The sequence below is a fragment of the Pseudoalteromonas sp. DY56-GL22 genome (assembly GCF_041414715.1).
Classification (GTDB): Bacteria; Pseudomonadota; Gammaproteobacteria; order Enterobacterales; family Alteromonadaceae; genus Pseudoalteromonas; species Pseudoalteromonas simplex.
The window spans coordinates 57672-113572 of record NZ_JANHZR010000009.1 but is presented as its reverse complement, the minus strand read 5'-3'; the positions used below and the strand labels follow the sequence as shown (position 1 = coordinate 113572).

Here is a 55901-nt window from a genome sequence, read left to right as displayed (position 1 = left end):
TCATCGTTTAATATTTCAATTGTTTCATCTTGAAAAGCGACTTTCGCTTCAAGTTCCATTAGACGATCTTCAATTGTATTCATTTGATTCTCTTAGATTAAAACTTTCAGCGAATCCGCTGGAGCTTTCGGTTAATAACGCTTGGTTGTTATCAGTAAACGCAACATCTAACACCACGGCTGATTTCGGGCGGCTTCCTTCACGAGGAATCACTTGCCACGTTTGTAATTTTTTACCTGACTCTAGTTGCCATAAATCAACCAATCGATTGGGTGAACCTGTGGCAATTAAAGTGCCTTCATCGTTAAAACGGACGGCGGTAAAAATTTTCTGACGCGCAATATACGCCAGTTTGCTAACAAGATCACCTGTAGTCAGTTGCCATACATTTGCTTGCTTCATACTGTCTGCGGTAAATGCGTATCGACCTTGTGGATCAAGGGCAACTTGAGTAACGCGACTTGGGTGATTAAAGCGATGGATCACTTGCCCTGTGCGAGTATCCCAAAAGTAAGCAACATAATCATTTGAGCCGCTAATGGCGTAGTGACCGTTAGGTGATAAATCAACAACATTGACTTTTTCTTGGTGGCCAAGGAACTCTATGCGCCTGCCACTCTCTAAGTCGAGGTAAACGACTACACCGTCGGCGCGACCATATAATACACTGCGCCCTTGGTTACTTATCGCGATATCTCTAATTGTTGAGGCGTGTATTTTGTAATAACCCGTGTTGTTGCCCGTGGCAATGTCCCACACTGCAAAGGTGGACTTTTCAGCGGTAACTGCATGGCTATTGTCGTACGAGATAGCAACAGTATGAACTAGGCTGTCTTGATTTTGTTGTTGAAACCATTGGTATTTTAGCACCTGTTGTTGATTATCCCACAGTGCGACCCCATGGTGTATTGATGAGATTAAGCTGTATTTGCCATCGTGTGACAGCGCACTGGCGAAGGCACCTTTAGCCGCATGCTCATAGCGTGCAGTTGATTGCTCATGTTGCTCAGAGCAGGCTACAACTAAGCAAAGGCTGAGCAGATACAAAAAAGTACGAAATATCGACATAATACGAGTATTTCCCCTTAACTCTTAGTGATTGAGAGGTTAGACTAGGTCTCGTTGAAGGCCTAGGTTGTTAGTCTAATCGCTGATCATGCATAGGCATGACGTTAGTTATTAGACAAGCAGCCTACCATGTAGGTCGTTAATCTTTAACTAGTAATAATACAATAATTGACAACTGCAAAGTGTGTCGGAGATATAAAATGAGAAAGACGATTAAATTGTCATTGATTGCAGCGTCAGTTTTAGCGCTTACAGCTTGTAATCAGGAAGCAAAAAAAGAACAGCAAGCTGAAGTTAAACTAGAGACTGAAGCTCAACAACAAGCATACGGTATTGGTGCATCTGTTGGTAACTTCTTAAACCAAGACCTTGCTGATAAAAAAGCGCTAGGCGTTGAACTAGACGAAGCACTTCTTAAGCGTGGTTTTGAAGACGCACTAGCGGGTAACGCTAAACTTGATGACGAAAAAATTCGTGAAGTGTTAACGGCGCTTGATCAAAGCATTCGCACTAAACAACAAGAAAAAGCGAAAGTAGAATCTGAAAAGAGCAAAGCTGAAGGCGAAAAATACCTAGCTGAAAACGCGAAAAAAGAAGGCGTTACAGTAACTGAGTCTGGCCTACAGTACGAAGTGATCACTGAAGGTGAAGGCGAAAAGCCAGTAGCAACTGACGTTGTTAAAGTACACTACAAAGGCACTTTATTAGACGGTACTGAGTTCGATAGCTCTTACTCACGTAACGAACCAACTACTTTCCCACTTAACCGTGTGATCCCAGGTTGGACTGAAGGTTTACAATTAATGCCAGTTGGCTCTAAGTACAAGTTCACTATTCCATCTGAACTTGCATACGGTGAGCGTGATCTTGGTAAGATCCCTGCAAACTCAACGCTTGTTTTCGAAGTAGAATTACTTGAAATCCAAAGCGATGACAAAGCTGTACCAGCTGAGTAATATTTAACTCAATAAAAAAGGGCTTTTTAGCCCTTTTTTTATGCGCAAATTTTATTAACTAAATGCCGCTTCTTTCATTTTTAATGTGCCACTATCTGCATCAAGCTCAACCACAGTACCAACAGGCAGGATAAATTGGCGCTTAATATGGCCAATCATAGCACCACGATAAGCAGGGATCCCTAGCGGTTTTATATAATCTGCAAAAATATCGTCAAGGGTTAACGAGCCATAACCTCGGCCAGGCTTACAGTCATTACAATCGCCAAATATAAAGCCTGCAATTTTATCCAGTGCGCCCATGAGTTTTAGTGTGCTCATCATCCTGTCAATTCGATACGGCGCTTCGTCGATATCTTCTAAAAATAAAATTGCGCCATTAAAGTCAGGTAAATAGTTCGAGCCTGCAAGGGCTGTCAGTACTGTTAAGTTGCCACCGATTAATCGTCCCGTGGCTTTACCTGGTGTAATCGTTTGGGTCAGATACTGAGTGTTAACAAGCTCATCATCGGCTTTTGGTAAGTTTTGGAAATGCATCAACTTACGCGCTTCGAACATGTTCTTAAATTGCGCAACATGAAACGGGTTCCAGTCACTCGATGCATTTGGGCCATGAAAGCTGATTAACCCAGCTTGAGACAATAATGCATTGTGAAGAGCGGTAATATCTGAATAGCCCATTAGAGGTTTTGGGTTGTTACGGATCATTGCGTAGTCGAGCAAAGGTAAAATACGGGCAGCGCCTGAACCGCCACGTAAACACAAAATGGCATCAACCTCTTTGTCGCTGAATAAACTATTTAAGTCGCCGGCTCGCATTGCATCAGTGCCAGCTAAATGGCCGCGTCTTGCTAAAATGTTTGGTGCAAGCTTAGCCTTGTAACCCAGTGCTTCTATAACGCCTTGTGCTAATAAAATATCAGCGTGTGCAGCAGTGGCAGCTGAAGGACTACATATCCCAATTGTGCCGCCTTTAGGAAGAGCATTAGGCTTAATTAATGTTTGGGTGCTAGTATTCTGCGCCGCAATTAAAGGAGCTGATGTTAAACTTGCGCCAGCGGCAAGAATTGAAAGTGACTTTAAAAATGACCGTTTATTCATAGCGAGCCTCATGTTTTTATAGTATGAGTATCGCATTGAAGAAAATATTTCAAATATTTGTTGCGAATGGAATAGATGATTCTTTTTAGGCAGGCAAAAAGATGTTTTTCAGCAGAGAGTGTTTCTCTGCTGTGTAACTAAGCTGTTAGCTGGTGTGATTAGAATATAAGTTATCGATTAACTCATCTTCTAGCTCAAAGCGCAGTTCAAGTGCTTCGCCTAAGATTGATAGGTCTTTATCAAATTCATCAAGCAAGTCATCTTTGTCAACTTCTGCGTATTTGTCGTTAAAGTCGAGTGCTACATCTGTGGTTTCAGAAATGCGCGGGTATAAGGCATTAGCCAGCTTTTGGCTTTCAGGACCTTTTTCTTCACACGCTTTGGCAATGTCGTCGTAAATTTCGAAATGGCCAGCAGAAAGGTAATCCATCAGAATTTGGCAAAAGTTTTGAATTTGCAGCTGATCAGGAAGGGCGTGATCTTTCTTTTCGTACGGTGAAAAGCCTGCAATACGGCAGAACAACACAAGCAGCTCTTGACGTTCTGTGAGCCATTTGTCGATTACAGAGTGACTACCACCCCACTTTTGTTGAGCTTTTTCCAAACGCGTCAGCATATTTCATCTCCTCGCTGAGTAGGTTTTCCTTTGTATATATAAAAAGGAAATATGACACAAAGATCAACTAAATTCTTAGTGTCTAATTGCAACAGATTGTAAAAGTCATTCTAAAGGCATAGTTTTCAGCATTGAATAAGCTAAAAAATTCCTTGTTTTTTAGAGTGGACTTTTTTTGCTCTCATTGCAGTGTATGGGAATTGATTCAAAACTACTAGTATTAATTTTGCGATTTTTATCTAAGCGGATGAGTTGTAATTTGCTGATTTAGAAAAGAAAAAACCACCAAAATTGGTGGTTTAACTCTTTTTCTAAGACTTGTTAAAACAAGCGTTCTTATTATTATGGGAAGATTGTTGTTCTTATTGTTATAAGATTTTTATTATTGTTTTTGTTAAAGCGGGATAAGTTATACCAAGCTTTTTTGTATGTTGCAAATTTATTAATGAAAAGTTTTAAATTTATTTTGTTTTCGCTCAAAAAACACACTATAGGCTTAGGTAGGCTTAAAAAACATGATCTATATCTAGCCTTGATTATCTATCCATAGTGAGACACGCAATATGGTGATACAATCTGCTCAATTTCATTCAGTTCTAGGATTCTATACGCATGAGCGAATTAAAAAACGATCGTTATTTACGTGCACTACAAAAGCAACCTGTTGATGTCACACCGGTATGGATGATGCGCCAAGCTGGCCGTTATTTACCTGAATACCGTGCTACACGTGCCCAAGCAGGCGACTTTATGAGTTTATGTAAAAACGCTGAACTTGCTTGTGAAGTAACGTTACAGCCATTACGTCGTTATCCGCTTGATGCTGCAATTCTATTCAGTGATATTTTAACTATTCCAGATGCTATGGGCTTAGGTCTTTACTTTGAAACAGGTGAAGGTCCAAAATTTGAACGTCCGATTTCTTCATTAGCAGATGTTAAAAAAATCCCAAATATCGATCCAACTGATGAGCTTGGTTATGTGATGAATGCGGTAAGTACGATTCGTCGCGAATTAAAAGGTGAAGTACCGCTAATTGGTTTCTCTGGTTCACCTTGGACACTTGCCACTTACATGGTTGAAGGTGGTAGCAGCAAAACATTCGGTAAAATCAAGAAAATGGCCTTTGCAGATCCACAAACACTGCACCTATTACTTGATAAATTAGCTGACTCAGTAATCGACTATTTAAACGCGCAAGTTAAAGCGGGCGCGCAATCCTTAATGGTATTTGACTCATGGGGCGGTGTATTAAGCCCACGTGACTACAATGAGTTTTCATTACAATACATGCACAAGATTGTTGATGGCTTAATTCGCGAATACGATGGCCGTAAAGTGCCAGTGACGTTATTTACTAAAAATGGTGGTCAGTGGATTGAAGCAATTGCAGCAACAGGCTGTGATGCAGTAGGTCTAGACTGGACTATTAACATTGGTGATGCAAAGCGTCGTGTTGGCGATAAAGTCGCGCTACAAGGTAACATGGACCCAGCAATGCTGCATGGCACGCCTGAGCGTATTCGCCAAGAAGTTGCTACTATCCTAGAAGACTTTGGTACAGGCTCTGGCCATGTATTCAACCTAGGTCACGGTATTACACCAGATGTAGACCCAGAAAACGCAGGTGTATTTATCAACGCTGTTCATGAATTCAGTGGTAAATACCACAAATAAGCAAAAGCTAATCGTAAAAAAGCCCGCATTAAGCGGGCTTTTTTATTTACTTAAACAAACGATTTAAACCATTTAATGCAGCTACGCGATAGGCTTCAGCCATAGTCGGGTAGTTGAACGTGGTATTTACAAAGTAATCAATGTTATTACCGCCGTTCTTTTGTTCCATAATCGCTTGACCGATGTGAACGATTTCAGAGGCACGCTCACCGAAGCAGTGCACACCCAGTACTTCTTTGGTATCAACATGGAATAAAATCTTTAGGCTACCCACCTCAGTGCCTGCAATTTGCGCACGTGCTAAATGCTTAAATTGAGCACGGCCTACCTCGTAAGGGACTTTTGCAGCTGTTAACTCTTGCTCGGTTTTACCCACTGAGCTCATTTCAGGGATTGTATAAATACCTGCTGGGATATCAATGATCAGCTTTTCATCACAGTTACCACATGCAATCGCATCGGCTGCAATACGGCCTTGGTCAAATGCCGCACTGGCAAGGCTTGGGTAACCTATTACATCGCCCACAGCATAAATGTTATCGACTTCTGTTTGGTATGTTTCATTCACTTTAAGCTGGCCACGACCATCCGCTTTTAGGCCAACAGCTTCAAGGTTTAATGTGTCCGTGTTACCGGTACGGCCATTGGCAAATAAAATACAGTCAGCTTTTACGCGCTTGCCTGATTTCAAGTGCATTACCACACAATCATCGCGAGTTTCTACGCGATCAAACTCTTCATTATGACGAATAACAATACCGCTATTCCAAAAGTGATAGCTCAGAGCATCTGAAATTTCCGCATCCATAAAGGCAAGTAGGCGGTCACGGGTATTCACTAGGTCAACCTTGGCGCCTAAACCTTTAAAAATAGAGGCATACTCACAACCAATTACACCTGCACCATAAATCAGCACACGATGAGGGTCATCTTCAAGGCCTAAAATGGTATCGCTGTCGTAAATACGTGGATGTTTAAAGTCTACACCTGGTGGACGGTAAGGGCGCGAGCCAGTAGCAATAACGATTGTTTGTGCGGTGATTGTTTCAAATGAACCGTCTAGGTGCGTTACTTTAATGGTGTGTTTATCAATAAACTCAGCATCACCTTGATACATATGAATGCGGTTACGCTCATAAAAGCTGCTACGTAAATTAGATTGCTTTGAAATGACGTTACTTGCGTGGCGCAAAATATCGGGGAAAGTTAAGCGGTTAGGGCGCTCACTAATATTAAATAGCGGGTTTGCTTTATATTCAATATAACGACTTACAGAGTGACGTAATGCTTTTGAAGGGATAGTACCCCAGTGCACACAACCGCCGCCTACCGCTTCTTGACGTTCAATAACAGCGACTCTTTTGTTGCTTTTAGATAGGTTCATGGCGGTACCTTCACCGCCAGGACCTGTACCTATGATGATTGCATCATATTGATAAGATGGAGTATCTTTTTGCTTTACTTGTTGTTTGGCCACAGCCGCTCCTATGTTAACTAAAAGAGGCTTTTAACAACCTCGCATTTAGTGCAAGCCAAGCCTGCTTTTGGTTTTCCCAAGCGGCTTCAAGCTCGTGATATTGTGTCATTAATGCTGATTTTTCACACTGTTTCATCATTTTATTGCGTTTGATTTCTAACACGCGTTTTTGCAAGGCACAGAAGTGTTGCAGTTTTTTCAGCAGTAAATCGTACTCAGATTGTAATAATGTAAGCTTATCTTGCGCTAAAGGCAATTTTGCAAGGCGACCTTGAGTCTTATTCATCAAGGTTTCTGCCTTGGCTTTTTCGATTCGCTCAATCGGTGTGCGCTTTAATTTTGAAGCAAGACCGATTGCCGCTAAAGAGCGGATCATCCACTTAGTTGGATCATAGTGATACCACTTAATGCCATTGCGATAGTCGCTAGCAAAAATATGGTGGAAGTTATGATAGCCTTCACCGTATGTGAATAGCGCTAAAAAGCCATTATCACGGGCGGTGTTTTTTTCTGTGTACGGACGTGAACCCCAGATATGCGCCAGCGAGTTGATAAAAAAGGTAAAATGTTGGCTCAATACCAAGCGCAGTAAACCAACCAGTAATAACATGCCCCATACATCGCCAAGCATTAAGCCAAGTAGTAAAGGAATACCAAAATTAGTCGCGACGACTAACTTCATATAGTGACGGTGTTGCCACATAACGACTTTGTTTTTTTGTAAGTCTCGGCAGTTACTGTAGTTACCGTATTGTTCGCCTTGATAATCGCGCAGCATCCAACCAATGTGGCTATACCAAAAGCCATTAGTAGCGGCGTAAGGGTCTTTGATTGGATCATCAACTTGACCATGGTGAATACGGTGATCGCTACTCCAGTGCAAGGCACTATTTTGTAATGCAAAAGCACCACCTAAGGCAAAAATTACTTCAATAACAGGATGCACATCATAGGCTTTGTGTGCCCACAAGCGGTGATAACCTGCAGTAATAGAAAGTCCGGCGTAGAACATACAGCCAACAAAGGCTATCCACTGTGTACTGGTGTATCCGTAGCTAAAGCCATACCAAGGAACAAGGGTGATCGCGGCCAAAAATGTAAGGCTAAAAAATAGCACATTGGTCCAAATAATCGGTGGTTTTTTCATCTGAATAAATCTCGGCGTACAGTTGTACGCTAAAATAGTGTTTCATTCTCTCCGCGTCAAGTATTAGACTAGCTCATTAACCGAAAAATCATTAAAAGTTCACGCTGGGAGTTTCCATGTCGGGTGTTAGAGCGCAACAGAAACAAAAAACACGACAAGCACTAATCGAGGCTGCATTCAATCAATTGAGTGCCGATCATAGTTTTTCTAATTTAAGCTTACGTGAAGTTGCCCGTGAAGCAGGGATTGCCCCCACCTCTTTTTACCGCCACTTTAAAGACATGAATGAGCTTGGTTTGACCATGGTTGATGAAGCTGGTTTAACACTGCGTCAACTTATGCGCCAAGCGCGTCGCCGTATTGAGAGCGGCGGTAGTGTGATCACGACATCAATCGTGACCTTTATGGAGTTCATCGATAACTCGAGCAACCAATTTAGATTGTTATTGCGTGAGCGCTCAGGAACTTCAAAAGCATTTCGTGCTGCGGTTGCTCGTGAAATTAAACATTTCATTTTAGAGCTTGCGCATTACCTTGAAAGCGAAACTCCGTGCGACCCAACTCATGCATATATTCAAGCCGAAGCCATGGTGACTTTAGTATTTAACGCCGGTGCCGAAGCCCTCGATATTGAAGGGACACAACGCGAAGAACTGGTTGAACGCTTGATCTGGCAATTACGTTATATTGCTCGCGGTGCCACTTTGTATGGTCGTGATAGTAAAGGTAATGTAGAAAAAACAGCCTAAAGCATGGTGGATTTTTGTTCCTGTTTTATGTATTGTTCGCTGCCAAATTAAGTAACTGATTTTTCGTTATTCAGTTACCTCAAAATATGAATAAATAGCGAGGACGCATATGCTCACCAAGGATCCGGTGAATGATACTCATGCCCATTTTTTAGAACAGAGTGAAGAAACAACGGTAAAAAACAGCCCAAGCTTTCGGGACTTGAGCCGCAGTTTGTTATACTCGTTACCGAAAAGTGTGCAAAAGAAAATTCAAGATAACCTGCTTGGGGTATTAGACGCTCATCAGGTCTCACAATTTCGAGATGACAAACGCTGCCAGTTTTGGATTAACCAAAATGGTTGGAAGCGAGTTCCCTACAGTCAGTTTCGCCATGTTTATAGCCGAATTGCGCTATACCCAAAAAGCGCTACTATTTCAAAGAACCATAGCTCAGAGACTGCTAGCAATGCAACATCAGTTGATTTGAGAGATCAACAAGCTAGGCTATTACAAAGCAATGGCAACGAAGGACAACCCAACAGGATAGATCAACACATAATTTATACTCGTCGTGTTATCTACAGAACTGTGAATTCTCACCATCAAATTTATTAACCACAGAGTTAAATATTTTCTTTACGTTTTCTAGTTACAGATTGCTCGATCATTATTTTATTTATCATGTTTAGTAAGTAGGGTTGGTATTTTTATTTGTGTAATTGTTGTTATTTGGGTGTTTTAACCTTTTGTAGGCGTGATTTTATCGAATTTGTGGAAAAATTATGCTTGCAAGCAGGTTTTTTGAATGTTAAAAATACAGCCACTGAACACACATTTAGTAAATTAAGATGCAAATTACACATTCAATTACATTAAAACTAAACCTCTTACTGCTTAAATCAGTGAGCGGGGCTTAGTGTATTTGCATTTGTAGAACATTAAAAAACCCCGCAACCGCGGGGTTTTTTTTATCTCGCTAATGGGTCATTGGGAACGAGGACAGTTTATGAAAGATAAGGTTTGGATTTTTGACACAACGTTACGTGATGGTGAGCAAGCATTAAAAGCAAGCCTAACCGAAGACGACAAAATTCAACTTGCGCATACCATTAGCCGCTTAAATGTGGATGTAATGGAAGTGGGTTTTCCGGTATCTAGCCCGGCAGATTTTCGCTCTGTACAGCGCATTGCGACAGAAGTGAAAGGGCCGATTATTTGTGGCTTAGCACGTGCTGTAGCAAAAGATATTGAAGCATGTGGTGAAGCACTTCGCCCGGCAGAGCAGGGCCGTATTCATACATTTATTGCAACCAGCCCATTACACCTTGAGCACAAATTACGTATGAGCTTAGACGATGCAACGGCAATGGCTGTTAAGTCGATTCAACTTGCACGTAACTACACCGATGATGTTGAGTTTTCGTGTGAAGATGCTGGTCGTACACCGCATTGGGATTTATGTCGCATCGTTGAAAAAGCTATTGATGCGGGTGCATCAACAATCAACTTACCTGACACCGTAGGCTATGTAACGCCAGACGAATATGCTGCGATGATCCATCACTTAATGAACAATGTGCCAAATATCGACAAGGCGCGTTTAAGCGTGCATTGCCATAACGATTTAGGTTTAGCGGTTGCTAACTCAATCGCTGCAGTACAAGCTGGTGCTCGCCAAATCGAATGTACGATTAATGGCATTGGTGAGCGCGCAGGTAACTGTTCGCTTGAAGAAGTGGCGATGATCATGAAGATGCGTGAAGACCACTTAAAAGTGCATACCGATATTCGCAGTGAAGAGATTTACCGTGCTTCGCGTCAAGTCGCGAAGATTTGTAATATGCCAGTACAACCAAACAAAGCAATTGTTGGTGAAAATGCCTTTGCACACAGCTCAGGGATCCACCAAGACGGCGTATTAAAAGCCCAAAACACTTACGAAATTATGTCGCCAGAAAGTGTCGGTGTACCTAATAATCAATTAAACATGACTTCGCGTTCAGGTCGTCATGTTATTGAGCATCGTTTAGAAGAGTTAGGCTATCAAAAATCTGATTACGATATGGATAGCTTATACAGCAGCTTCTTAGCATTAGCAGACCAAAAAGGTACTGTGTATGACTACGACTTAGAAGCGATGATTTACTTTAATCAAATCAAAGATAGAGACGAGAAGTACCAACTTGAGTTTGTTAACTCTACGTCTAACTCACAATCAGTGGCGAGCTCAACAATCGGCATGACAATTGATGGCGAGTCTAAGCAAGAGGCAGCAACGGGTAACGGCCCTGTCGAAGCATCATTCTTAGCAATTGAGCGCTTAACGGGTATGTCGGTTGAGATGATTGAATATAATCTAGAAGCAACAGGCCAAGGCGCCAGCTCGCTAGGACAAGTGAATATTATCGCTAAATACGATGGTCGCCCATATCACGGCGCGGGCATTGCAGCGGATGTGGTAGAAGCGTCGGTACGCGCTATGATCCGCGTTTATAACTTAATTTATCGTGCACAAAAAGTGTCTGATTTAAAACAACAGAGGAAAGCAGGATGAGTCAATCGAATTACAGTATCGCAGTATTAGCAGGCGACGGGATTGGTCCAGAAGTTATGGCAGCAGCAGAAACCGTCTTGGATGCTGTAAGCGAAAAATTTGGTTTTACTTTGACTCGTCATCACCACGCGATTGGTGGTGCTGCCATTGATGAGTTTGGTCAGGCACTGCCGCAAAGTACATTGAGTGCTTGTGAAAATGCCGATGCGATTTTATTTGGCTCGGTAGGTGGTCCTAAGTGGGAAAACTTACCACCGAACGAGCAACCAGAGCGAGCTTCACTGTTGCCACTGCGCAAGCATTTTGGTTTGTTCTGTAATTTACGCCCAGCACAATTATTACCAGCACTAAGTGCTGCATCACCGCTGCGTGCAGATATCAGTGCACAAGGCTTTGACATCTTATGTGTGCGCGAGTTAACCGGTGGTATTTATTTCGGTGAAAAAGGCCGCAGTGGCGAAGGGGAGCAAGAAGCTGCTTTCGATACCCAAACATACTCACGTAAAGAAATTGAGCGCATCGCACGCTTTGCATTTGAAGCCGCTAAGCTGCGTAGTAATCATGTTACCTCGGTTGATAAAGCGAATGTGTTGGCGACCAGCGTACTTTGGCGTGAAGTGGTCTCTGAAGTGAGCAAAGACTACCCAGAGGTAAGCCTTGACTACATTTATGTTGATAACGCGGCAATGCAGTTAGTAAAACAGCCAAGCCAGTTTGATGTATTACTTTGCGATAACTTATTTGGCGACATTTTGTCTGATGAGTGCGCGATGATCACAGGCTCTATGGGCTTATTACCATCAGCGAGTTTAAATCAGTCTGGCTTTGGTTTGTATGAGCCAGCTGGTGGCTCAGCACCTGATATCGCGGGTAAAGGGGTTGCAAACCCAATCGCACAAATTTTAAGTGCTGCGCTTATGTTGCGCTACTCACTAGGTCAAGATGAAGCGGCTCGTACGATTGAAAAAGCGGTGGCAGAAGCGGTTGAAGCAGGTGTTGGTACGCCAGATATCTACCCAAATGCAGGGTACACCACCAGTGATGTTGCTGCGGCAATTGTGGCACGTATTTAATTAAAATTGTTTGCGCTGAGCTCGTCACTCAGCGTAACTAAAATGAGGGAATAGCAAGTGGCCCAAACCTTATACGATAAAATTTGGCAAGCTCATGTAGTCGCCAGCATAAATGATCAAACCGATTTACTTTATATCGACCGTCACCTAGTTCATGAAGTTACATCGCCGCAAGCCTTTGCGGGTTTACGTGAGAAAAACCGCAAAGTACGTTGCCCAGAAAAAACCTTTGCGACTATGGACCATAATGTTTCAACAAAAAGTCGCTCATTAGATGCTGCGAGTGAAGTGTCAAAAAATCAATTAATGGCACTGGATGCAAACTGTAAAGAGTTTGGTATTCAACTTTATGATTTAAATTCGATTAATCAAGGTATTGTGCATGTAATGGGGCCTGAGCAGGGCATTACCTTACCGGGCACAACCATAGTGTGTGGTGACAGCCATACCTCTACACATGGTGCATTTGGTGCACTAGCGCACGGTATTGGTACTTCAGAAGTTGAGCATGTTCTAGCGACTCAAACACTGCAGCAGAAAAAAGCCAAGTCATTAAAAATTCAAATAAATGGTCGCCTGCGCCCAACCGTTACTGGCAAAGATTTAATCATGGCGGTGATCGGTAAATTAGGCACTGCGGGTGGTACTGGCTATGTTGCTGAGTTTTGTGGTGAAGGAATCGAAGCGCTGTCTATGGAAGCGCGTATGACGCTTTGTAATATGAGTATTGAAATGGGCGCAAAAGCGGGTTTAATCGCGCCAGATCAAACAACTTATGATTATTTAAAAGGTCGCCCATTTGCACCACAAGGTCCTGACTTTGATAGTGCCGTTGCCTACTGGCAAACACTAAAAACTGATGAAGGCGCAGAGTTTGATCATGTTGTTGAATTAGAGGCTGCTGATATTCAACCGCAAATTACGTGGGGTACCAGCCCTGAGCAAGTGATTGGCGTAGATGAATTCATTCCTGATCCTGAGCAAGAGCCAGATCTAATCAAGGCTGATGCAATCCGCAGCGCACTAAAATATATGGGCTTAAAAGCAGGCGATAAATTGTCTTCAGCAACTGTTGATACCGTCTTTATTGGCTCATGTACAAATAGCCGAATTGAAGATTTACGTGCTGCCGCGCAAATTGTTGAAGGTAAACAGGTTGCAGCGGGTGTTGAAGCGCTGATTGTTCCTGGTTCTGGCCTTGTTAAAAAACAAGCCGAAGACGAAGGCCTTGCAGATATCTTCAAAGCAGCTGGCTTTGAATGGCGTGAGCCAGGTTGTTCAATGTGCTTAGCAATGAATGACGACAGATTAGAAGCCGGTAAACGCTGTGCGTCGACCTCTAATCGTAACTTTGAAGGTCGCCAAGGTCGCGGTGGCCGCACTCACTTAGTGAGCCCAGCAATGGCTGCGGCAGCGGCAATTCATGGTCGTTTTGTTGATATCAGAGGAGAAGCCTAATGAGTGTATTTTTTAGTGGCTTAATGGCCCCGTTAGATAAAAACAATGTTGATACTGACCAAATTATTCCAAAGCAGTTTTTAACTTCGACCAGCCGTGATGGCTTTGATGCGGCGCTTTTTTACGATTGGCGTTATTTAGATAACGGCGAGCCAAACCCTGAGTTTATTTTGAACCGCCCTTGTTACCAAGGTGCGCAAATTCTTTTAACTCGCGACAATTTTGGTTGTGGTTCATCGCGTGAGCATGCGCCATGGGCATTAAAGCAATATGGTTTTGAAGTGATCTTAGCGGAAAGCTTTGCTGATATTTTCTTTAATAACTGCGGCAATAACCAAATGCTTGCTATCGCATTACCTGCAGAAACACTTGAGCAATTATTTGTACTGAGTGAACAGCATGATGATATTCATATCGAAGTTGATTTAGAAAACCAACAACTTCGTAGCGATAAGTTTGACACTATTCACTTTGATATTCGCCATGACATCAAAGAGCGTTTATTAAGTGGCTTGGACTTTATCGGTGTGACTGAAACACTTAACAGCCAAATTGATGCCTTTGAGCAGCAACTTGCAGCAGAACGCCCTTGGCAATAACCTGTTTTTCCATGTGAACCTAAACGCGGCCAAGGCCGCGTTTTTTTGTTATTTATCGTAATTGTTTTCTTTATGGCCTTTAAACAATTAGCCTAAGCAAAATTATATTTAGGGAACACACCATGAAATATTTAGTAGCATCGATGCTCTTGGCAGCATCATCAGTAGCAGCTGCGCGACCTGCACCGTTAGTGTCAATTCCAAGCCATGATGGCTTTTTTGATAATATTGCTGCCCATTGCGGTAAAGCTTACGAAGGTAAAGTGAGCGTTGATAACGCAGCTGGCCCGAGCTCATTTGCGGGCAAAAAGTTAGTAATGCATGTACGTCGTTGTAACGAGCGTGAGTTACAAGTGCCATTTCATGTAGGGGATGATGCGTCTCGTACTTGGATCATCACAAAAACGGGCAGTGGACTTAGTTTAAAGCATGACCATCGTCATAAAGATGGCAGCGATGATAAATCAACCATGTATGGTGGCCATACCCTTGATGCGGGTTTTGCTAACGCACAGTCGTTCCCGGCTGATCAGTATTCAAAAGAGTTGTTTGTGAGTCAAGGTATTCCCCAATCAATGGGTAACACGTGGCAAATGTATATTTATCCAAAGCAATTTACGTATCGCTTAGTGCGTGAAGGACGTGAGTTTCGCGTTGATTTTGACCTAACTAAACCTATCACGCCGCCAAGCGCGCCGTGGGGATATGAAGACTAGTGCTATTTAGCTTCGTCTTCACACTGTAAAACAACCGTTAAAGGTGGCTGATAGGCGCGTGGTTTAGTTGGAAAACGTTCATACTCCTGCACCCCATCAGTCACTCTTAGCATAAAAGGTTTGTCTCTACATAAGCGACTAGCATGGCGCAGTAAGAATACGCTTTGATTGCGAAAGTGCTTGTAGTCGTCAGACTGAATTTCGAGGTGGTAGCGGCCGTCGGCCAATTTAGTTTGGTAGTAATGGACTTTTTCGTCGAAGTCATAGAGCTTTTCGGTTTCGCCTTTTGCTGCCTGTGCATTACTGCACCCCGCTAACATTAAAACGGCGCTAATTAATAGTGCTTGTGTACTTCTCAGTTCACTCATAAACACTTAACTCCATGTGATTAATACCTTGTTTCATCGTGATGTTGAACCTGAATTAGCATCCATAGTCAAACTAAGGTAACGTTACGTCTTACATGTAGTCTAACACCCAAAAAGGGAAAATGTGATGCTCAATAAAATAAAACAGCTGTTTTCAGCGCTGAATGATACCCAATCTAGCATTACTGAGCATGACCTAAAAACCGCCGTTGCTGCGTTATTGATTGAGGTTATGCGTGCAGATAATGAGTTACAAGATGATGAGCAACAGACCCTGAATGAGACCTTAAAGAAGTATTTCTCGCTTAACGAGGAAGAGGTTCAAGAGTTAGTTGCAAGTGCATCACAAAGCCTAGATGATGCAATAGATTATTTTCAGTTTTCAAAGCAAATTAATGCCCAGTGCAGCGCCGAGCAGCGTATTGATATCATCGAACTGTTGTGGCGATTAGCCTACGCAGATGGCAATTTAGATAAGCATGAAGAAATGGTTATTCGCCGCGTCGCAAGCTTACTTTATGTAACCCATGAAGACTTTATCGCTGCTAAGCTAGCAGCGACAAAGCTAAGTTAGTAGCGATAAAACTAGGCTAGCAATTATTTATTTAATTTGCTCGCTACGCTCACAAGTTGCTGGGCAAGGCTGGCAACTTTATCGGCTGTATCAGCATCGCTGATGCGGCCTTGCTCATCTAATTTAGTGTGGATAGCAGGCACTGCTAGTTGATCTGCAAGTACTAAGCTACCAATACCCGATAAAATATCACGTACGTGATTTAAACCACGTAAGCCACCTAAACCACCCGGTGACGATGCATACAGTGCAGTAACTTTATTTCGAAAAGCAGGCACTGCACCTTGCTCTGTACGAGATGCCCAATCGATTGCGTTTTTAAGTGGTGCTGTAATTGAGCCATTATATTCTGGGCTTGCTAATAAAATGCCATCAGCAGCGCGGAGCTTATCTTTTAATAATTGTGCGCCAGCAGGTGTACCTTGCGCTTCAATATCTTCGTCAAATAAAGGTAAGTTTAAATCGCTTAATTTAATCACTTCTACTTCAGCACCACTTTCGAGGGCGAAGCGCGCAGCTTCATTGATCAGTTTTTGATTAAAGCTGTCTTTACGTAGGCTGCCTGCTAGGGCAATAATTTTTGGTGCTGTCATGATTGCTTCCTTTTTTAAGCTTCACTGTTGATATACTCACTGTAGCAAAAAACAGCTTGCAGAAAAGCCAAATAAACGCAAAACTTATGTGCGTATATGCACACAAGGAGCCGTTATGGCGATTCAATTTGATGATTGGCAAGATGTAAAAGTCGCTTATGAGGTGGCAAGACTCGGCACGTTAACCGCAGCTGCCGAATCGTTAGGTGTTCATCACAGCACAGTGCTTAGAAGAATCAACAATTTAGAAGATAACCTTGACGCGCGGTTATTCCACCGTCATGCCCGTGGCTATACAGTGACAGAAATAGGCGCTAAGTTGTTTGCGACTGCAAAATCGATTAACGCTGAACTTGAAAAACTTCACAACGATATTATTGCCGCTGATAGCCAACTGCGAGGCAGTTTATTATTAACTACGGTCAGTGGTTTTATTGATGTGCTTAGTGATGTCTGCGAACAGTTTCAAAGCCTGCACCCGCAAGTGCAGCTCGAAGTTATTCTTGATCAAAACCGCTTACGTCTTGATCACGGTCAGGCACACATTGCCGTGCGAGCAGGTCCTCGGCCTGATGAAGGCGACTATATTGCCCAGCATTTAGCTGAACTTTCGTCAGGGTTTTATGCCTCTAAAAGTTATATTGAAAAGTATGGCATGCCAAAGAATATTGAGCAGTTGCAGCAGCATAGTTTTGTCTCTGGGGTGGCTGGCTATAACGGTAAAGTGCCTTATTTTGCATGGGTTGATCAACACATTGAACCTTCGCAAATTAAGCTACGGGTGTCTGAAACATCAGAAGCTACACGGGCGATTGTGAGGGGCTTAGGAATTGGTGGTTTACAGCATGAAGTGGCAAGCCAATACCCTGATCTGCTGCCAGTGCTTCCTAAAGAGCTAAACTGGCCAACAGATCTTTGGCTAGTGACACATCATTTGGTGCATCGCACAGCCAAAGTACAAGCATTTAGTCAGCTTTTAAAAGCGTATTTTAAAGATTTAAAAGCTTAAACAGACTTTTTAACACTAATGCCTAGCCGTTTGGCTAGGCGCACAAGGTTGGCTCTATCAACACTTAAGCTGCGTGCTGTGGCTGCCCAGTTTAGGTTATGTAGTTCAAGTTGTTGCATAATTAATTGATAACTAAAAGCGTCAGTTGCCTCTTTCAGCGATAAGCGAGTGGCTTTTTGTTCGTTAACTGCAACAGGGTTTGGTGCAGCAACGGCCGTTTTAGCAATATCACAATGCTCAGGCTCGATTGTGACAATGCTTTGTTGCCATTGCTGTTGTTTGGCTTTGAGTGCTGCGCGACTGATCACATGTTCAAGCTCTCTCACATTGCCTGGCCAATCATATTGACGCAGTAGTAATTGTGTATCGCTACTAAGCTTAAGTTGCTTAATTGCCAGTTTTTTAGATGTTTGCTCAATAAAAAAACCTGCCAATAAAATAACATCGTTATCGCGCTCTTTTAGTGGTGCAACATGCAATGGGTAAACGCTTAATCGGTGATAAAGATCTGCACGAAAGCGCCCCGCAGCGACTTCTTGTTTTAAATCGCGATTGGTTGCTGCAATCACTCTGACATCAACATAACGGCTTTGATCTTCCCCCACCGTTTGTACTTCACCACTTTGTAATACACGCAATAACTTACTTTGCATGGCAAGCGGAAGTTCGCCGATTTCATCTAAAAATAGCGTGCCGCCATCGGCGAGTTGAAACTTACCCTGGCGAGCAGTATGTGCGCCAGTAAATGCGCCTTTACTGTGACCAAAAAATTCACTTTCGGCTAAGTTCTCTGGTAACGATGCGCAGTTTAAGTGGATCAACGGCATGTCACGGCGTTTTGAGTTTAAATGGATATTGCGCGCAACGAGTTCTTTACCGACGCCTGTATCACCTTGTATTAAAACGCTAAATTCTGAGGCAGCCACCAGCTGAATATCATTTTTAAGGGTCTGCATTGCTTGGCTATTACCAATAATTTCGACACCTTCTCGTGTTAGTGCCTCAAGGTTAAGCTGCTGCGCAACTTGATGGCTGTGCTGTGCGTGTTGCATAAAATGCTGCAAGGTTAGGGCATGCTCAACATAGCCTGCAGCTAGCTGTTTTAGTTGATTGAGCTCGTTCATTGCTAAAGCGTCAAAGGCATGTTCATCTAAACTATCAAAGGTCAAAACACCCAATAGTTCGTTGTTATCTTTGCTGCTCAGCAGCGGCACGCCCATGCAGGCATGAACAGGAAAGTCGCCATGCTGGCTTTGTAATAAACCGTCGTAGGGGTCGGGTAGGCCACAATCTTTGGCAAATTTTAACGCCTCACTGCCACGGCATATTTCAAATAAGCGCGGATGCTCTGCTATTTTAAAGCGCCTTCCTAACGTATCGTCCGACAATCCATGCTGGGCTACGGGCTTTAATACATCGCCTTGTTTCAATAATAAGGCAACTGCATCACATTCAAGCCAATCATTAATGCAACTCAACAGATAACTGAAATTATGATCAACACTGCTTGCTTTGGTAAATGCAAGTGCAACATCAAGAAGGGATTTTTTGAGCATCATGTCAATTTGACCTGAATGTGTTTTATTGATGTTTTTAATGGTGTGTCATTTTGACTTTTTTATCAAGTGTCCAAATTTAATGCATTGATATTTAATGGTTTTTATTTTTGGCTTGAACTGTGCAATAGCTGGGGAAATTAAACGCTGAGAGCACGAATGAAAGTCATTAATTTAACTGAACCTATGCCAACTAAGATCAAATTTTATCAACTCAGCCAGTGGCCGTTATGGGCATTAGCATTTCGGCCTTTTTTCTTGGCGGCAGGTGCCTTAGCTGTATTTGCTATGAGTTACTGGTTTTTAATCTTGGCGGGCTATGCACAGTGGCACCTAACAATGCCCGCAACGCTTTGGCATGCTCACGAAATGCTGTTTGGCTTTGCAGGCGTGGTTGCCATGGGCTTTTTGCTAACCGCCGCACAAACATGGACAGGTGTGGCGAGTGTAAGTGGTATTAAGCTTTGTTTGCTTAGCATGATTTGGCTTGCTGCAAGGTTTAGTTTTTTTATTGAGATTGCAGGGTTCGAGCAGCTAAACCTTTATATTGTTAGTGCGCTACAACTTGTTTGGTGGCTAGCTGGAATTATTATTCTAGCTGACATGCTGATACAGTCAAAAAGCAGCCATAACTACTTATTTGTTGTCATCGCATCTTTGCTCTGTGCGCTCAATGTGATTTTTTTGAGCTTAGTTGTACTTAATAAAATGTCGCTGGCACTGGGGGTTGTTGATACCGCTGTACTTATCATGACACTGCTAGTTGGTGTTGTGGCTGGGCGAGTTGTGCCATTTTTTACCGCGCGCGGCCTTAACCTAAGTGAACAAGTTAGAGCCCCCAAGCTCGATAAATTAGTCGTATTTAGCTCATTTTTCGCCATTGCGTGGTTTTTTATGAGTCAGCTATTTTTTAGCGCAATGAGCACCGGTTGGGTTTTTGCTTGGCTTGCTTGTTTACATTCAGCCCGGTGTGTTTTGTGGTGGCATAAAGGCATTCTAAAAGTGCCTTTGCTATGGTCATTACATGTGGCTTATTGGGCTTTATCGGTTGGTTTAATACTCGTCGCGCTGAGCTATTTCAGCCCAATTATCTTATTCAAAGATGCGCTTCATCTGATCACTGTTGGCACCATAGGTGTGATGATCATCGCCATGATGGTACGTGTCTCTCATGGTCACACAGGGCGCGCATTACAAGCCCCTGCGTACATTAGTTTGGCATTTGTACTCATTGTGATAGCTGCCATTGTACGTTCGTTACTTCCCGTTTATTTAGGTCATCACCTTGCATGGCAGTTAAGTGCATTGCTGTGGGTTGCTGGCTTTAGCTTATTTTTATTTCATTGTGCGCCCATCTTAGTGAATCGTCGTGTTGATGGTCGCCGCGGTTAATCTCTCCAATAGGAAAAACTATGTTATCTGAAAAAACGATCCAGATTGTTAAAAGTACTTTGCCGTTGCTTGCACAAGCAGGCCCTCAAGTGACTGAGTATTTTTATGATCGTATGTTTAGCTACAACCCAGAGCTTAAAAATATTTTTAATATGACGCATCAGCAATCGGGCTCTCAGCAATTTGCGCTATTTAATGCCTTAGCTGCCTACGCGGCAAATATTGATAACTTGGCAGTGTTAAAAGGTGCGCTTGCGCGCATTAATCATAAACACACCAGTTACCATATTTTGCCAGAGCATTATCCTATTGTTGGTGGACATCTGATTGCGACTTTAAAAGAGTTATTGCCAGAACAATTTACTCCTGAGGTCGAGTATGCATGGCGTGAAGCCTATTCATTATTAGCGGATGTATGTATCAATGAGGAGATGTCGCTATATCAAAAAACCAAAAAGGCACCGGGAGGTTGGTTTGGTACTCGTACTTTCACAATTACAGAAAAACGTATGGAGTCATCGCAAATTTGCAGTTTCATATTAACGCCTGCCGATGCAAAGCCTGTTGTGGCGTATTTACCGGGCCAATATTTAGGAATTAAAGTAACGCCAGCAAACAGTGATTTAACGCAAGTTAGGCAATACTCTTTATCACAGCAAAGTAATGGCCACAATTACCGAATTAGCGTGAAAGAAGAAGGCTTGGTATCTAACTACCTACACAGCTTAACTGAGGGGGATGAGGTAGAAATTTACCCACCTGCAGGCGACTTTGTGCTTCGCGAAATCGACTCGCCTGTTGTATTGATTTCTGCGGGTGTTGGTCAAACCCCAATGATGGCGATGCTCGAAACACTATTAAGTAATCAACCTAACCAGTCAATCCATTATCTACATGCTTGCGACAGTGAGACGCAGTTTGCCTTTAAAGAGTATTTATTTAAGCAACAACAAGCGCACGCTTCATTACATTGTGTTACCTGGTTTAAAGATGGCAAGGGGGGCGATTTTGCGGGCTTGATGGATGTAAACCACATCGCTGACAGCTTACCAATTAGTAAAGGTGACTTTTACCTGTGTGGCCCTATCGCCTTTATGGCAATGATCAAAGAGCAACTACTAAGTATTGGGGTTGCAAGTGAACGCATTCACTACGAGGTGTTTGGCCCTCACCAAAGCTTATGATGTAAAAGGCGTAGCTGAAGCTGCGCCTTTTTTGTTAGTTAACTTCGCGCTCTAGATCAGGAAGTGAAATACGGAGCTCTTTTTGTACTTTAGAAGCCCATAAGAATTTCACTATTAGAGTAACTTACGATTGCTAATTTCAGCTATTTCAAGCTTTTGCCACGATTCAAATAGCTTGCGTTGTTTGTCTGATATTTTTAAGCCATAGGTTTTTTGCATATAAAAATAGGTATCGGCTATTTGCTTTCTTGCATAAATGGGTGGCTCAAATACGCGCTGCTTAAAGTCGATTTTTACAGGGCATGCTCCGTAACTTGCACTTGATGTTGACACCATGCCGTAGCGAAAGTTTGAACGGTCAGCATTGATCTCGCCTATAGCAGGGGCAAGGTTATTAATGTCGGCTTCCATTTGACGGAATTTCGCACTGACCTTTTTACAGTTTTTACGACCGCCATCTTGCCAGCATTGTAATTGATGACCAAACTCCCAGGCAGGCACAATATGCTCCCACTCTATTCTTTTTGCGCGGGCATTCTCTTTTCCTGAGCGGGTGACAGGGTTTCTAGGAATATAACCACACGCATCAGGATCTGGCATAAGTTTTTTACCTTGGCGCTTTATGTCGCAGCCACAATATAAGCTTTTACTGTTGCTTGGTAGATTCTTAATTAAATGCTTTTTGGCACTGTAAAAGCTCGAAAATTCTTTAGCGGATATAGGGAAAGTGAAAATAAAACACAGGGCTAAGTATAGAAATAAACGCATATCCATCACATCAGTGAACTACAGGAAGCGCTATTTTAGAGCGACTATTCTAAAAATGAAAAGTTTTTCAACTCAGCTATAGTTGTTAGGCCGTTTTAATTAAAGGAATTACAACTATGTTATTAGGTGCCTTCTCAGTGAGTTTAAATGTCAAAGATATTCGTGCTTCAAAGCAGTTTTATGAAAAGCTAGGTTTCAACGAGTTTGCTGGGGAGATAGAACAGCATTGGCTAATTATGAAAAACGGTGAACATTTAATTGGTTTGTTTCAAGGTATGTTCGACAAAACCATGCTGACCTTTAACCCAGGGTGGGATCAAAATGCTGAAGCTTTGGATGAATTTGCAACCTTTGAGCAATTAGCTGCACAATTTCAGCAACAAGGATTAGAAATACAAAAGGCCGGTGACGCGAGTTTTATTATCACCGACCCAGATGGCAATCCTATTTTGATTGACCAACACGTGTAGCTGGCTTTTTACGTTTAATTCGAACGTTTTGTAGTAACAAGAGAACTCCTGTAATACAAAATAGTACGCTGGTGGCCGAGAAGCTGATGAGTAGTGGATTGTTAAAGTTCTCACGCTCATCATAATCCATAATGTGTAGCATCCAGAAAAAGTCGAAAACCCGCCACAGGGTGCTGCGCACAGTAATAAGGTTACCGGTTTGGCTATCTAAATATAAGGTTGTTGTTAACCAATCATCGAAGCTAACTTGCCAAACATTGGCTTTGCGGCCGACCTCTCTTGGCCCTTTTGTTAATAACTGCGCTTGCGTTATTTTTGCGTCAATAAGCAGGTGAGCTTGCGCATTTTCAATGATTTGCGCTTTACTCGGTGCAGGCATTTTAGCACCTGTTCTGCCATCAAAAGTAAACGTACCGCTAGAGGATGTAACTTCTATAATCGGGGTATTTAAAAAATGGCTATATTTAATACCTTCGATTTGCTCAAATTGCGCTGTTATTTTATCAATTGAAGCAGGGTAGTCCGACAATAAAAATGGGCTACTTAAACTGCGATTAGCCAGATGCTTACCATGCACTTTTTCAAGTGGTAATGAGCTCATCACAAGCCCACCTAAAAGCCAAAAAAAGATCTGTAAAGCAAGTAAATAACCAAGCCATTTATGCCCTTTACGAGCATACTTAAACAGGCGTTTATTCATAATTACCCCGTTATTATTGTTATGTGGGCGCTATTTTAGGTTGTTTAGCTAGATTGCCAATGCGGCATAATGTCGCATTAACTGTATTCTAGATTTGGTATATATACAAAACTGAGTTAAAGTTTCAGTCGATATCAATAGAGGGTAAAAACGAGAGTATGTCGGAAATTCAATTTTTAAATGTAGATCTGGAGCTTGAATCAAAGCACGATATTAGTGCGCTTGTTGCTGATTTGAAGAAAAACGCCATGGTTTTACATTATGACCAAGATGAATACCGCCAACTAGCACGTATTGAAGCAACCGCAGATATCAGCTCTCCAGATAAAGCCATTAACCAGCTTTGCGAGCTTATTGAGTCATGCTCGCGCAATGCATTAAAACAGTGGTTATCGTGCTCAAAGCGTACATTTGATATAGGCTTTGAATCAGGTAATTCGCCTAAATGCTTTAACCAACCCCTGCATGCCGATACCTTGTTACGTATCTCTGCAATTGGCGCAGGGATTGAAATTACTATTTATCCTGTCGAAAAATAGCCAGAATTTATCGCTCTACAACAGCTGCGGTCATTCTTGATACGCAGCAAAGCTCTCCTGCGGCATTGGTAATTTTAATATCCCAAACAGATGTTCGCTTACCTAAATGCAGCGGTCTTGCTGTTGCTGTTAACGTTCCTTTGCGTGACGCTTTCATGTGGTTGGCATTAATTTCTTGGCCAACAGCATAGAACTTATTGAAATCAACCACGAAATTGGCTGCATAGCTTGCCACTGTCTCTGCTAATACAACGTTTGCTCCGCCATGAACCATACCCATAGGGTTATGATGCTCAGGAATAGCAGGCATAGTTGCCATTAAATAATCATCACCAATTTCAGTCACCTCAATGCCCATAGTTTTCATTAAAGTGCCTTGACCGGTGATCCCTTGTTCTAGCTCTTTGCAAAGCTCTAACGTGATTGGGTGGTGCCAAATACTCATTGTGTTTCCTTAGCCTGCTAATTAAAGCTAATACCTTATGGCATCTTTCGGTGTGGTTCAATGTTAGTTTTGTAGCAATATGATGGGGTTAATTTAAATTTGCGATTTTCAAATAACTGTATATACTCACAGTTAAATGTACTGTATGGAAAACCAGTTGTATGCGCCCATTAACTAAACGCCAATCGCAAATTTTAGAACTAATTAAAGTCTTTATTAAAGATACAGGCATGCCACCTACGCGTGCTGAAATAGCTCAAACATTAGGTTTTAAAAGTGCCAACGCTGCTGAAGAACACCTAAAAGCACTGGCTAAAAAAGGCATGATCAAAATGAAGCCTGGGGCGAGTCGCGGTATTCAGTTAATTGAAGAAGATGAGCCAGAGCAACTAGGCTTACCTTTAATTGGCCGTGTTGCAGCTGGTGAACCTATTTTGGCGCAAGAGCATGTTGAAAGTCACTGCCAAGTTGATCCTTCATTATTTAAACCTGCAGCCGATTTCTTACTGCGTGTAAATGGTATGAGTATGAAAGACATTGGTATTATGGATGGCGATTTGCTTGCAGTACACAGAACACAAGTTGCTGAAAACGGGCAAGTAGTTGTAGCTCGAGTCGATGAAGATGTAACAGTTAAGCGTCTAGAAAAAGCGGGTCGCAAAGTACTTTTACACGCTGAGAACGAAGAGTTTTCGCCTATTGAGGTTGACCTTGAGCATGAGTCGTTCAACATCGAGGGGTTAGCGGTAGGTGTTATTCGTAACGCTGACTGGATGTAAACGTTCCCAATTTGGTGCATCAAATTGACTCAATTTGGTGCGCCACTGAAATTTTACTACTTAATTAGGATTTGTGAATCCTTACTCTTCATTTAAAGCCTTATATGGCGCAGTTTTCCTCTCTTTTTATATTTCGTTTTTTACCCCTAAACATTAAATAAAGCGCTGATTATAGTTGTTATTTCTGCACCAAAATAAACATTTATTATCATTAAAACTTGCTTATTGGTCATTTTTTAACTAATTGGTTAATACACTGTATTAACACCTAATTAATAAAAAGACACAAAAATGTGCGAGGTGTTAGTCATGGGGTAGGTATCATAAGTGGGTCAAAATGATACGTAGTCGCTCTGAACAATAAGAAAAACGAATGGGCACCTTGTTGTATCGCCTTTTCGCTTTGCGTCTTGCAATAGCATCTAAAGGAGCCGTCACATGGGTAAACTGCGTTACGCCTTGTGGCTTATATTGTTTGCACTTCCTGAGCTTGCATTGGCAAATAGCCAATACAATATGCGTAAAGGGGTGACCGATATAAGTAATAATGTTTATGAGTTACACATGACGATATTTATTATCTGCTGTGTAATCGGCATCATCGTATTTGCGGTGATGTTTTGGGCTTTAATACACCACCGTAAATCCAAAGGGGCCAAGCCTGCCCAATTTCATGAAAGTACAAAAGTTGAAATACTTTGGACTGCCATTCCATTTGTCATCTTAATCGCCATGGCTGTGCCTGCCACAAAAACCTTAATTGCCATGGAAGATGCCTCTAAAGCCGATATCACCATTAAAGTGACGGGCTCACAGTGGAAGTGGCATTATGAGTACATGGGTGAAGACATTGCCTATTACTCGATTCTATCTACTCCTAAAGATCAAATAGACAACCAAGCAGAGAAAACTGAACATTATTTGCTTGAAGTAGATAAACCGCTAGTACTTCCTATCAATAAAAAAGTTCGCTTTTTAATGACTTCAGACGATGTAATTCATTCATGGTGGGTGCCTGATTTTGCGGTTAAAAAGGATGCAAATCCTGGGTTTATCAATGAAGCGTGGACACGTATTAACGAGCCAGGCGTGTACCGTGGCCAATGTGCTGAGTTATGCGGTAAAGATCATGGCTTTATGCCTGTAGTGGTGAAAGTTTTACCTGAAGATGAGTTTGCTAATTGGCTTGCAGATGCTAAGCAAGAAAAAGCCAATGCGGCCGCAGCGGATGCTGCTTTGCTTGATCAAACATTACCGAAAGAAGAGCTTATGGTCTTAGGTGAGCAAGTGTATATGGCAAGCTGTGCTGCATGCCACCAACCTACCGGTATGGGCCTACCTGGCGTATTTCCAGCACTTAAAGGCAGCCCGATTGTATTAGGTGATGTAAAAGATCACATAGATATTGTGTTACACGGTAAGCCTGGCACAGCAATGCAAGCGTTTGATAAACAGCTTTCAATCAAGCAACTTGCTGCGGTTATTACTTATAAGCGAAATGCGTGGGGTAATGACACCGGCGATGTTATCCAACCGAGTCAAATTCAAGCCGCGATTGATGCAGCAGCGGAGGCGAACTAATGAGTAACGTTATTAACGAGCAAGCAACTGGGCATGCGCATCACGACCATCATCACCCTGCTAAAGGTTTTAAGCGTTGGCTTTACACCACCAATCATAAAGACATCGGGAGTTTATACCTGATTTTTTCACTCACCATGTTTTTAATTGGTGGAGCGATGGCAATGGTGATCCGCGCTGAACTGTTTCAGCCTGGATTACAGTTAGTTGATCCGCACTTTTTTAACCAAATGACTACCGTACATGGTTTGATCATGGTGTTTGGTGCCGTTATGCCCGCATTTACTGGGCTTGCAAACTGGATGGTACCTATGATGATAGGTGCACCTGATATGGCCTTACCACGTATGAATAACTGGAGCTTTTGGATATTGCCGTTCGCATTTTTAATTCTATTGGCTTCGTTACTTATGCCGGGTGGCGGTCCTGCGTTTGGTTGGACTTTCTACGCACCACTATCAACAACTTACAGCAACGATAACACTGCACTTTTTGTGTTTGCCGTACATATCATGGGTATCAGCTCAATTATGGGGGCGATTAACGTTATCGTGACCATCGTCAACCTAAGAGCGCCGGGTATGACGTGGATGAAGCTGCCGCTATTTGTATGGACATGGTTAATCACTGCATTTTTGTTAATTGCTGTTATGCCAGTTCTAGCAGGGGCAGTCACTATGGTGTTGACCGATAAATACTTTGCAACCAGCTTTTTTGATGCAGCCGGAGGGGGCGACCCTGTGATGTTCCAGCACATTTTCTGGTTCTTCGGTCACCCTGAAGTGTACATCATGATTTTACCAGCCTTTGGCATTATATCGACTATCGTACCTACCTTCTCGCGCAAAAAGCTATTTGGCTACGCGTCTATGGTGTATGCAACTTCATCGATTGCGCTGCTAAGTTTTATCGTTTGGGCACACCATATGTTTACCACTGGGATGCCTGTGGCAGGCGAGTTGTTCTTCATGTACGCCACCATGCTCATTTCGGTACCAACGGGCGTTAAAGTGTTTAACTGGGTAGCCACCATGTGGCGCGGTTCAATTAGCTTCGAAATTCCGATGATGTTTGCCATCGCCTTTATTGTGTTATTCACCTTAGGTGGTTTCTCTGGCTTGATGCTTGCGATTACACCGGCAGATTTTCAATATCATGATACCTATTTTGTGGTGGCACACTTCCATTATGTGCTTGTGACAGGAGCTGTGTTCTCAATTATGGCGGGGGCCTACTACTGGTTACCGAAATGGACCGGCAACATGTATAACGAAACGCTGGCGAAATGGCATTTTTGGTTATCGCTAATCAGTGTCAACGTGTTGTTCTTCCCTATGCACTTTGTTGGCCTTGCCGGTATGCCGCGTCGTATTCCTGACTATGCACTGCAATTCGCTGACTTTAACGCCATTATCAGTATTGGTGGTTTTGCATTTGGCTTATCGCAACTGTTGTTTGTGTTGGTGGTATTTAAATGTGCCAGAGGGGGCGAAAAAGCACCTGCCAAAGTATGGGATGGAGCTGAAGGTTTAGAGTGGGAAGTCGATTCTCCAGCACCTTATCATACCTTTGAAACACCGCCGGAGATTAAGTAATGAACCATGCACCTTTGCTAAAAAAACTGCTGATTACATGCTTGCTCATGTTTGCTTTTGCTTTTGCAATGGTGCCGCTTTACGACGTGTTTTGTGACGTTACAGGGTTGAATGGTAAGCCATCATTAGAAAAAGCGAGCGCGAGTGAATCAATAAATACACAGCGTCAAGTTGATGTCAGCTTTACCACTCACGCTCAAAGCGGCGCGCCATTTAAGGTGCAGTCTGAGCAATACAGTGTGGCAGTACAACCTGGTGCCATGCGTGAAGTTAAATTCTCAGCGAAAAACACCAGTAATGAAGACAAAGTCATGCAAGCAATTCCATCAGTATCACCGGGTAAAGCGGCAAAGTACTTACATAAAATCGCCTGTTTTTGCTTTGATCAGCAGCCAATGAAAGCCGGTGAAGAAATGGAGTTTACCTTGTTGTTTTATGTTGATACTGAGTTACCCGACGATGTTGAGGAACTGACGTTGTCGTATACCGTGTTTGATATTAGCGGGCATGTTGTGGCTAAAAACGATTAAAAGCCGCCAAGCTAATTGCTAATTGGGAGCAAACAAAATGAATCAAAATTATGAAAAATACTATGTTCCAGCCGAGAGTCCTTGGCCAATAGTTGGCGCCATCGCGATGTTTTTAATTGCTGTTGGTGCTGGTTTAACTGTGATGCAAGTAAGTGGTGAGGGCAGTAGTGGCCAGTATGTGTTGTATCTAGGCATTGCCATATTAATTTATATGGTTTTTAGCTGGTTTAAAAACGTTATTGAAGAGTCTCATAAAGGGCTTTATTCAGCGCAAATGGATCGCTCCTTCAGACAAGGTATGAGCTGGTTCATATTCTCTGAGGTTATGTTCTTTATGGCGTTTTTTGGCGCTCTTTTTTACGCACGTATGATTTCGGTGCCTTGGCTTGGTGGCGCAAGTAATAATGCTATGACCAATGAAGTGCTCTGGCCAACCTTTGAAGCCGTATGGCCGCTATTAACTACGCCAGCGGGCGAGACCACACAAGCTATGGGCTGGCAAGGTCTACCATTGATCAACACGCTTATTCTGCTTACCTCGTCGGTCACAATTCACTTTGCTCATGTTGCTATTGAAAACAATAAGCGCGGCGCCCTGAAGGTGTTTTTATCTTTAACCGTGCTATTAGGTGTGATTTTCCTTGGCTTACAAGTTTATGAGTATATGCATGCTTATCAAGATCTAGGTTTGACCTTAGATGCGGGCGTTTATGGGAATACCTTTTTCTTGTTAACGGGCTTTCACGGTATGCACGTGACACTTGGAACCATTATTTTATTTGTAGTGCTACTAAGAATTTTTAAAGGCCACTTCACGAGTGAAAAGCACTTTGCCTTTCAAGCAGCTGCTTGGTATTGGCACTTTGTTGATGTGGTGTGGTTGTGTTTATTTGTATTTGTGTACGTGCTGTAGCTTTGTGAAGCGGCGACGGGTTGGTGTGAATAAAGCCTAATTTCATTGCGGCAATGATGAGCACCAGCACAATACCTGAGAACAGCACTCGACGACCTAAATAATGCGACATGGGTTTCGAGTGCTCTTTTGCTGACATCATCACAAACAACGCTCTAAACAGGTTGAACAGAATATAAAGTAATAACAAAACAATAATGATTTTAATCATATTAGGTATTCCAAATGCAGTTAATTTTATGGCGCAAACAAAAGCTTAGCTCAATTATCGCAATTTGCGTTGTGATACTTGCAGTGCTTATTTGTTTACGACTCAGCGTTTGGCAATACCAGCGAGGCGAGCAAAAACAGCAGCAACTAAGCCAGTTAGCCGTTTCGAAAGAGCAAGGAGTTTTGAATTGGCAAGAGCTGCAAAATTTACCTAAAGAGCTGAACAAAACGGGCTTGCAAGTCAAGGTCTCTGGCGAGGTAAATAAACAACAATACTGGCTGCTTGATAATCAAATTTATCAGGGGCAGGTGGGCTATGACTTACTAGTAGCTATGACAATTACCGGTGAAACCGCGCCTATAATCGTTAACTTTGGTTGGTTAAAAGCTCCTGTAAACCGCAACCAGTTACCAACCGTTGAGTGGCCAGAATCAACAAGGTTTTCGGCCACAGTGCAATTGAAACAAGGCAACTTACAAGGCTTCACACTCGCCGATGAGATTGGTGCAGAACAAGGCTGGCCTAAGCGTATTCAAGGCATCGATTTAACAATTTTTAGTACTCAATTAGCAAAGCCCTTACAAGGCTTTATTGGTTATCGTAATGAAGCAGATGGTATTGCAACCCCGCATTACCAGAGTGTCGTGATGGGGCCAGATAAACATTACGCCTATGCCGTGCAGTGGTTATTAATCGGCTTAGCGTGTGTAGTTATTGCTTTTTTTGCGATGAGAAGGAGAGGTTATGAAAATAAACCCGCTTAGTTTGTTCGTTTTGTGCTGTTTTGTGCCGTTGGCACTTGCATATGCAGCATTAAAGCTTGAGTGGTTACCGAGTGGTTCGAGTAATCATGGTGAGCTTTTAAGTGAAGAAGTGAAGCTAGTTGATTGGCAACAAGGCGAACCTAAACAATGGACTATTGCGCTTAATTATCCAAAAGAGTGCATTGATGTTTGTGCAAACCAATTAGCCAGTCTAGATAACCTATATGTCGCTTTAGGTAAAAATCAGCAAAAAGTGGATGTGGCGGTACTGACAAATCAACAGCAGGTATCGGCAAATTGGCGTCAATTAGCAGTAAGTCCTGCACTCAAAGCGGGAGACCTATATTTAGTTGATCACATGGGCTTAGTGGTTTTGCATTACCCCTACACGGCTGAGCCAGAACAAAACAGACTGATTCAAAAAGGCTTACTTAAAGACTTAAAGAAACTACTTAACTATGCGCGTTCAAGTTAAACCTCATTAAGGGGATAAAGATGTATAAAAATTATAAATATTTAGTCTTAATTACGGTTTTCTTCTCTATCTTAGTTGTTGGGCTTGGTGCTTATACACGGCTGAGTGATGCTGGGCTTGGCTGTCCTGACTGGCCTGGGTGCTATGGATTTTTAACCGTGCCAAAACATGAAACTGCTCTGTTACATGTTGAGCAAAACTACCCTGATATGATGTTTGAGGCTGCAAAAGCATGGAAAGAAATGATCCACCGCTATTTTGCCGGTGCCCTTGGCCTATTAATTTTAGCTTTGTTTGTTTTTGCATTTTTAAAACGTCAATATCCAAATATGCCGGTTAAGCTGCCATTAGCACTATTATTACTGGTGGTATTCCAAGCCGTATTGGGCATGTGGACTGTCACTATGAACCTACAACCTTTAGTTGTAATGGGGCATTTGCTTGGCGGTTTTAGTATTTTGTCGTTGCTGTTTTTATTGTATCTACGTTTAAAGACCGAACCTGTTGCTAGCAGTGATAGCGGCGCAAAGCCATATTACCGGTTAGCGCTGGTGGGCTTGGTGGTGCTTATACTGCAAATTGCATTGGGTGGCTGGCTTGCGGCGAATTATGCAGCTCCACATTGCAATGGCTTACCGCTGTGTAGCTACGGACAACCGTTTTCTTTGAAGAGCGTTTTTCAATTACCGCTCGAGCACAGTACCTATGAATATGGTGTGCTATCGCAGCAAGCGCGTATGTCTATTCATTTGCTGCATCGTATTTGGGCGCTGGTTACTTGTGTAGTGTTAGCGCTGATCATGTGGCGCATATATTCACGCTGTTACTCACGAAAAATTAAGCACTGTACCGTCACTGTATTAATCGCTTTGTTGTGCCAAATCTGTTTAGGTCTAGCTGTTGTGCACTGGCACTTTCCATTAAGTGTTGCGCTTGCGCACAACCTAATGGCCGCATTGTTACTGCTTAGCATGGTAAGACTATGCTTCCACTTAAAAATAAGAACCTAGGAGGCTGTGATGGCATTATTACTAAGCTCAGAAAAATCATTATTTATTCAAAGCTCAGAGTTACTTAAAGATTACTTAGCTATAAGTAAATTTAAAGTGGTTGCCATGCTTGTACTCACAGCATGGGTTGGTCTGGCATTAGCTCCTGATGTTGGGCGAGGAGTATTTGTGCAACTTGCAAGCTTGCTAGGCATTGGTTTGCTGTCGGCCGCAGCTGCTGTGATCAATCATGTTGTTGATAGTGAAATCGACAGTAAAATGGCACGTACGCGCCATCGCCCTGTGGCAAAAGGTCGACTCAGTAAACAGCACGCTTTGAGCTTTGCTGGAGTGATTGGCGTAATAGGTTTTATGATGCTTGTGATTTGGGCGAATACGCTCACCGCCATTCTTACTTTGTTTGCGCTTGTTGGCTATGCCTTTATTTACACTTCATTTTTAAAGCGTGCCACACCGCAAAATATTGTTATTGGTGGTTTGGCTGGAGCTATGCCACCGCTGTTAGGATGGGTATCTGAAACTGGCCATATGGCTGCTGCACCATGGTTATTGGTGATGATTATATTTACCTGGACCCCACCACATTTTTGGGCATTAGCGATTGCACGTAAAAGTGATTACGAGCGGGCAAAAATTCCGATGCTGCCAGTTACTCACGGTATTGAATTTTGTAAAACATGTGTAGTGGCTTACAGCATTTTACTCGCGTTAGTGTGTGTACTGCCTTACTTAATTGGTATGTCAGGGCTAATTTATTTGCTTGGGGCGAGCATACTAAATGCTGTTTTCATTTATAAGGCGCTGAAGCTGAAAATAGCACCTAAAGATGATACTGCAATGGACTTATTTCGTTTTTCAATTGTGCATTTAATGCTACTCTTTATTGTCTTATTTATTGATAAATGGTTAGTTTTATGACGCGAATAGTCGCTTTATTATTTATGGGCTTGGTGTTATTTATTGCTGGATGTGAAAAAAATAATAGCGTCCCTGAGGTGGAAGCGCTGGTTTATGAGCAAGCGAAACCGATTAGTCCTTTTTTATTAACTGATCAACATGGTGCGCCTGCAGATAACAGCCAATTTATGGATCATTGGAATTTGGTCTTTCTAGGTTACACCAGTTGCCCAGATATTTGTCCAATGACACTGGCAAAATTAACCGCGATTCAAAAACAGTTAAGTCAAGATTACAAAGTACAAGTATGGTTTGTTGCTGTTGATCCAAAGCGGGACACAACTGAAAAGCGTAAAGCTTATATTGATTACTTTAATCCTAACTTTCTTGCTGTTTCAGGTCCGCATAAACAACTTTTTCCATTTGTAAGAGAGTTAGGCTTAATTTACGCAATTAACGATAGCGATCAGCAAGAATACGCAGTTGATCATAGTGCATCAGTTGTTTTAGTTGATCCTACAGGCTCTGTTAGAGCTATTTTTAAACCACAATTTAAGCAAGGTAATGTGCCATTAGTAGATGCTAGCAAGTTAACGGAGGAGTTTAAGTTAATAGCAGACTATTATGCAGAATAAAGCATTTGCCTTGCGATATTAGCTAACAATAGTAAATACATTTTTTGCCATAACTCGCTAAGCTACTAAAAAAATTTACTATTTTTTAAAGCAATTTATGGCAATTTCGTTTAGTCAGTCTAAGCTTTTATTATGAATTGTTTTAAGCAGGGAAGATTCAAATAATGTTAAAGCTCCCTATTGAATTAGCCATTACTCAGGTCGAAACACTCCATCAAGATTTGCTACAAGAATTGTCTGCGAATGACGATATTTGTCTTGATATTAGTGAAGTGACACGAGCTGATACGGCGTCAATTCAGCTTTTATGTGCGCTGCAAAAACATTTGCTTTCAGTACAACACAAAATCATATGGGTTGGTGAAAGCAAGCCTTTGCAACAAGCAATTACTAGTTTGGGTTTAAGCCATTATCTTGTGCTTGAAAATGCCAATTAAGAGGTTTTTATGAAGAGAATTCTAGCTGTCGATGATTCTGCATCAATGCGCCAAATGGTCAGCTTTACACTAAAAAAAGCAGGCTTCGATGTAACAGAAGCAAAAGATGGTAGCGAAGCACTAAATATCGCTAAGCAACAAGGTTTTGATGCGGTTATTTCTGATGTGAATATGCCTGTCATGGATGGCATTACTCTTATTCGCGAGCTGCGTAGCTTACCTAATTATAAATTTACACCACTACTAATGCTGACCACAGAGTCAGGGCTTGATAAAAAAACAGAAGGTAAAGCTGCTGGAGCAACAGGGTGGATTGTTAAACCATTTAATCCTGAGCAATTGTTAGCGGTATTGAAAAAAGTGATTCGCTAATAATAGGAGCGGGGCATGAGTATAGATCTAAGCCAATTTTTTGAGGTTTTCTTTGAAGAAAGCTTCGAAGGTCTTGATGCAATGGAAGCCGAGTTATTGAACTTGGTGCCAGGCGAAGAAGACTTGGAAACGATAAATACAATTTTCCGTGCTGCACACTCAATAAAAGGAGGCAGTGGTACCTTTGGTTTCAGCGCCGTTGCTGACTTTACTCATGTACTTGAGACTTTGTTAGATCAAATCCGTGAAGGCGCTCGTACCTTAACCGCAGAACACGTTAATCTCCTTCTCAAGTCGGTTGATTGCTTAAGAGCGTTGTTAAGAACATTACAAGCGGAGCAGCAGCCAGACTTAACAGAGGCTGATGAGTTACGGGTTAAATTTGAAGAAATTCTGGGCATGCGCTCTAAGAGCAAAGTTGTTCAGCAGCAGGCAGTTAGTAACGAAACTAACATAAAAAATACCTTTCAAATTGACTTCAAACCCCATCATCATTTATTTAAAACTGGCAATGAACCATTGTACATGATCAGTGAACTTGCTGAGTTGGGTGAGCTAGAAACACAAGCCTTTCAAGATGATGTCCCCGATATTACTAACCTTGCCCCCGAAGACTGTTTCTTATCATGGCGTTTTTTCTTAACCACAGACAAAGAGCAAAGTTGCATAGAAGAAATTTTTGAGTGGGTTGAGGATGACGCTGACATTGCTATCACATTGTGCGGTGGCTTGTTTGGTGATGAAGAAATTACAACGACTGAAACGGCTACAGCAGTTGTCGAACCAAAGAAAGAAGCCGAGCCTATTCCAGTTAAACCAACTACTGATACGAAAAAACCAGTACCCGTTAAAGCGACCACAGCCAATGCAGAGTCAACCTCAATCAGGGTTGGTATCGACAAAGTTGATTCATTGATCAACATGGTGGGTGAGTTAGTTATTACCCAAGCGATGTTAAGCCAGTTAGGTGAGCAAGAAATCACCGAAGCAACCATCGCCTCGTTACAAGAGGGCTTAGCGCAACTGGCACATAATACTCGTGACTTACAAGAAAATGTCATGCGTATTCGTATGTTACCAATAAGCTTTGTATTTAGTCGCTTCCCTCGGTTAGTTCGTGATATCTCGCAAAAGTTGGATAAACAAGTTGAGCTTAAATTGCTTGGTGAACAAACAGAACTAGACAAAACGGTGATGGAGAAGCTTTCTGATCCTATGGTGCATCTAGTGAGAAATTCCTTAGATCATGGCTTAGAGACAGTTGATAAGCGTGTTGCTGCGGGTAAAGACCCTGTTGGCACTGTGACGCTTAATGCATTTCATCAAGGCGGTAATATTGTTATCGAAATTATGGATGATGGTCAGGGGCTCAACACGCAAAAGATCAGAGAAAAGGCGATAAAAAATGGCTTGATCTCTGAAAGTGACGATTTAAACGATAACGAAATTAATGAGCTTATCTTTTTACCTGGCTTTTCGACAGCGGATCAAGTGAGTGACTTATCTGGCCGCGGTGTTGGTATGGACGTGGTTAGGCGTAATATCGAAGCGCTCAGTGGCTCGGTTGAGGTGGCTTCAGCGCCAGGTGTCGGTTCAACCTTCACCATCCGGTTACCTCTTACTCTAGCTATTTTGGATGGTCAATTGGTTAAAGTTGCCCAGCATACATACATTATTCCACTCATTTCTATTATTGAGTCACTACAAATTGATATCAGCAAAGTCAGTCGCGTCGGTAAAGATTTAGATGTACTTCGTTTGAGAGATGAGTACATCCCAATTTTAAGGCTTTACAATATTTTTAATCACAAAGGTGCGATAGAAACGCTTGATAGAACTTTGTTGGTTGTTGTTGAGAGCGATAATCAAAAAGTTGGTTTGTTGGTTGATGATTTATTATCACAGCAACAAGTGGTTATTAAAAGTTTAGAGGCGAATTATCAAAAAGTTGATGGTGTATCAGGAGCGACAATTTTAGGAGATGGCAGAGTATCTTTAATTATAGATATCAGCGGCTTAATTAAATTGTCAGGCTTAAGGAAGCCAGGAAGCCAAGAGTTAATTATTGAATCAAAAGCTAATTTGGAGGCGTCATGATTGTTGAGCACGATGACCTACAAAGTAAGCTGAATATCGGGCAAGACGAAGATATTAAACAGTTTTTAACCTTTTTCATGGCTGATGAAGAGTACGGTGTAGATATTCTTACGGTACAGGAAATTCGTAGTTGGGAAGAAATTACTGAAATTCCAAACTCACCTGACTTTGTTAAAGGCGTTATAAATTTGCGCGGCACTATAGTTCCTATTATTGATTTACGGCTGCGCTTTGGCTTGCCCGCTGTCACTTATGGACCGTTAACTGTCGTTATTGTACTGAAAGTTAAATTAGAGAGCACATGTAAAATTATGGGTATCGTGGTTGATGCCGTTTCGGATGTCTATAGCATTGCAGAGCATGAAGCGAAAGCGGTGCCGCACTTGTCTGACTCAGACAACACTCAATTTGTTGCGGGTTTAGTCAATGTGGGTGAAAAGATGGTCGCGTTACTAGACCTACAAAAAACAATGGACATTTAATTGGGTAGATTAACAAGAAGGTGAAGGGTATGGGATGGTTTAGTAGTCCTAAAAACGTTGAGTCAAATAATGATTTAGTTGTTGCAGCACTGAACAAATCGCTGGCAGTTATTGAGTTCGAACCAAGTGGAAACATAATCACTGCGAATGCTAATTTTTTGAATGCCATGGGTTACCGACTTGAAGAAATTCAAGGGCAACATCACGCAATTTTTGTTGATGACCAAGAAACTCAAAGTCCTGAATACCAACAGTTCTGGCAGCGCTTGCGCACAGGTGAATTTATGTCAGATGAATTCAAGCGGTTTGCCAAAAATGGTAAAGAAATTTGGATTCAAGCTACCTATAACCCAATTATTGATAGTAATGGCAATGTCGTTAAAGTTATTAAGTTTGCCAGTGATATTACAGCGCAAAAAGAGCTAGAAAAAAAATCTAAGCGTGATGCAGATCTGTCAAACGCGCTTCGGGTCTGCCAAGCCAATGTGATGATTGCTAATAATGACCTAGAAATTATTTTTGTTAACGACCAAGTACAAAAAATGCTTAAGTTTCGTGAAGAAGCTTTAAAAGAGGTGCTGCCAAACTTCTCGGTTGATAGCTTAGTTGGCACCTGTGTTGATGACTTTCATAAGCAACCATCTCATCAGCGTGAAGTACTAAGAACCTTGACCGAGCCTTTTAAAACAACGCTTAAAATTGCGGATTTAATATTTAGTTTAATAGCAACGCCGTGGCTCAGTGTATCTGGAAGTCGTCTAGGAACAATTGTTGAATGGCAAGATATCACTGATAGCGTGGCAAAAGCGGAAGCTGAAAAACGTGAAGCAGAAGAGAATCTTCGTGTTCGACGCGCGTTAGACCGTGTGGCAACCAATACCATGATTGCAGACGCCGGCAATAATATTATTTACATGAACGAAGCTGTTTTAAATATGATGAAAGCAGCTGAAAGTGATTTACGTAAAGACTTACCTAATTTCAACAGTAGTAACCTCATTGGTCAAAATATTGATGTGTTCCATAAAAACCCAGCACATCAGCGCAATATGCTGGCGAAGCTGAGTAGCACATATAGCACTGAAATATATGTTGGTGGTCGAACATTTGGATTAGTTGCAAACCCTATCTTTACGCCAGAAAACGAACGAATTGGTACGGTTGTAGAGTGGGAAGATAGAACAGCTGAAGTGGCGATTGAAAAAGAAATTGCAGGCCTTGTTGCTGCTGCCGGGAATGGTGATTTAGAAGCGCGTGTTGAAGAAGCGGGCAAACAAGGATTCTTCTTACGTCTAGCGCAGGGCTTGAATAGCCTAGTTAGTATCGTCGATGATGCAGTAAAAGACACGGGCAATATGCTTGATGCCATGGCAAATGGTGATTTATCAAAACGAATAGAACAAGAGTACCAAGGTTCATTCGATAAGTTAAAACGTGATGCAAATGCCACAGCTGATAAGCTTACTGAAGTGATTAATCGCATTAATACCTCTGCAACGCTCGTTGCCAGTGGTGCAGAAGAAATTTCGCAAGGTAATGCAGATTTAAGTCAACGTACTGAAGAGCAAGCTTCATCACTTGAAGAAACAGCATCAAGCATGGAAGAAATGACCAGTACGGTTCGTCAAAATGCTGATAATGCAAAAGAAGTGAATGAACTTGCGGAAGAAACGCGTACAAAAGCGCAAAAAGGTGGTGAAGTTGTCAATCGCGCCGTAACCAGCATGTCGGCAATTAATGAATCGAGTAAGAAAATTGCTGACATCATTAGTGTGATTGATGAAATAGCTTTCCAAACAAACCTACTTGCGTTGAATGCTGCAGTCGAAGCTGCACGAGCAGGTGAGCAAGGCCGAGGTTTCGCTGTTGTTGCTGGTGAGGTCCGTAACTTAGCACAGCGTTCAGCCGCCGCAGCAAAAGAAATCAAAGAATTAATCCGAGACAGTGTTGGCAAAGTTGAAGATGGTACATTACTTGTTAATGAATCAGGTTCAACATTGCAAGAAATAGTAACAGCAGTACAAAGAGTTACGGCAATGATCTCTGATATAGCCCAAGCATCAGAAGAGCAAAGCTCTGGCATTGAGCAAGTTAATAAAGCCATCGCTCAAATGGATGAAATGACTCAACAAAATGCAGCTTTAGTTGAAGAAGCATCAGCTGCGGGCGAATCAATGGCTGAACAAGCAAATGATATGCGCCGCTTGTTAAACTTCTTCTCGTTATCAAATAACGAAGTTGATATTTCAAACAGCGCTAGTTCAGCGCCAGCAGTTAAACAGCCAAGCTCACCAGTGCGCTCGGCACCAAAAGGCAACAATTTTGTTGATCCCAGTGACGAGTGGGAAGAGTTTTAAACTCTTCCCGACTTTATTCTAATAAGTTAATTGCACCGACTGTTACAGCTGCAGGGTCAAACACATGAAAGAGTTTTTATTAACGGATAATGATTTCAAGGCTATTTCTTCTCAGGTGTACGATGCGTGTGGCATTGTATTGGCGGAGCATAAACGTGAAATGGTTTACTCGCGTTTAGCAAGACGTATCCGCCATCACAAGCTAAAGAGTTTTAGGGAGTACTTAGGTTTTCTTGATGAGAATAAAGAGCAAGAGTTCAGTGAATTTATTAATGCTATAACCACTAATCTGACTTCTTTTTTTCGTGAGCCCCATCACTTTAATTACCTGAAAAATACTATAGTGCCAAAACTATTGGTTGGTAATGCAAAACAAAAGCGGGTAAGGGTCTGGTCAGCTGGCTGTTCCACTGGCGAAGAGCCTTATACGATTGCTATGACATTGCATGGTTTATTTCCACCCGATTGGGATGTGAAAATTTTAGCCACCGATTTAGACTCAAATGTACTCGCAAAAGCGCAGGCTGGCACCTATACCGCAGCAAATGTGAATGGACTAGACAAAAGCCATCTTAAGCGCTGGTTTTTGAAAAGCCACGATGGAGAACTTTATAAAGTAAAGCCCGAACTACAAAAGAACATTTTTTTTAAGCGTCTAAACTTATTACAGAGCTGGCCTATGAAAGGACCGTTTGATGTGATTTTTTGTCGTAATGTTGTTATCTATTTCGATAAGCCAACCAAAGACGAACTTTTTAAACGCTATCACGACTTACTGACTAACACTGGCTACTTATTTTTAGGGCATTCAGAGACATTAGGGAAGGATCATAAGGAATTTAAAAACTTAGGCCAGACTATTTACCAAAGGGGCGGATCATGAATAGCCACTTCCGGCCTGTTATATCTGGCTTTGAGCATGTGAAACGGTTTTGGGATAATCGTCGTGGGAAGGTAATTGCTAAGGTATTACCTGGCGAGTTTTATGTCTCTAAAACTGATGAATTGATCACGACAGTGCTTGGTTCATGTATTGCAGCATGTATTTATGATGAAGGCCTAGGAATTGGCGGCATGAATCACTTTATGTTGCCTGTAGAAAAAGGAGTCGATCCTAGTAATGCTCATAGTCTTAATTGTCGTTACGGTAACTGGGCAATGGAATATCTGATCAATGAAATCCTTAAAAACGGTGCTTCTAGGCGCAATCTCAAAGTAAAACTGTTTGGCGGCGGGAAAATAATCCGCTCAATGACTGATATTGGTGTTGGCAACATTCGTTTTGCAAATGCTTATATACTTGAGGAAGGTTTAGATTTAGTATCTCATGATGTCGGTGGGCCTTGGCCCCGAAAGGTGATGTTTGATCCTCAAACAGGTAAAGCCCAAGTAAAAAAAATGCGTGAACTGCATTCAGATAAGCTCGAAAAACGTGAAATCAAATACCTACACGATATCGAACAGCAAGATGCAGAAACGGATATTGAATTATTTTAGGAGAGCAAATGATCAAAGTACTCATAGTTGATGATTCTGCTTTGATCCGTGGTTTACTCAAGGAAGTACTCGAGCAAGCAGAAGACATTCAAGTTGTTGGCGCGGCAGAAGATCCTTATCAAGCCCGAGATTTAATTAAGCGCCTCAATCCTGATGTCTTAACGCTGGATATCGAAATGCCGAAAATGGATGGACTAAGCTTTTTAAAAAACTTGATGCGCCTTCGTCCTATGCCAGTTGTGATGATTTCAACACTGACTCAAAAAGGCTCACCCATTACACTGGAAGCCCTCGAAATTGGTGCTGTTGATTTTATTGCTAAACCAACTATCAATGTAACAGAAAACTTGCAGCGATATGCACATTTACTTCATCAAAAAGTACGCACAGCCGCAGGTGCAAGAATACGTGCATTTAAAGAAACAAAAATTGAAGACGATAGCGCCTTAACAGCACTGCAATTTAAGCCCAATAGTGTACTTGCAATTGGTGCTTCAACAGGTGGAACAGAAGCAATTAAAGAAGTGCTTGTGCGCATGCCAGAAAACTGTCCACCGATAGTGATTACACAGCATATCCCGCCGGTTTTTAGTACTTCGTTTGCGATGCGCATGGATAGAACCTGCAAAATTAGTGTTAAGGAGGCTGAACATGGCGATAAGTTACAGTCAGGTTGGGCGTACATTGCGCCAGGCGATCAGCATTTAAGTGTAGTGAAAAAAGCAGGCGGCCTATACTGCCAGCTTGATACTAATGAGTTGGTTAATCGCCATCGCCCAGCGGTTGATGTGCTATTTAACTCCTTGGTTGTGGCTTGCCCTAAAGCGGTTGTGGCTGCGTTATTGACCGGTATGGGCAGCGATGGCGCAAAAGGCATGCTCGCATTAAATCAAGCAGGAGCTTACACCATCGCGCAAGATGAATTATCGTCAGTGGTATGGGGCATGCCAAAAGCCGCAGTCGAACTCAATGCGGCTAATGAAGTGGTTCGCCTTGATAAAGTCACAGCGCAAATGCTAAGACAAGCAGTTAAGGTACAATAACCCAAGGTTGAGAGAACCAATAATAGCTGCCTTTCTTCGCGATAGAAGGGGCCGTGCAGTTAAAGCGAGAACGGCCTTTTTTCAGTTTTTCAGGTGATGTGATCTTCACCGTATCTTTACTAAGCCAGGTTAAATCAGCTTGACCAATACCTGATACATAACAAGCAAACTGGCTTTTATGAAAGTCCTGCATATCAAATTGCATCGTTAAACTAGGTGGGTTTTCGTCTGTCACACTATCTGAGTAGGTGAGCTGTTTGATAGTGAATGCTTGAGAGTCGAGTTTAGTGGCAAGTGTTTCAAGCTTTGAATAAAAGCCCGATGCTGGAAAACGTGGTAATCGGGTAAAGTCAGAATGGATACCAACAGCACCCGAATGCTGACCTATACCAACAAAGCCTAGCGATTTTACTAGTTGTTGCAATGAATTATTAAACTCGCCATAAGGGTAAGCGAGGTATTTATAATCATGGCCAATTTCTTCTTTAATTCGCTGCTGGGCAGATAAAATGTCTTTTTTAGTACGTGCAAGCCATGCTTCTGCACTCTCGCCTGGTTGTTTGCGATGTAAGTAATTATGAATTTGCGTATGGTTGCTAATTAAGGCACCTTTTTTCGATAGCTCCTTTAACTGCTGCCAAGTCATTACATAGCTTTTGCCTTCATCAATTAGCTCGGGATTGACGAAAATAGTGTACGGATAGCCAAATTTTTCTAAGATGGGCGCTGCTTCTTCATAGTTATTTTTGTAGCCATCGTCGAAGGTAATCGCGACGGTTTTATCTGTTAGCGGTTGGCCTGTTTGTAATGAGGTAATGAGTTCATCTAATGGAATAACGTTAAAGTTATTATCTTTTAAATATTGCATATGTTCAGTGAATGTTTCGCTACTGACACTGGTAACCGCAGGAAGGCTTTCACTGACGTGGTGATACTGTAGAATGACTGCACCATGGGCGCGCAAAGATAAACCTAACAGGACTGCAAATACTACATGAAACATTTTCTTAAACGTCATAAGGCACACCATAAAAGTTTACTGTTATTAGCCGGTCCGATGATTTTATCAAATATTACCGTGCCAATGTTAGGTTTAGTTGATACTGCTGTAATCGGCCACTTAGGAAGCGCTCACTATTTGGCTGGTATAGCGCTTGGCTCAGCAGTTATCTCGTTATTATTTTGGCTAGCAGGCTTTTTGCGCATGAGTACCACAGGTTTGGTTGCCCAGGCTTATGGTAAACACGATCACACCTTACTCGCTGAGCTATTAAAGCGCAGCTTGTTACTAGCAACAGCGGTTGCGCTGTTATTAATTGCGCTGAGTATACCTATTCAATCCTTAATGGCATATTTATCAAATGCGAATGAAGCCGTTTTAGAGCAAGCAAATAGCTATTTTTCGATTCGTATTTTTAGTGCGCCAGCTGCTTTATGTAATTTGGTTTTACTTGGTTGGATGCTAGGTGTTCATTATGGACGCGGGCCGTTTTATTTATTACTTATCACCAATATTACCAATATCGTGCTCGATATTTATTTTGTGGTTTTTCTTGATTGGGGTGTGGCTGGAGCTGCGTGGGCGTCTTTAATCGCTGATTATATCGCCCTTGCTTTTGCACTTATGTTAGTTGCTCAGCTCGCCAAAAAGCAAGGTGTCAATCTTGCCGTGAAAGCCTGGTTAAGTATTGCTAAGTTACTTGATTTGGTGAGCTTAAATCGCGATATTTTTATTCGCTCACTAGCACTCCAGCTGTGTTTTAGTTTTATGACTTTTTATGGCGCACGGATCGGCGAAACAACTTTAGCGGCTAATGCCGTATTGCTAAACTTTTTAATGTTGGTGAGCTTTGCGCTTGATGGTATTGCTTATGCGAGTGAAGCTAAGGTCGGTAAAGCGAAAGGTGAGCACAGCGCTAAGCAGATTAAGTTATGGGTTAATTTGAGCCTATTTTGGGGCGGGTTATTTGCGCTGTTTTATAGCTTTATATTTTTATTATTTGGTGAGGCAATTATTCGCTTACTTACCGATGTGCCCGAAGTTATCAGTCTTGCAACGGTTTACCTTCCTTGGGTGATTATATTGCCTATCGCGGCGATGGGCTGCTTCTTATTTGATGGCATATTTGTTGGTTTAACCCGTGCTAAAGATATGCGTAATACTATGCTATTTAGTGCTTTAGTGGGCTTTTTTGGACTGTTTTGGTTAGTGAGTAGCTGGCAAAATCATGGTTTATGGTTTGCGATGACCAGCTTTATGCTGATGCGCGGGTTAACGCTGTGGTTTCGCTACCGTAAAATTGTCAATAATCAGCAATTATTAGATTAAATTACTTCCACAAATCAGGGTCGTGATTTTTGGGTGAAGAGCGCTCTAAAACTTGCGCGAAGCGGTTGGCAAAAATACCTAAATAGCCCCAACCAGCAAAGAATAAAGCCACTGCGAGTATGACTAGGCCAATTAATTGAAATAGTGCGGGCCCATAATAACCTATGGCAATAAAAATCACGGCTAGCACAAACAGTGCTAGGCCGCGAAGAAAGCGTTTTAAGCTTAATTTGGGATCGCTACCTAAGCGAAATACCCATTTTTTAAGCATGCTTTAGATACCGGTTAGTAGTAAGAGTGCTCACCAGATTGGTGATCAGTAATGTCTCTTACACCGTTGATTTCGTCAAACTTGGCGATCATTTCTTTCTCGATGCCTTCTTTAAGTGTGACGTCAATCATTGAACAACCGTTACAGCCACCGCCAAATTGCAGTACCGCGATACCGTCAGGTGTAATTTCTACTAGGCTTACTTGACCGCCGTGGTTAGCGAGCTGTGGGTTAACTTCGGTTTCAAGCATGTGTTGAACACGCTCTTGTAGTGACGCATCATCGCTAAGTTTGCGTGCTTTTGCGTTTGGTGCTTTAAGCGTTAACTGAGTACCCATTTTGTCAGTTACAAAATCGATTTCAGCTTCTTCTAAGAAAGGGGCGCTTTCTGCATCAACAACGGCATCAAAACCATTGAATGGTAGACGAATATCAGTCGCTTCAACGGCGTCTTCTGGGCAGTAAGATACACCACACTCAGCCTGCGAAGTACCTGGGTTTACTACAAATACACGAATGTTTGTTTGTTCAGCTTGGTCTGCTAAAAGTTTAGCAAAATGAGATTGTGCAGATTCAGAAATAGAGATCATAAAACGGACTATACTTGACTAAATTACTCGGATACTGTGTATCATACTCCGCTCATCGTGTTGTCGCCAGTGTTGAGCGTAAAAAGTTGCATCTATTTTATCGAATGGTAGCGTTAAAACATCAAATAATTACGGGTGCTATCTATGCGTTTCATAATAACAATATTAACCATGCTAGTGAGCGTTAGCGCATTAGCAAAACCTCTTTCTTATTACTTTGAACAAGATGTGAAATTTGACCCAAGTATTCCGACTCCTGAACAGGTGTTAGGCTACGAAGTGGGTGAGTGGCATGTACGTCACGATCAGCTTGTGCAATATATGCAAATTCTTGCTGAAAAAAGTGACCGAATGAATTTTAAAGTAATCGGTCGTACTCATGAGCAGCGTCCATTGGTGATGCTAACAATCACAGCGTCCGACAAACTTGGCCAAGTTGAGCAAATTCGTAAGGCTCACTTAGCTCGCCTAAATGGTGAAGCAAGTGACTCAAGTAAGCAGCCAGCGGTTGTTTGGATGGGTTACAGTGTTCACGGTAATGAATCATCAGGTAGCAATGCGTCGTTACTGGTTGCGTATTACCTTGCAGCTGCACAGGGCCCAGAAATTGACGCCTTACTTAACAACACGGTTATTTTACTCGACCCATCATTAAACCCTGATGGCTTAGCGCGTTTTGCAAATTGGGCAAACAGCAACCGTGGCATGAAGTTATCATCAGATCCGCAAACTCGTGAGCATATCGAAAGTTGGCCTAGTAGCCGTACTAACCATTACTTGTTTGATTTAAACCGTGACTGGTTATTACTACAACATCCTGAATCACGTGCACGTATTGCACAGTTTCACCAATGGAAACCGAATATCCTAACTGACTTCCATGAGATGGGCCCAAACAGCACTTATTTTTTCCAACCAGGGATCCCAACTCGTAAGCACCCAATCACGCCTGAAGAAAATGTCACGCTGACTAAAGCAATTGCAAACTATCATGCAAAGACACTTGATGAGCACAACGCACTTTACTTCACTGAAGAAAGCTTTGATGACTTTTACTATGGTAAAGGCTCAACTTACCCAGACGTCAATGGCGGTGTAGGCATCTTATTTGAACAAGCGAGCTCGCGTGGTCACTTACAAGAAACGATCAACGGTCCGTTAAGCTTCCCGTTTACAATTAAAAATCAGTTATTAACTAGCTTATCGACATTCCAAGCAGCGATTGATAACCGTACAGACTTACTTGATTATCAAGCAAAATTTTACAACAAAGCAGTTGATCTTGCTGGTGATGAAGACTTTAAAGGGTATGTAGTTAAAGGCGGCGCTGATCAAAGCCGCATGCAATACTTCCTTGATTTACTTAGACAACATCAAATCAATGCGTACATGTTAGAAGAGCCGTTAAAAGTAAACGGTCAAAGCTTTTCTGAGCAGAGCTATTATGTGCCATTAGCACAGCCACAATTTCGTTTAATTAAAGCAATTTTCAGTGAGCAGCAGCGTTTTGTTGATAATACGTTTTATGATGTATCTGGCTGGACACTTGCTCATGCCTTCAACCTAGAATTTGCAAAGGTAAGCAGCAACTGGGGTTTAAATGTGGCAAAAATGCCTTGGCAGCAAAGTGTTAAGTCAAGCTTTGCAGCATTACCGCAAAGCTATGCTTACGCATTCAAATGGGATGACTACCTAGCGCCAAAAATGCTTAATAGCTTACTCGAGCAAGGCGTGAAAGCACGTGTGGCATTAAGCCCACTAACAGCAAAAACACCATCAGGTGAAATCGCTTTTGAGCCAGGTAGTATTCTTGTTCCTGCTGGTCTGCAAACTGATAGCAACTGGGTTAGTTATTTAAACCAAGCACAGAATGAGTTTGGCATTGAAATTACACCCATTAGTTCGGGCTTAACGGTGAAGGGGGCTGATTTAGGTTCTCGTGCAATGGCGGTTGTGAAAGCGCCTAAAGTATTGCTAGTGGGTGGTCAAGGAACTAGCCAGTATGAGCTGGGAGAAGTGTGGTACTACTTAGATCGTTTTGTTGGTACAGCGCCAAGCATTATCGAAATGGAACGTTTAGGTAACATCGACCTTGAAAACTACAGCCATATTATTTTAGCGCACGGAAATTTCAATCGTCTTGATGATGCGACTAAAGTGGCTATTAAGTCGTGGGTGCGTAAAGGCGGTGTTATTTGGGGTCACAAAGGCGGTGCTAAGTTCTTAGCCGATCAGCAGCTACTAAAAGCCAATTACTTATCTCGTCGTGATGTAGCGAGTGCCTTTGATACCACAGGGCTTAGCTATGCTGATAAAGATGACTTAGCAGGCCGTCAGCGTATTGCAGGGGCTATTTTTAATACCTCAGTGGATTTATCTCACCCACTTACGTATTCGCTGAACCGTAATACATTACCTGTATTTAAGAATAGCACTTGGCTACTTGAGAAGTCAGATGCTCCATTTGTTAATGTGCTTACTTACACAGATAAACCGCTTTTAGCTGGCTTTACTGATGACGTAAATGTAGAGCAAGTCGCGGATGCTGCTGGCCTCATTGCGCATTCATATGGCAAAGGCAGTGTGATAGGCATGACAGATAACCCAGTATTCCGTGGTTACTGGTACGGCACGAGTCGATTACTAAGCAATGCCTTATTTTTTGGTAATGCCTTTCATGCCTCTGGTGATAAATAATCACACTTAATCATAATGCAGGTTGCCTAACTCTGTTAGGCAAGTGAGCATAGCCCATATTTGCTTCGCCCCTGCATTTTTTATGGCTTCTGTCGCAGCATTTAAAGTTGCGCCAGAGGTCATCACATCATCAACAACTGCCACGGTTTTCCCTGTTAAATCTTGCTGACAAACAAAGGCATTTTGTAGATTTTTAACTCTTTTCGCTTTACTTAACTGTGATTGTGCTTTGGTTGCTTTTTGCTTGTAAAGAGCTGAGCTAACAGTGCATTGCTGGTTTTTTAAAACAGGCAGCCAAGTTTGGCTTACCTGATTAAAGCCGCGTGCTAAAAAGCGTTGATTATGTAATGGCAGCACAATAAAAAGGTCGGGCCAATTTGCATTAACTTGACGAGCTAATTGCAGCTGTTTCCCTATCACTTGTTGTAGTGCCACACGAAAATATTGCTGGTCATTAAATTTCAATTGCTTGAGCCAAAGTTTAAAAGGTGCTTGATACCACGCACAGGCAATTAGATGATCAAAATTACTATCAGGAAATGCATCACATATATCTGGTCGGTGTAACAGATTTGGATGGCGTGTAAGGTCAAATAAATTAAGGTCATCTAAACAATACTGACACAAAGCTTGATCAGCCTGTATGTGATTCTGGCAGCTAATGCAAAAGTTGGGGAAGAGTGCGTCTAGCCCTAGTTTTAAGGCATGAGGTAAGTGAGACATTGCATTCATTCCTTTAAACGCTATTATGAGCGCTAAGTGTGGTTGGGAAATACAAAATATGCAAAATGATATGGTGCTATTACATGGCTGGGGAATGAACCAAGGGGTTTGGCAAGTGATCAAACCTGAGCTTGAGTTTTTTCATGATGGTGAAGTCCGTTGTCTCGATTTACCTGGCTTTGGTAACGCACAGTCTATTCCCACACCTTACACTTTGCACGCTGCGGCTGAGCAACTAAGTACACAGCTAAATGATCAGTCTATTCTTGTTGGCTGGTCGTTGGGCGGGCTTTTTGCCTTGTATATTGCAGCACATTGGCCTGACAAAGTAGCAAAGGTTGTGTTGGTTGCCTCAACGCCTTTTTTTGCGCAAACCGACGAATGGCCGGGTATCAAACCTGACGTATTAAATGCATTTAAAGATCAGCTAGTTAGCCATAGAGAAAAAACGATAGAACGGTTTTTGGCGATACAAGCGATGGGCAGTGAATCAGCTCGGGATGATATTAAGCAACTTAAAGCACTTTTAAACCAATACCCTGCGCCTCAAGAGCAAGCTTTAAGTGCGGGCTTAGACATTTTACAGCAGGATGATTTACGGGAACTATTCGCTAACCTTAGCGTACCTGTGCGTGGTATTTTCGGTCGCTTAGATTCATTAGTACCGTATCGTGCGATTGAAAAAATGCATGCCATACAACCCCAGTTTGAATACGAGGTTTTAGATAAAGCTTCACATGCGCCTTTTATTTCTCATAAAGCAGCATTTATATCGGCACTGAAATCAATGTGTTAAGCAAAGCTCGCTGAGAGGCCAGAAAAATAGCGGGATTTAGCTTTATTTTGCTCGTTTTATGAGCGATACTTAACGGGTAGATCTCACTGTTGGAGGGTGTTATGCCAATCAGTTCTGTTTTTAATAATGCGGTAGAAGGTTATAACCGTGCAAGCCAAGGTATCGAAAAGGCAAGCGCTGATATTAGCCGTGCCTCAATTGATCAGCAAGATGATGCCCAATTAGCTCAACAACGCCAATTACAAGCGGCGACTCCAAATGAAGCTGTAACTCCGCCAGTTTCACAACCTGCCCCAATTGATGAGTCGCTTGTTAACTTAAAAGTTGAAGAGTTTAATGCAAAAGCCAATATCAACACGATTCAGACTGCTGATGAAGTGCTCGGCACATTAATAGATATTAAAGTTTAAAACTTATGAATATCGTCACTCCGTTTCCTTCGATTAATATCAACACGGCGAACGTGCACACCGAAAGTGCTCGCCGTGATAATCAGTTACGTGAAGTGATCCCGCCACCTGCCGCTACCAAGCCGAGTAACGCAGAAAATAAAACCCTGAATGATGGCGACAAAACCAAGCAGCCGGGTTCTGAGGCGGGTACGTATGATGCAAAAGGGCGTCTGGCTGAAGACAAGGTGATTGAAGAACGCCAACAAGGTAGTGAGCAGGGTGAGCCTGAACAATCAGAACAACAAGAAGCTAAACAAGAGCAGCAAAAAGAGCAAAAGGTTGCCCAGCAAGAGCAGCAAGATGCTGAGCAAATTAAAGAGCTAAAAGTCCGCGATACCGAAGTACGTATTCATGAGCAAGCTCATGCATCAGTGGGGGGGCAATATGCGGGCTCACCAAGCTATGAATATCAACGCGGTCCTGATGGTACGAACTATGCTGTGGGCGGCGAGGTGCAAATTGATGTTGCTGTAATTGAAGGCGACCCAAAAGCCACAATTGAAAAAATGCAGACGGTGCGTGCTGCAGCACTTGCACCACAAGAGCCTTCGAGTGCTGATCGTTCAATTGCCGCAGATGCCACGCAAAAGCTGATGGCAGCGCAAGCTGAGCTCGCCAGTCAATCAGCCGATGGCGATGTTGATTCAGGTAAATCGACCTTCAAAATAAACAGTGAGTATGGTGAAGATAGCGCTACTCAAACTAGCGAAACCAAAACAGCAAAGCGTGATGTTGAAGTAGATGAGCGCGCTGCACGTATTGCTAATTTTTATCAAGCAGCGACCTCGCCAACTAATCAAAATCAGTTCTCTGCTTTTATTTAAGTTTCTAAAATAAAAAACCGCGTAAGTTTACACTTACGCGGTTTTTTTCGACTTATGCCTACAGCCTATTATTTTTTCACTTTTGCATTGGCAAATGCATCAGCAAAGGCATTACCCATGGCAACATTGCCAAATTCGCGTTTTTGTTTAGGTGCACTTTTCGCTTTCGCAGCTGGCTTAGGTTTGCTAGCTGATGCGGCTTTATTGCTGGTATCAACATCATCGTCTAAACGCATGGTAAAGCTAATACGTTTACGGGCAGCATCTACTTCAACTACTTTTACTTTTACAATATCGCCCGCTTTAACCACTTCACGTGGATCAGAGATAAACTTGTTCGTAATAGCAGAAATATGCACTAAACCGTCTTGGTGTACACCCACATCAACGAAGGCACCAAAGTTAGCAACGTTAGACACTACACCTTCTAAAATCATACCCGGTTTTAGGTCATTAATGGTTTCAACGCCAGCCTTAAACTCAGCTGTTTTAAACTCAGGACGCGGGTCACGACCCGGTTTATCAAGTTCTTTGATAATGTCGGTAACCGTTGGTAAGCCAAATTTTTCGTTTGTGTAGTCGTTTGCAACGAGCTTATTTAGGATGTCAGAGTTACCAATTAGGCTGTTTACATCTAAGCTGTTCTTCTCGCAGATACGCTTAACAATAGGGTAGGCTTCAGGGTGAACTGACGAGTTATCAAGAGGATCTGAGCCTGTGCTGATACGTAAGAAACCGGCAGCTTGTTCAAAGGCTTTAGGCCCTAAACGTTCAACTTTTTTAAGTTCAGAGCGTTTGCTAAATGAGCCATTCGCATCACGGTAGCTAACAATGTTTTGTGCTAACGTTTTGTTTAAGCCAGATACGCGAGTAAGTAGTGGCACCGACGCTATATTTAAGTCTACACCCACTGAGTTTACACAGTCTTCAACCACAGATGTTAGCGTTTGACCAAGTTGGCTTTGCGATACATCGTGCTGATATTGACCTACACCGATTGATTTAGGCTCAATTTTTACCAGCTCAGCAAGTGGGTCTTGTAAGCGGCGCGCGATAGACACAGCACCACGTAGTGAAACATCAAGGTTAGGGAATTCATTGGCGGCAAACTCAGACGCTGAATAAACAGAAGCGCCCGCTTCACTGACCATAATTTTATTTAGCTTAAGCTCACTGTTCGCTTTAATCAGCTCTGCAACTAACTTGTCAGATTCACGTGAAGCCGTACCATTACCAATAGCGATTAGCTCAACTTTATGTTGGCGGCATAATTGCTCAAGAGTACGAAGTGATTTATCCCAATGATTTTGTGGTGCGTGCGGGAAAATTGTTTGTGTTGTTAACAGCTTGCCAGTGCTATCGACAACGGCAATTTTACAACCAGTACGCAGGCCAGGATCGAGACCTAACGTAGTACGTGGACCTGCAGGAGCGGCCATTAATAAATCTTTTAAGTTTTTAGCAAAAACGTCGATTGCGCCGGTTTCTGCTTTTTCGCGCATTGCACCTAAAAATTCATTCTCAAGGTGAAGGCTTAACTTAATTTTCCATGCCCATTGCACTACGCCCATTAACCAACTACTTGCAGCAGAATTGCTAATATCTAAGCGATAATGATCGGCAATCATTTGTGCACACACTTGCGCCGGATTTTCTGCGCTAGGCTCTGGGTTGATACTAAGTTGTAACACGCCTTCATTACGCGCACGCAGCATAGCAAGTGCACGGTGTGATGGTACTTTTTTTAGTGGTTCTTGATGCTCAAAGTAGTCGCGGTACTTTACGCCTTCATTTTCTTGACCAGCGATTACAGTACTTTCAATCTGACCATGTTGTGCGATATGACTACGGAATTTAGCAAGTAGTTTGGCGTCTTCTGCAAAACGCTCCATTAAGATAAATTTAGCGCCATCGAGTACCGCTTTATTATCTGCAAAGCCTGCATCAGCATTAATGTAGTCACTTGCTTGTTGTTCAGGGTCAAGGCTAGGGTTGTTAAATAGCGCATCGGCAAGCGGCTCAATACCCGCTTCAATGGCAATTTGTCCTTTTGTACGGCGCTTAGGTTTGAAAGGCAGATATAAATCTTCAAGCTCAGTTTTACTGTCAGCGTTATTAATATCAGCACTTAGCTCAGCAGTTAACTTGCCTTGCTCTTCGATAGTATTAAGGATAAAGCTGCGGCGCTCTTCTAATTCACGTAAATACGATAAACGCTGCTCAAGTAAACGTAATTGCGTGTCATCTAAGCCACCAGTTACTTCTTTACGATAGCGGGCGATAAAAGGAACTGTGGCACCTTCATCAAGTAATTTGATTGCAGCAACAACTTGTGGTTGCTGGGCACTTAGCTCAGTTGCTAAGCGTGCAGAGATATTGCTCATGCATAACCCTTTTTAAAAATAGAAAATCAGTAAAACTGAAGATTAATTGCCTGAATAATATCACAATAAGAAGGCCTTAAAAGCACTGCTTTTAAGGCCTGCAAAAATAGTCTTACACAACGCGGGTTTTAACGCTTAGTGCGGGTGATCAACCTGCTGTAATACTTCGCTGAAGCCATTAGCAATTGGGTTGATATTAACAGGAATATGTAATTTTTTAGCAATTTCACGGGCTGAAATCAAACCACAAATTTCATGTTCAGCGCTGGTTACTAAAAGGAACATCATACCTTGGTGTTCCATAGTTTGCAGTGCATCGCCAATGCATGCATAGCTAATACTTTGTAAGCTTACACCAGCTAAGCTGCTAAGTGGTGTCATTACATGCTGCAAAGTAACTTCATTGCGATGTAAATTGAGGCGCTGAGCAAGAATCATGATTTTAGAGCTTTGTAAGTCAGCACTTGAAGTAATACCAATAAGCTTTTCGTCATTATCTACGACTAAAATAAAGTCAGAACAACGACTGCTGGTTTGTTTAAGTGCATCGACGATACTCAAATCATGATGTGCTCGCACAGGGTCTTTGCTTGTAAAGCTATTTAATACTTTTAGCGCTGGAGAAGTTAAGTCGAGGGTTGGTTCAACTTCGTTTACAGTATTAGATAAAGCACCATTAGAAATGTCTTGAAGACGTAATTCTTTGAATTTATTCATTTTGATCACCATACATTTTAATAAAACAGAAATAGAAAATTTGAGTTAATTAAAAAGCAGGTGGTCCTCGCTGGTGCGCGCTATAAACAGACACCTTATTACAAGGGGGAACATACGAAACAACAGGCGCATCTTGCAGTGGTTGGGCTACATTAGTGATGAACGCAGGAGTATGTTTATCGAGGTCGGTATCTAAGTTAGCAGGGTCTGCACTATCACACGCAATAAAGTGAGCGGTTGGCGTAACACTGTCTGAATGGCTCTCTATATCACTGGCATAAGATATCAAACTCACACTAATTAATAGTGCGAATACAATGGCATTATTCATTATGCGTTGTATTGCGTTTGACATATTTACTACCTTCTAAAACTCAAGTAATGATTTATCTTGAGTAACTTTAGTTATAGATCACATTTTTAGACTAAACAATCACTAATTAACGCTTTCTGAATTTTCAGGGAAAATTAGTTTGCATCCGGATAAGTTATCTCATTGATATACCATTCTTTTGCGCCTTCAGGTGTGTTCACCGAAAAGTCATCATCAACCTGTTTGCCAAGTAGCGCTCGAGCCATAGGTGCATCAATCGAAATGTAATCTTTGCGCTCGTAAATTTCGTCGGGGCCAACAATACGAAAGCGCTTTGTTTCGCCTTGTTCATTCTCAATTTCGACCCAAGCACCAAAAAACACTTTTCCTGCTTGCTGTGGGTTGTAGTCAACAATTTTAAGATCAGGCATGCGTTTACGAAGATAGCGTACGCGGCGATCTATCTGTCGTAAAACACGTTTGTTGAATTGATAATCTGCGTTTTCAGAACGGTCGCCCAAGCTTGCTGCCCAAGTCACAATTTTGGTGATTTCAGGGCGCTTTTCATGCCATAGGTAGTCATGTTCTTGTTGTAATTGCTGATACCCTTCTCGGGTTATTAAATTTGTCTTTGCCATTTTATTCAGCCTAAAAAGAAAACCAGCCGCAAGGTATAAAAGTCTTTTACCTTTGTCGAGTGGGATTTTGAAATGTTCAGTAACAATCTAAGCGCGTAATTCGTTTTTTATTCTTAACTTTTTCATTTATATTAATAAGTAACATATTACAAAAAGAATGAAAGTTATGGGACACGAAACGACAAAAGTATTGGTTGTTGATGACGATATGCGCTTACGTAGCTTGCTAGAGCGTTACCTTGTAGAACAAGGCTTTATTGTTCGCTCAGCAGCAAATTCAGAGCAGATGGATCGCTTATTAGAGCGCGAGAACTTCCACTTGATTGTATTAGATTTAATGTTACCAGGTGAAGATGGGTTATCAATTTGCCGTCGTTTACGTCAAAAAGAAAATGACATTCCAATTGTAATGCTTACAGCCAAAGGCGATGAAGTTGACCGCATAATCGGTTTAGAGCTTGGTGCTGATGATTACATTCCTAAACCATTCAACCCACGTGAACTGTTGGCGCGTATTAAAGCAATTTTACGTCGTCGTGCTAAAGAAGTACCAGGTGCGCCTGCTGCCGAAGAAAACGAAATTAGCTTTGGTGATTTCACACTAAACCTTGCGACCCGTGAAATGAGCCATGGTGATAAAACAATGTCGTTAACCAGTGGTGAGTTTGCAGTATTAAAAGCGTTAGTGACTCATCCGCGTGAACCGCTTAGTCGCGATAA

At 42.2% G+C, this 55901-nt stretch carries 60 protein-coding genes (2 of these 60 cut by a window edge); 39 read left to right on the top strand and 21 right to left on the bottom strand.

The features are described 5' to 3' along the window. Window positions 1-83, bottom strand: the 5' portion of a protein-coding gene (locus NO991_RS17735; RefSeq protein WP_054554490.1) for a SlyX family protein. It extends 130 nt beyond the left edge of the window; the window shows 83 of its 213 coding nt (coding positions 1-83); the start codon lies at window positions 81-83; the stop codon falls past the left edge of the window. Continuing rightward, on the bottom strand, window positions 70-1068 hold the full coding sequence (locus NO991_RS17730; protein ID WP_063529198.1) for a WD40 repeat domain-containing protein: 999 nt from the start codon (window positions 1066-1068) through the stop codon (window positions 70-72). Before NO991_RS17730 ends, NO991_RS17735 begins: the two co-directional genes overlap by 14 nt. A 200-nt stretch (window positions 1069-1268) precedes the next feature. On the opposite strand from NO991_RS17730, the gene fkpA reads away from it, so the two are divergent. Next, window positions 1269-2024, top strand: a complete 756-nt coding sequence (gene fkpA / locus NO991_RS17725; protein ID WP_054562904.1) for an FKBP-type peptidyl-prolyl cis-trans isomerase — start codon at window positions 1269-1271, stop codon at window positions 2022-2024. 54 nt (window positions 2025-2078) lie between these two features. Here the strand turns inward: fkpA and NO991_RS17720 are convergent, their stop codons facing one another. Beyond that, complete coding sequence (locus tag NO991_RS17720) at window positions 2079-3125, bottom strand: LD-carboxypeptidase (protein WP_371352255.1); 1047 nt, start codon at window positions 3123-3125, stop codon at window positions 2079-2081. 145 nt (window positions 3126-3270) lie between these two features. After that, a complete protein-coding gene (locus NO991_RS17715; protein WP_054562902.1) occupies window positions 3271-3741 on the bottom strand; it encodes an Rsd/AlgQ family anti-sigma factor in 471 nt (156 codons plus the stop codon). A gap of 612 nt (window positions 3742-4353) precedes the next feature. Between NO991_RS17715 and hemE the strand changes: the two genes are divergently transcribed. Next, a complete protein-coding gene (hemE, locus tag NO991_RS17710; protein ID WP_054554485.1) occupies window positions 4354-5418 on the top strand; it encodes a uroporphyrinogen decarboxylase in 1065 nt (354 codons plus the stop codon). Window positions 5419-5464: 46 nt separating this feature from the next. Here hemE and sthA read toward each other — a convergent pair whose 3' ends face one another. Both sthA and NO991_RS17700 read right to left on the bottom strand, forming a co-directional pair. Beyond that, complete coding sequence (gene sthA, locus NO991_RS17705; protein ID WP_166341167.1) at window positions 5465-6895, bottom strand: Si-specific NAD(P)(+) transhydrogenase; 1431 nt, start codon at window positions 6893-6895, stop codon at window positions 5465-5467. 13 nt (window positions 6896-6908) lie between these two features. Further along, window positions 6909-8042 (bottom strand): fatty acid desaturase, encoded by a 1134-nt coding sequence (locus NO991_RS17700; protein ID WP_058586121.1) that lies wholly within the window; start codon window positions 8040-8042, stop codon window positions 6909-6911. Between the two features lie 116 nt (window positions 8043-8158). On the opposite strand from NO991_RS17700, the gene fabR reads away from it, so the two are divergent. The 7 genes from fabR (at window position 8159) to NO991_RS17665 (ending at window position 15174) form a co-directional block, all read left to right on the top strand. Beyond that, complete coding sequence (gene fabR, locus NO991_RS17695; RefSeq protein ID WP_166341163.1) at window positions 8159-8791, top strand: HTH-type transcriptional repressor FabR; 633 nt, start codon at window positions 8159-8161, stop codon at window positions 8789-8791. A gap of 109 nt (window positions 8792-8900) precedes the next feature. Next, window positions 8901-9389 (top strand): hypothetical protein, encoded by a 489-nt coding sequence (locus tag NO991_RS17690; protein ID WP_166341161.1) that lies wholly within the window; start codon window positions 8901-8903, stop codon window positions 9387-9389. Between the two features lie 391 nt (window positions 9390-9780). Further along, window positions 9781-11328 carry a 2-isopropylmalate synthase gene (gene leuA / locus NO991_RS17685; protein WP_371352254.1) on the top strand — a complete coding sequence of 516 codons (1548 nt, stop codon included), beginning with the start codon at window positions 9781-9783 and terminating at the stop codon, window positions 11326-11328. Then, window positions 11325-12401 carry a 3-isopropylmalate dehydrogenase gene (gene leuB, locus NO991_RS17680; protein WP_054554475.1) on the top strand — a complete coding sequence of 359 codons (1077 nt, stop codon included), beginning with the start codon at window positions 11325-11327 and terminating at the stop codon, window positions 12399-12401. Before leuA ends, leuB begins: the two co-directional genes overlap by 4 nt. A gap of 57 nt (window positions 12402-12458) precedes the next feature. Next, complete coding sequence (gene leuC / locus NO991_RS17675; RefSeq protein ID WP_371352253.1) at window positions 12459-13859, top strand: 3-isopropylmalate dehydratase large subunit; 1401 nt, start codon at window positions 12459-12461, stop codon at window positions 13857-13859. Then, window positions 13859-14458, top strand: a complete 600-nt coding sequence (gene leuD, locus NO991_RS17670; protein WP_054562894.1) for a 3-isopropylmalate dehydratase small subunit — start codon at window positions 13859-13861, stop codon at window positions 14456-14458. Before leuC ends, leuD begins: the two co-directional genes overlap by 1 nt. 122 nt (window positions 14459-14580) lie before the next feature. After that, on the top strand, window positions 14581-15174 hold the full coding sequence (locus tag NO991_RS17665) for a hypothetical protein (protein ID WP_194442647.1): 594 nt from the start codon (window positions 14581-14583) through the stop codon (window positions 15172-15174). Window positions 15175-15176: 2 nt separating this feature from the next. Here NO991_RS17665 and NO991_RS17660 read toward each other — a convergent pair whose 3' ends face one another. Then, a complete protein-coding gene (locus tag NO991_RS17660; protein ID WP_251603649.1) occupies window positions 15177-15494 on the bottom strand; it encodes a hypothetical protein in 318 nt (105 codons plus the stop codon). A 175-nt stretch (window positions 15495-15669) separates the two neighbouring features. Here NO991_RS17660 and NO991_RS17655 point away from each other — a divergent pair, with 175 nt between their 5' ends. Next, entirely contained in the window at window positions 15670-16116 is a 447-nt protein-coding gene (locus tag NO991_RS17655) for a TerB family tellurite resistance protein (protein ID WP_054554468.1), read from the top strand. Between the two features lie 23 nt (window positions 16117-16139). Here the strand turns inward: NO991_RS17655 and NO991_RS17650 are convergent, their stop codons facing one another. Next, window positions 16140-16709, bottom strand: coding sequence for an NADPH-dependent FMN reductase (locus tag NO991_RS17650; RefSeq protein WP_054554467.1), 570 nt, complete (start codon window positions 16707-16709; stop codon window positions 16140-16142). A 115-nt stretch (window positions 16710-16824) separates the two neighbouring features. On the opposite strand from NO991_RS17650, the gene NO991_RS17645 reads away from it, so the two are divergent. Further along, window positions 16825-17718, top strand: a complete 894-nt coding sequence (locus NO991_RS17645; protein ID WP_054562888.1) for a LysR family transcriptional regulator — start codon at window positions 16825-16827, stop codon at window positions 17716-17718. Here NO991_RS17645 and norR read toward each other — a convergent pair. Continuing rightward, a complete protein-coding gene (gene norR, locus NO991_RS17640) occupies window positions 17715-19277 on the bottom strand; it encodes a nitric oxide reductase transcriptional regulator NorR (RefSeq protein ID WP_371352252.1) in 1563 nt (520 codons plus the stop codon). The genes NO991_RS17645 and norR overlap by 4 nt on opposite strands. A 156-nt stretch (window positions 19278-19433) precedes the next feature. Here norR and NO991_RS17635 point away from each other — a divergent pair, with 156 nt between their 5' ends. Both NO991_RS17635 and hmpA read left to right on the top strand, forming a co-directional pair. Then, entirely contained in the window at window positions 19434-20666 is a 1233-nt protein-coding gene (locus NO991_RS17635; RefSeq protein WP_371352251.1) for an NnrS family protein, read from the top strand. Window positions 20667-20686: 20 nt separating this feature from the next. After that, window positions 20687-21850, top strand: a complete 1164-nt coding sequence (hmpA, locus tag NO991_RS17630; protein ID WP_138601001.1) for an NO-inducible flavohemoprotein — start codon at window positions 20687-20689, stop codon at window positions 21848-21850. A 114-nt stretch (window positions 21851-21964) separates the two neighbouring features. Here the strand turns inward: hmpA and NO991_RS17625 are convergent, their stop codons facing one another. Continuing rightward, the gene (locus tag NO991_RS17625; protein WP_371352250.1) at window positions 21965-22618 is read right to left on the bottom strand and encodes an endonuclease; all 654 of its coding nucleotides are present in this window, start codon (window positions 22616-22618) and stop codon (window positions 21965-21967) included. A 116-nt stretch (window positions 22619-22734) separates the two neighbouring features. Between NO991_RS17625 and NO991_RS17620 the strand changes: the two genes are divergently transcribed. After that, window positions 22735-23088 carry a VOC family protein gene (locus tag NO991_RS17620; RefSeq protein ID WP_054554461.1) on the top strand — a complete coding sequence of 118 codons (354 nt, stop codon included), beginning with the start codon at window positions 22735-22737 and terminating at the stop codon, window positions 23086-23088. On the opposite strand, the gene NO991_RS17615 is transcribed toward NO991_RS17620, so the two are convergent. Further along, the gene (locus tag NO991_RS17615; RefSeq protein ID WP_166341145.1) at window positions 23063-23788 is read right to left on the bottom strand and encodes a hypothetical protein; all 726 of its coding nucleotides are present in this window, start codon (window positions 23786-23788) and stop codon (window positions 23063-23065) included. The genes NO991_RS17620 and NO991_RS17615 overlap by 26 nt on opposite strands. A gap of 158 nt (window positions 23789-23946) precedes the next feature. Between NO991_RS17615 and NO991_RS17610 the strand changes: the two genes are divergently transcribed. Beyond that, the gene (locus NO991_RS17610) at window positions 23947-24327 is read left to right on the top strand and encodes a hypothetical protein (RefSeq protein ID WP_054554459.1); all 381 of its coding nucleotides are present in this window, start codon (window positions 23947-23949) and stop codon (window positions 24325-24327) included. Between the two features lie 7 nt (window positions 24328-24334). Here the strand turns inward: NO991_RS17610 and NO991_RS17605 are convergent, their stop codons facing one another. Next, entirely contained in the window at window positions 24335-24772 is a 438-nt protein-coding gene (locus tag NO991_RS17605; protein ID WP_054554458.1) for a PaaI family thioesterase, read from the bottom strand. Window positions 24773-24933: 161 nt separating this feature from the next. Between NO991_RS17605 and lexA the strand changes: the two genes are divergently transcribed. From lexA to NO991_RS17580, 5 genes are all read left to right on the top strand, one after another. After that, window positions 24934-25551 carry a transcriptional repressor LexA gene (gene lexA / locus NO991_RS17600; protein WP_054554457.1) on the top strand — a complete coding sequence of 206 codons (618 nt, stop codon included), beginning with the start codon at window positions 24934-24936 and terminating at the stop codon, window positions 25549-25551. A 438-nt stretch (window positions 25552-25989) separates the two neighbouring features. After that, window positions 25990-27132, top strand: a complete 1143-nt coding sequence (coxB, locus tag NO991_RS17595; protein ID WP_371352249.1) for a cytochrome c oxidase subunit II — start codon at window positions 25990-25992, stop codon at window positions 27130-27132. Beyond that, a complete protein-coding gene (gene ctaD, locus NO991_RS17590; protein ID WP_054554455.1) occupies window positions 27132-28727 on the top strand; it encodes a cytochrome c oxidase subunit I in 1596 nt (531 codons plus the stop codon). The genes coxB and ctaD overlap by 1 nt, the downstream gene beginning before the upstream one ends. Beyond that, entirely contained in the window at window positions 28727-29257 is a 531-nt protein-coding gene (locus tag NO991_RS17585; protein ID WP_054554454.1) for a cytochrome c oxidase assembly protein, read from the top strand. Before ctaD ends, NO991_RS17585 begins: the two co-directional genes overlap by 1 nt. Before the next feature lie 37 nt (window positions 29258-29294). Next, window positions 29295-30170 carry a cytochrome c oxidase subunit 3 gene (locus tag NO991_RS17580; RefSeq protein WP_371352248.1) on the top strand — a complete coding sequence of 292 codons (876 nt, stop codon included), beginning with the start codon at window positions 29295-29297 and terminating at the stop codon, window positions 30168-30170. Here NO991_RS17580 and NO991_RS17575 read toward each other — a convergent pair. Continuing rightward, the gene (locus NO991_RS17575) at window positions 30070-30381 is read right to left on the bottom strand and encodes a DUF2909 domain-containing protein (protein WP_138618448.1); all 312 of its coding nucleotides are present in this window, start codon (window positions 30379-30381) and stop codon (window positions 30070-30072) included. The genes NO991_RS17580 and NO991_RS17575 overlap by 101 nt on opposite strands. A 14-nt stretch (window positions 30382-30395) precedes the next feature. On the opposite strand from NO991_RS17575, the gene NO991_RS17570 reads away from it, so the two are divergent. From NO991_RS17570 to NO991_RS17510, 13 genes are all read left to right on the top strand, one after another. Beyond that, window positions 30396-31145 (top strand): SURF1 family protein, encoded by a 750-nt coding sequence (locus tag NO991_RS17570; RefSeq protein WP_371352247.1) that lies wholly within the window; start codon window positions 30396-30398, stop codon window positions 31143-31145. Continuing rightward, on the top strand, window positions 31126-31620 hold the full coding sequence (locus tag NO991_RS17565) for a transmembrane cytochrome oxidase associated protein (protein ID WP_371352246.1): 495 nt from the start codon (window positions 31126-31128) through the stop codon (window positions 31618-31620). Before NO991_RS17570 ends, NO991_RS17565 begins: the two co-directional genes overlap by 20 nt. Window positions 31621-31640: 20 nt before the next feature. Then, entirely contained in the window at window positions 31641-32630 is a 990-nt protein-coding gene (locus NO991_RS17560) for a heme A synthase (protein ID WP_054554450.1), read from the top strand. Window positions 32631-32639: 9 nt separating this feature from the next. After that, window positions 32640-33548, top strand: a complete 909-nt coding sequence (cyoE, locus tag NO991_RS17555) for a heme o synthase (protein ID WP_054554449.1) — start codon at window positions 32640-32642, stop codon at window positions 33546-33548. Next, window positions 33545-34162, top strand: a complete 618-nt coding sequence (locus tag NO991_RS17550; RefSeq protein ID WP_054554448.1) for an SCO family protein — start codon at window positions 33545-33547, stop codon at window positions 34160-34162. Before cyoE ends, NO991_RS17550 begins: the two co-directional genes overlap by 4 nt. Window positions 34163-34326: 164 nt before the next feature. Further along, window positions 34327-34599 carry a lipid asymmetry maintenance protein MlaB gene (locus NO991_RS17545; protein WP_054554447.1) on the top strand — a complete coding sequence of 91 codons (273 nt, stop codon included), beginning with the start codon at window positions 34327-34329 and terminating at the stop codon, window positions 34597-34599. Window positions 34600-34608: 9 nt separating this feature from the next. Next, entirely contained in the window at window positions 34609-34971 is a 363-nt protein-coding gene (locus NO991_RS17540; protein WP_054554446.1) for a response regulator, read from the top strand. Window positions 34972-34986: 15 nt separating this feature from the next. Continuing rightward, the gene (locus tag NO991_RS17535) at window positions 34987-37068 is read left to right on the top strand and encodes a chemotaxis protein CheA (protein ID WP_138618444.1); all 2082 of its coding nucleotides are present in this window, start codon (window positions 34987-34989) and stop codon (window positions 37066-37068) included. Next, the gene (locus NO991_RS17530) at window positions 37065-37550 is read left to right on the top strand and encodes a chemotaxis protein CheW (protein ID WP_054554444.1); all 486 of its coding nucleotides are present in this window, start codon (window positions 37065-37067) and stop codon (window positions 37548-37550) included. Before NO991_RS17535 ends, NO991_RS17530 begins: the two co-directional genes overlap by 4 nt. A gap of 29 nt (window positions 37551-37579) precedes the next feature. Then, on the top strand, window positions 37580-39907 hold the full coding sequence (locus tag NO991_RS17525; protein ID WP_371352245.1) for a methyl-accepting chemotaxis protein: 2328 nt from the start codon (window positions 37580-37582) through the stop codon (window positions 39905-39907). 64 nt (window positions 39908-39971) lie between these two features. Next, window positions 39972-40790 (top strand): protein-glutamate O-methyltransferase CheR, encoded by an 819-nt coding sequence (locus NO991_RS17520; RefSeq protein ID WP_054554442.1) that lies wholly within the window; start codon window positions 39972-39974, stop codon window positions 40788-40790. Then, the gene (gene cheD / locus NO991_RS17515) at window positions 40787-41404 is read left to right on the top strand and encodes a chemoreceptor glutamine deamidase CheD (RefSeq protein WP_054554441.1); all 618 of its coding nucleotides are present in this window, start codon (window positions 40787-40789) and stop codon (window positions 41402-41404) included. The genes NO991_RS17520 and cheD overlap by 4 nt, the downstream gene beginning before the upstream one ends. 8 nt (window positions 41405-41412) lie before the next feature. Then, window positions 41413-42447, top strand: a complete 1035-nt coding sequence (locus NO991_RS17510; protein ID WP_371352244.1) for a chemotaxis response regulator protein-glutamate methylesterase — start codon at window positions 41413-41415, stop codon at window positions 42445-42447. Here NO991_RS17510 and NO991_RS17505 read toward each other — a convergent pair. Further along, entirely contained in the window at window positions 42434-43465 is a 1032-nt protein-coding gene (locus NO991_RS17505) for a polysaccharide deacetylase family protein (protein WP_235377643.1), read from the bottom strand. The genes NO991_RS17510 and NO991_RS17505 overlap by 14 nt on opposite strands. Here NO991_RS17505 and dinF point away from each other — a divergent pair. After that, window positions 43442-44776 carry an MATE family efflux transporter DinF gene (dinF, locus tag NO991_RS17500; RefSeq protein WP_371352242.1) on the top strand — a complete coding sequence of 445 codons (1335 nt, stop codon included), beginning with the start codon at window positions 43442-43444 and terminating at the stop codon, window positions 44774-44776. The genes NO991_RS17505 and dinF overlap by 24 nt on opposite strands. A 1-nt stretch (window position 44777) precedes the next feature. On the opposite strand, the gene NO991_RS17495 is transcribed toward dinF, so the two are convergent. Further along, on the bottom strand, window positions 44778-45047 hold the full coding sequence (locus tag NO991_RS17495) for a hypothetical protein (RefSeq protein ID WP_054554438.1): 270 nt from the start codon (window positions 45045-45047) through the stop codon (window positions 44778-44780). A 14-nt stretch (window positions 45048-45061) separates the two neighbouring features. Further along, window positions 45062-45637, bottom strand: coding sequence for a Fe-S biogenesis protein NfuA (gene nfuA / locus NO991_RS17490; protein ID WP_235373255.1), 576 nt, complete (start codon window positions 45635-45637; stop codon window positions 45062-45064). Between the two features lie 144 nt (window positions 45638-45781). On the opposite strand from nfuA, the gene NO991_RS17485 reads away from it, so the two are divergent. Then, complete coding sequence (locus NO991_RS17485; RefSeq protein ID WP_371352241.1) at window positions 45782-48334, top strand: M14 metallopeptidase family protein; 2553 nt, start codon at window positions 45782-45784, stop codon at window positions 48332-48334. A gap of 6 nt (window positions 48335-48340) precedes the next feature. On the opposite strand, the gene NO991_RS17480 is transcribed toward NO991_RS17485, so the two are convergent. Further along, window positions 48341-49057, bottom strand: a complete 717-nt coding sequence (locus tag NO991_RS17480) for a ComF family protein (RefSeq protein WP_371352240.1) — start codon at window positions 49055-49057, stop codon at window positions 48341-48343. 58 nt (window positions 49058-49115) lie between these two features. On the opposite strand from NO991_RS17480, the gene bioH reads away from it, so the two are divergent. From bioH to NO991_RS17465, 3 genes are all read left to right on the top strand, one after another. Beyond that, a complete protein-coding gene (gene bioH, locus NO991_RS17475) occupies window positions 49116-49853 on the top strand; it encodes a pimeloyl-ACP methyl ester esterase BioH (protein ID WP_371352239.1) in 738 nt (245 codons plus the stop codon). A 101-nt stretch (window positions 49854-49954) separates the two neighbouring features. After that, complete coding sequence (locus NO991_RS17470) at window positions 49955-50263, top strand: hypothetical protein (RefSeq protein ID WP_337116527.1); 309 nt, start codon at window positions 49955-49957, stop codon at window positions 50261-50263. Between the two features lie 5 nt (window positions 50264-50268). After that, window positions 50269-51129: a putative metalloprotease CJM1_0395 family protein gene (locus NO991_RS17465; protein WP_371352238.1), complete on the top strand. Its 861-nt coding sequence runs from the start codon at window positions 50269-50271 to the stop codon at window positions 51127-51129. 68 nt (window positions 51130-51197) lie between these two features. Here the strand turns inward: NO991_RS17465 and NO991_RS17460 are convergent, their stop codons facing one another. From NO991_RS17460 to greB, 4 genes are all read right to left on the bottom strand, one after another. Then, the gene (locus NO991_RS17460; RefSeq protein ID WP_371352237.1) at window positions 51198-53513 is read right to left on the bottom strand and encodes a Tex family protein; all 2316 of its coding nucleotides are present in this window, start codon (window positions 53511-53513) and stop codon (window positions 51198-51200) included. 135 nt (window positions 53514-53648) lie between these two features. Then, window positions 53649-54230, bottom strand: coding sequence for a CBS domain-containing protein (locus tag NO991_RS17455; RefSeq protein ID WP_054554431.1), 582 nt, complete (start codon window positions 54228-54230; stop codon window positions 53649-53651). A 49-nt stretch (window positions 54231-54279) separates the two neighbouring features. Further along, window positions 54280-54585 (bottom strand): hypothetical protein, encoded by a 306-nt coding sequence (locus NO991_RS17450; RefSeq protein WP_194442662.1) that lies wholly within the window; start codon window positions 54583-54585, stop codon window positions 54280-54282. Between the two features lie 113 nt (window positions 54586-54698). Beyond that, complete coding sequence (gene greB, locus NO991_RS17445) at window positions 54699-55181, bottom strand: transcription elongation factor GreB (RefSeq protein WP_194442663.1); 483 nt, start codon at window positions 55179-55181, stop codon at window positions 54699-54701. Between the two features lie 166 nt (window positions 55182-55347). Between greB and ompR the strand changes: the two genes are divergently transcribed. Beyond that, a protein-coding gene (gene ompR, locus NO991_RS17440) for a two-component system response regulator OmpR (RefSeq protein ID WP_054554428.1) crosses the window boundary here: on the top strand, window positions 55348-55901 show its 5' portion. 166 nt of this gene lie beyond the right edge of the window; only the first 554 of its 720 coding nucleotides appear in the window; its start codon is at window positions 55348-55350; its stop codon lies beyond the right edge, outside the window.

Excerpts from the sequence above, each read along its gene's own strand:
- NO991_RS17495 (WP_054554438.1), bottom strand. The coding sequence starts at position 45,047 with ATGCTTAAAAAATGGGTATTTCGCTTAGGTAGCGATCCCAAATTAAGC.
- NO991_RS17480 (WP_371352240.1), bottom strand. The coding sequence starts at position 49,057 with ATGTCTCACTTACCTCATGCCTTAAAACTAGGGCTAGACGCACTCTTC.
- NO991_RS17715 (WP_054562902.1), bottom strand. The coding sequence starts at position 3,741 with ATGCTGACGCGTTTGGAAAAAGCTCAACAAAAGTGGGGTGGTAGTCAC.
- NO991_RS17635 (WP_371352251.1), top strand. The coding sequence starts at position 19,434 with ATGAAAGTCATTAATTTAACTGAACCTATGCCAACTAAGATCAAATTT.
- dinF (WP_371352242.1), top strand. The coding sequence starts at position 43,442 with ATGAAACATTTTCTTAAACGTCATAAGGCACACCATAAAAGTTTACTG.
- NO991_RS17655 (WP_054554468.1), top strand. The coding sequence starts at position 15,670 with ATGCTCAATAAAATAAAACAGCTGTTTTCAGCGCTGAATGATACCCAA.
- NO991_RS17720 (WP_371352255.1), bottom strand. The coding sequence starts at position 3,125 with ATGAATAAACGGTCATTTTTAAAGTCACTTTCAATTCTTGCCGCTGGC.
- NO991_RS17485 (WP_371352241.1), top strand. The coding sequence starts at position 45,782 with ATGCGTTTCATAATAACAATATTAACCATGCTAGTGAGCGTTAGCGCA.
- NO991_RS17730 (WP_063529198.1), bottom strand. The coding sequence starts at position 1,068 with ATGTCGATATTTCGTACTTTTTTGTATCTGCTCAGCCTTTGCTTAGTT.
- NO991_RS17620 (WP_054554461.1), top strand. The coding sequence starts at position 22,735 with ATGTTATTAGGTGCCTTCTCAGTGAGTTTAAATGTCAAAGATATTCGT.
- NO991_RS17575 (WP_138618448.1), bottom strand. The coding sequence starts at position 30,381 with ATGATTAAAATCATTATTGTTTTGTTATTACTTTATATTCTGTTCAAC.
- fkpA (WP_054562904.1), top strand. The coding sequence starts at position 1,269 with ATGAGAAAGACGATTAAATTGTCATTGATTGCAGCGTCAGTTTTAGCG.
- hmpA (WP_138601001.1), top strand. The coding sequence starts at position 20,687 with ATGTTATCTGAAAAAACGATCCAGATTGTTAAAAGTACTTTGCCGTTG.
- leuB (WP_054554475.1), top strand. The coding sequence starts at position 11,325 with ATGAGTCAATCGAATTACAGTATCGCAGTATTAGCAGGCGACGGGATT.
- NO991_RS17505 (WP_235377643.1), bottom strand. The coding sequence starts at position 43,465 with ATGACGTTTAAGAAAATGTTTCATGTAGTATTTGCAGTCCTGTTAGGT.
- NO991_RS17645 (WP_054562888.1), top strand. The coding sequence starts at position 16,825 with ATGGCGATTCAATTTGATGATTGGCAAGATGTAAAAGTCGCTTATGAG.
- NO991_RS17700 (WP_058586121.1), bottom strand. The coding sequence starts at position 8,042 with ATGAAAAAACCACCGATTATTTGGACCAATGTGCTATTTTTTAGCCTT.
- NO991_RS17585 (WP_054554454.1), top strand. The coding sequence starts at position 28,727 with ATGAACCATGCACCTTTGCTAAAAAAACTGCTGATTACATGCTTGCTC.
- NO991_RS17525 (WP_371352245.1), top strand. The coding sequence starts at position 37,580 with ATGGGATGGTTTAGTAGTCCTAAAAACGTTGAGTCAAATAATGATTTA.
- NO991_RS17610 (WP_054554459.1), top strand. The coding sequence starts at position 23,947 with ATGTCGGAAATTCAATTTTTAAATGTAGATCTGGAGCTTGAATCAAAG.
- fabR (WP_166341163.1), top strand. The coding sequence starts at position 8,159 with ATGTCGGGTGTTAGAGCGCAACAGAAACAAAAAACACGACAAGCACTA.
- NO991_RS17580 (WP_371352248.1), top strand. The coding sequence starts at position 29,295 with ATGAATCAAAATTATGAAAAATACTATGTTCCAGCCGAGAGTCCTTGG.
- lexA (WP_054554457.1), top strand. The coding sequence starts at position 24,934 with ATGCGCCCATTAACTAAACGCCAATCGCAAATTTTAGAACTAATTAAA.
- NO991_RS17545 (WP_054554447.1), top strand. The coding sequence starts at position 34,327 with ATGTTAAAGCTCCCTATTGAATTAGCCATTACTCAGGTCGAAACACTC.
- NO991_RS17470 (WP_337116527.1), top strand. The coding sequence starts at position 49,955 with ATGCCAATCAGTTCTGTTTTTAATAATGCGGTAGAAGGTTATAACCGT.
- NO991_RS17520 (WP_054554442.1), top strand. The coding sequence starts at position 39,972 with ATGAAAGAGTTTTTATTAACGGATAATGATTTCAAGGCTATTTCTTCT.
- NO991_RS17535 (WP_138618444.1), top strand. The coding sequence starts at position 34,987 with ATGAGTATAGATCTAAGCCAATTTTTTGAGGTTTTCTTTGAAGAAAGC.
- bioH (WP_371352239.1), top strand. The coding sequence starts at position 49,116 with ATGCAAAATGATATGGTGCTATTACATGGCTGGGGAATGAACCAAGGG.
- NO991_RS17605 (WP_054554458.1), bottom strand. The coding sequence starts at position 24,772 with ATGAGTATTTGGCACCACCCAATCACGTTAGAGCTTTGCAAAGAGCTA.
- NO991_RS17455 (WP_054554431.1), bottom strand. The coding sequence starts at position 54,230 with ATGAATAAATTCAAAGAATTACGTCTTCAAGACATTTCTAATGGTGCT.
- NO991_RS17550 (WP_054554448.1), top strand. The coding sequence starts at position 33,545 with ATGACGCGAATAGTCGCTTTATTATTTATGGGCTTGGTGTTATTTATT.
- NO991_RS17460 (WP_371352237.1), bottom strand. The coding sequence starts at position 53,513 with ATGAGCAATATCTCTGCACGCTTAGCAACTGAGCTAAGTGCCCAGCAA.
- NO991_RS17650 (WP_054554467.1), bottom strand. The coding sequence starts at position 16,709 with ATGACAGCACCAAAAATTATTGCCCTAGCAGGCAGCCTACGTAAAGAC.
- NO991_RS17540 (WP_054554446.1), top strand. The coding sequence starts at position 34,609 with ATGAAGAGAATTCTAGCTGTCGATGATTCTGCATCAATGCGCCAAATG.
- NO991_RS17560 (WP_054554450.1), top strand. The coding sequence starts at position 31,641 with ATGTATAAAAATTATAAATATTTAGTCTTAATTACGGTTTTCTTCTCT.
- ctaD (WP_054554455.1), top strand. The coding sequence starts at position 27,132 with ATGAGTAACGTTATTAACGAGCAAGCAACTGGGCATGCGCATCACGAC.
- coxB (WP_371352249.1), top strand. The coding sequence starts at position 25,990 with ATGGGTAAACTGCGTTACGCCTTGTGGCTTATATTGTTTGCACTTCCT.
- NO991_RS17465 (WP_371352238.1), top strand. The coding sequence starts at position 50,269 with ATGAATATCGTCACTCCGTTTCCTTCGATTAATATCAACACGGCGAAC.
- hemE (WP_054554485.1), top strand. The coding sequence starts at position 4,354 with ATGAGCGAATTAAAAAACGATCGTTATTTACGTGCACTACAAAAGCAA.
- NO991_RS17665 (WP_194442647.1), top strand. The coding sequence starts at position 14,581 with ATGAAATATTTAGTAGCATCGATGCTCTTGGCAGCATCATCAGTAGCA.
- NO991_RS17690 (WP_166341161.1), top strand. The coding sequence starts at position 8,901 with ATGCTCACCAAGGATCCGGTGAATGATACTCATGCCCATTTTTTAGAA.
- cyoE (WP_054554449.1), top strand. The coding sequence starts at position 32,640 with ATGGCATTATTACTAAGCTCAGAAAAATCATTATTTATTCAAAGCTCA.
- NO991_RS17450 (WP_194442662.1), bottom strand. The coding sequence starts at position 54,585 with ATGTCAAACGCAATACAACGCATAATGAATAATGCCATTGTATTCGCA.
- NO991_RS17530 (WP_054554444.1), top strand. The coding sequence starts at position 37,065 with ATGATTGTTGAGCACGATGACCTACAAAGTAAGCTGAATATCGGGCAA.
- NO991_RS17625 (WP_371352250.1), bottom strand. The coding sequence starts at position 22,618 with ATGCGTTTATTTCTATACTTAGCCCTGTGTTTTATTTTCACTTTCCCT.
- greB (WP_194442663.1), bottom strand. The coding sequence starts at position 55,181 with ATGGCAAAGACAAATTTAATAACCCGAGAAGGGTATCAGCAATTACAA.
- leuA (WP_371352254.1), top strand. The coding sequence starts at position 9,781 with ATGAAAGATAAGGTTTGGATTTTTGACACAACGTTACGTGATGGTGAG.
- NO991_RS17510 (WP_371352244.1), top strand. The coding sequence starts at position 41,413 with ATGATCAAAGTACTCATAGTTGATGATTCTGCTTTGATCCGTGGTTTA.
- NO991_RS17615 (WP_166341145.1), bottom strand. The coding sequence starts at position 23,788 with ATGAATAAACGCCTGTTTAAGTATGCTCGTAAAGGGCATAAATGGCTT.
- NO991_RS17660 (WP_251603649.1), bottom strand. The coding sequence starts at position 15,494 with ATGTTAGCGGGGTGCAGTAATGCACAGGCAGCAAAAGGCGAAACCGAA.
- leuD (WP_054562894.1), top strand. The coding sequence starts at position 13,859 with ATGAGTGTATTTTTTAGTGGCTTAATGGCCCCGTTAGATAAAAACAAT.
- nfuA (WP_235373255.1), bottom strand. The coding sequence starts at position 45,637 with ATGATCTCTATTTCTGAATCTGCACAATCTCATTTTGCTAAACTTTTA.
- norR (WP_371352252.1), bottom strand. The coding sequence starts at position 19,277 with ATGATGCTCAAAAAATCCCTTCTTGATGTTGCACTTGCATTTACCAAA.
- cheD (WP_054554441.1), top strand. The coding sequence starts at position 40,787 with ATGAATAGCCACTTCCGGCCTGTTATATCTGGCTTTGAGCATGTGAAA.
- NO991_RS17565 (WP_371352246.1), top strand. The coding sequence starts at position 31,126 with ATGAAAATAAACCCGCTTAGTTTGTTCGTTTTGTGCTGTTTTGTGCCG.
- NO991_RS17570 (WP_371352247.1), top strand. The coding sequence starts at position 30,396 with ATGCAGTTAATTTTATGGCGCAAACAAAAGCTTAGCTCAATTATCGCA.